The following is a 51,517-nucleotide window of genomic DNA, read 5'->3' as shown; positions in this document are numbered from 1 at the left end:
TCGTTCGGGACGAAGAGGCCGTGGGTTCGAATCCCGCCACCCCGACCCAGGATTACGTTTGCAACCCCAGTCCGACGCACACGGCCTCAGCCCTGATTGCCGTTCGGCGGCAGGTACCAGATCGAGTTCGAGCACTGGATGGGACGGCCGTCCGGCGCCTGAGCCAAATAGCCTTGTGCAGCGTCGCATGACGTGCCAGGTTCTCGAACGCCCACCACCGGGGTAGAGCGCGACCACTCGCCGGTGCTGCCGTCAAAAGACACGCACGCCATGTGCTCGCCGAGTGGACTGAACCCATACGTGAACCGAAGCCAGTTAGAGCAGGGCTGCGTTTCAATGACGCCGTGCGACATCCCTGGAACTGGGTCCGACGGATCGGCGAAACCAGGTGCGGCCGTCGCCAGCGCAAACGCGGCAGCAACGCCGCCGACCACACATGCACGAATCATTTTGATCCCCCCTGCTAGACGCCTTGGTGGTGACCTGTCTACTCGCATTGGGATGTGCGCGAATACGCTTTCTGCAAACCATCCGCGCATTCGGTGACGAGCCGTGCGCCGCCGCCGGCGCCGTCGTGACGGTTCGCCAGCTCAGCCACCCGCCCCAGGCAGGTACAGCTCGAGCAGGCTCGCGGGCAATAAGTTCGCCGTCGTGATTTGTTTGACCACAGCCACACTCGGCCGCGCCGTGCGGACAAGCGTCGCCGGGTCGTATGAGTACAAGCCGAACTTCGGCTCATAACCGCTTGCCCATTCGAGGTTGTCGGTGAGTGTCCAGTACGTGTAGCCGCGGATGTCCGTCCCATGTGCGATCTCGTCCTGCACCACCGCTAGATGCCGCACGATGTAGTCCGCGCGTCGCGAGTCGTCCGCGTCGGCGATCCCGTTCTCGGTGATCCAGACGGGTATGCCGTAGGCCGCTGCCTGGTCAATGACCTGGCGGAAGCCACCGGGATCTACGGGCAGGCCCGTGTCGCTGCAGGTTGCGCAGTTACCGGGCAGATTCGGAATGCCCTGCAGCGGAGGGAATCCCGGCAGCGGCGACACGCCGATGCCGATGATTTGTTCTGGCGCATAGTAATTCACACCATAGAAATCGGCGCTGTTCGCCATCTCGGGATGGATTTCGTCCGGGGTGATGACGCCGTCGAGGTTGGCGTCGACCTCGCCGCGGATGATTGCATTGGGGAACCAGTTGTTCCAGTAATTGTCGAATGCCGCGGCCGCCTGTACATCGAGCGGGCTGAGCGGGTTCGACGGCCGGATACTCATCATGTTGTTCGCCCAGCCGACGAATGCCGCCGGCTGCCCGGGCGACATGACCGGCGTCGCGACCTCGTCGTCCCAGATGTGGATCTCACGCGACGCGGCGACGAACGCGTTCGCCTCGTTGACGAGGAATCGGGACGTCAGGTCCGGCCGCACCACGCCGGGCGGCCAGTACGGGATCGGGCTTCCCGGGATCGGAATACCCAGCAGCCCGGTCAGTGTCGGTGGGATCGGCTCGTTGATCACCACCCAGTTGTCCACCTGGTCGCCGTACTTCCACGCGACATACGCCGCGTACTTCTCGAATTCAACGGGCGTCTGGTCCGACAGCCAACCGGCAGCCGGTGTCGGAAGACCGAGCTGCACCAGCAACCGCGCCGTGGTGGGATCGTGCACCCACGTCGGCAGGGTGAAGTGGTTGATCGTCACCAGCGGCTCGAGGCCCCTGGCGCGAAGCGAATCGAACACCTCGCGGTAGTGGTCCACCTCGTCTTGGTTGGCGAGCGCGTCGAGCGCTTGCAGATCCGCGAGGCTCACTGTGCCGCCCTCGTCCGAAATATCCACCGATGCCGTCGAATTCGGGAAGATCCGACTCCATTCGATGCCGGTCCGGAAGGTGTCCGCGCCCACCTCGTCATGCGCGAGCTGTGCATCGGTGTCGAAGAGGTTGTAGCTGCCCGGGCCGTTCTCAGGTACGCCCTTGGTCAGTCCCAGGAGCTGGTTGATCGGGTCGTGCGTCCACTTGTACCAGTCGGAGTTGACGTCCAGCGGTGTGCCCTTGCCCATTTCACTCTGGAAGCCGGCAGTCGCGACGCCCCAGTGAAAGCCGTCGGGGAATGACACGTCGATACCGTCGACGGGTGCGACCGTCACGGTGACGGTCTGCGCCACCGCGTCTCCGCCACCCGGCGCGATGAAGCTCCCGACGATGGGCACGAACTGCAGCAGTCCCATCGGGCCGTGCAGGTGGAAGCCGGCATCCTGATCGCTGACCACCACGGTGAACTGGTCGGTTCCCCCGACGGCGGCCATGGCTCTGGTGGGGCGATAGGTGAAGTTGCCCTCGTCGTCGATGGCGAGCAGAGTGCCACCCTCGTGCGGGGTGCCGACGACGGTGTAGGTAAGGGGATCATCGTCGGGGTCGGACGCACCGATATTGCCGGTGATCAGTACATCGCCATCCGCGGTGAGAGATTGGGTGTTCTGCGATGGGTTGTAGTGAACAACCGGAGACTCGTTGAGCAGCTCGCGGCGCGCCCATGCCAGCAGCGTCCACGCCGTCGGAGGTTCGGGAGCAGCGGGGATGTGGCCAAGCGCCGCGAAGGGGCTCAGGATTGCGCTGACGAACGTCGACACATACCCCGCCGCGATCCGAAGGACGTCGGGAGCTGTCGGAGTAAGAGCAGGCGCCTGCAACGTCGCCGCGGCGCTCGACGCCTTGACGGTCAATGACTGTTGCACCGACGAAACAAGCGGTGCAACGGATTTGGCACCAGACGGCGCAAGCGCATTACCGCTGACGTTGGCCGCGGCAGTACTACTGACCGCGAGCGTCTTGTCCTTCATCGGCAGCGAACGCGGCGTCAGCGCAGGGGGCGTTGGCCCTGTGAGTGATTTGAATACCGTTGCTGCACTGGGCGGGTGGATACGCGGCGTCTTGGCGGCGCCGCGCGAGGCTGTGTTGCTCGCCGCGCCGGTGGCCGCCGTGACGCCCGACGGCGCCGCTGGCGCGTTCGTGGTGGACGCGCCAGTATCCGTCGGGGAGGATTTGGGAGGTTGACCCTGCGCCGACGGCGGCCCGTCCTCCGCGGGCGACGAGGTCGACGATTCGTTCGAAGCCGACGACCCCTGGGTTTCCGCCCAAGCGGTACCTCCCGTCATCGCCGCGGCCCAAATCCCCAACGCGGCCGCCAACCCCCCGACCCGACCGATATACGCCGCGGCACTCACTGACGCCATTTGTATGCTCCTCGCGTCCGCGCGCGCCTCCACACGCAGCCGTTTTCCGTGTCCTTGTGTCTACTCCCTTTGCGGAGCGAGAAAGGGCGCTTCGGGCAGTCGGGGACGGCAACCTCCACGTCGTCATGGGGTGGGGCTTCCGCGCCACCATTCCGTTGAACTCCATTTCGGAGGCGAAGCCGAACAACGATCGCGTGTACTCACGAGGAGTACACGGGTGGCGCGGCCGCTGGCTGGTCAACGCGTCGTCGAAGGGCATGGTCGAGCTCACCATCGACCCGTCCGCGCGGGCACACGTGATCGGTGTGCCGGTGACGTTGCGCACGCTGTGGGTCAGCGTCACCGACCCCGAGGCGTTGATCGCCGCCGTCGGCCCATCGGTTTGAGCGAATCCGCCCAGCGGGTAGACACGCATATGACCGTCGCATCGACGTCGATAGAGCCTGCGCTGCCCCGTCCGACGGGGCCGCTGTCGGCGGCTGTCATCGACGCGCTGACGGGCGGCCGGCCTGATCTGCACATCGCCGCCGCCGGCTCCGACCCCTGGGGCCTGGATCTGCATCTGGCCCTGTACGTCTGCTACGAGCTGCACTATCGCGGATTCGCCGACGTCGACTCGGCACTCGAATGGGACCCCGACATCTTGAGGCTGCGCGCACGGCTCGAGCAGCACTTCATGGCGGCTGTCCGCGAATCCGTCGGCGAGATCGGGGCCAGGGACACCGCTGCGGCCGAGATGGATGCTCTTTCAATCGAACCCGTGAACGGCGAGGGTCCGTCGTACTACCTGCGCGACCACGGCACATGGCAGCAGATGCGGGAGTACTTCGTGCACCGCTCGCTGTATCACCTGAAGGAAGCAGATCCGCACGCGTGGGCGATCCCCCGGTTGGTGGGCCAGGCCAAGGCGTCGTTCGTCGCGGTCGAGTTCGACGAGTACGGCGGCGGCCGGGGTGAACGAGTCCACCAGCAGATGTTCGCCGACCTGATGGCGGCGGCGGGCCTGGACCACAGCTACCTGGGTTACCTCAACGATGTTCCGGCAGAGACGCTCGCGACGGTAAACCTGATGTCCTACTTCGGACTTCACCGATCGATGCGCGGTGCTGCCGTTGGCCATTTCGCCGCCACTGAAATCACGTCGTCACCAGGGTCACGCCGGATCGCTGAGGCGTTGGAGCGGTTGGGAGCTCCGAGCCCATGCGTCGCGTTCTACCGCGAGCACGTGGTGGCCGACGCCGTGCACGAGCAAGTGGTTCGCACCGACGTCGTCTGCGACCTCCTGGCCCGTGAGCCCCAACTCGAACCGAGCGTGGTGTTCGGTATGCGCGCCCGCGATGTCGTGGAAAACGCGCTCGCCGATCGCATCATGAAAAGCTGGGCGGCGCAACGCAGCTCGTTATTGGTCTGATCCGCCGGCGCGACGGCGCTCGCGATGGCTGGTGTCGCACCAAGGGAACGTCTTGCTGCGCCGGCAGGTGCAGATGGCCACCATGAAGCGGTCAGAGCGAACGGCGCTGCCGTCGGGCAGTTGGATCTCCACCGGGCCCTCGACCATCATCGGGCCGTTGGGCACGACCCGCACAACGCGACGCTGTGGACACGTCATCGCTTGTCCGCGCGGATGACCGCCAGGCGCTCCGTGCGACGCCCCGTGTCCACAAGACCGGTTCTCTCCAGCCACCTCGCGCGCGATGTCAGGACAGGTCCGAAGGGGATCCACTGCCAGAGGACGACTTCGGCATCCAATCCGCCCGAGCGCAGAAGGTCCAGCGACCGCTCGACACCCGCGAACTCCGACTGAACGATCAGAATCCTGCCGCGCTCCGCCAGAAGCTTGGGTGCCGCAGCGCACAGCGGGTCGAGTACCAGACGGCCATCGGCACCTGCGTCCCACGCCAGCGCGGGACCGACAGGCAACGAAAGCGATCCGCTGGCCTCGGTGTTGACCGGGACATACGGAGGGTTCGATACCACGACGTCAAAAGGTCCATCCGCCAATGCATCTGACAACGAGCCCTGCTGCACATCGACCTCCACACCCGCCGCTGACGCGTTATTGCGCGCGCATCGGACCGCGCGGGTGCAGATATCGTATGCGGCCACGCGGACCGCACCCAGTTGGGCAGCCGCGACAGCGAGTACGCCGCTCCCGGTACACAGGTCAAGCACCCGCCGTCCGTGAACGGGCGTTGTCCGCCGCATCGTCTCGATCAGTAGCCACGAGTCTTCCTGCGGTGCATACACCCCCACGTCCGCGACCACGGATTCGCACAGACGCGGCATGGCGACAGTCAACGGACGTCCTCACGCGTCCAGCGGGCAGCACTCATCCTCAGACCTTTCGAAAACTCCGGGGTTTACAGAGATGTTCGCTGGAGGTAATGCCCGCAATGAGCGCGTATCAAACGACTAGATGGCCTCGCGCAGCTTTGCCAACAACGGTTCGGCGGCCTCTGCCAGAAATCGGTCTTGGGATTCGTCGCCGATCTGCACCAGCGCGATGTCGGTGAACCCCGCCTCCACGTACTCCCGGATGCCGTCAACGATCGCGTCGAGATCGGGTCCACATGGGATGCTCTGCGCCACGTCATCAGGGCGGACGAACTGCGTCGCCCCTGCGAATCCGGCAGTCGTCGGCAGGTCCGCGTTCACGTCCCATCCGCCACCGAACCACCGAAACTGGTCGTGCGCCCGCGCCACCGCGGTATCACGGTCGGGATCCCAGCAGATCGGGATCTGACCGATGACGCGATAGTCCTCCGGCAGGCCGGTGGCCTCACGCGCGTCACGCCAGTCGTGGACCAGCTCCTTGTCAGGTTGGACGGCGATCAAGTGATCTGCCAGCGGCGCGAACGTCTTCACTGATTTCTCTCCGGACACGGCAATGCCGATCGGCACCGGGACGTCAGGTAGGTCCCACAGGCGCGCGGAATCGACCTCGAAGTACTCGCCTTTCCAGCTGACAAGCTCGCCGCCGAACAACTCGCGGATGATCTGGACAGCTTCCTTCAGCATCTCGTGTCGGCGAGCGAGTGTGGGCCAACCCCGGCCCACCACATGTTCGTTGAGGTTTTCGCCCGCACCCAAGCCCAGAGTGAACCTGCCGTCGGCCAGGATCTGCAGGGTCGCGGCCTTCTGCGCCACGATCGCAGGGTGGTACCGCATCGTCGGGCACGTCACGTAGGTGAGCAGCTCGACTCGCTGGGTGACCTGGGCAACCGCACCGAGGACTGTCCACGCGTAGGGCGCATGCCCCTGCGAACTCAGCCAGGGAAAGTAGTGGTCACTGGACACCTCGAAGTCAAAGCCTACGTTCTCAGCCGAAACCGCATAGCGCACAAGCTCTTTCGGACCACTCTGCTCGGTCATGAGGGTATAGCCAAACCGCGTCATGGCAGTTGGTTACCCGCGCGCACACGCGAGAAAACGGCTTAGAGCCGGTCCTTGACGGCCTCGGCCAGGCGCGCCCCGTCAGCCTTGCCTTGCGCAATCGCGGTGGCCGCCTTCATCACCTGGCCCATCTGCTTCATTGACGGCCGCTCGCCGATCTCCTCGGCGACCTGCGCGATCGCGGTGTCGGCGACGTCTGCGACCTCCGCCTCGGTGAGCTGGGTGGGCAGATACTCGTCGATCACCCGCGCCTCGGCATGCTCGTTGGCGGCGAGCTCCCCCCGACCATTCTGGGTATAGATCTCAGCCGCTTCGGACCGCTTCCTCGCTTCTTTGGCAAGGATCTTGAGCACCTCGTCGTCGGTCAACTCGCGCGGCTCTTTGCCGGCGATCTCTTCGTTGCGAATCGCGGTGATCAACAGCCGCAATGTCCCCGTCCGCAGCCGGTCCTGTGCCTTCATCGCCGCCGTGAGATCAGCCTGCAGCCGGGATTTCAGTTCCGCCATACGCGCAGACGCTACGCCATCAGGCACGGGGCGTTCGTTGCGTATTGGCAGGGCGGTGGTCAGGATGGTCGGCATGACGTTCGACGACGGGCGCGGCCGTCAGCTGGCCACATGGCCCCCGCCGTCCCCGGCGCCAGCCACGGCCATCAAACCCGGCGTCATTCCCTTGCGGCCGTTGATGCTCACCGACATCTTCAACGCGGCCCTCACGTACGTGCGGGTCAATCCGAAAACGGCTCTGGGGCTCACCGCGATCGTGGTGGTTATCGCACAGATCATCGTTTTGATCATCAACGGGGTGTTCCCGGTCACCGTCCGCCTCGACGACGAATCTGCCGCCACAATTGTCTCGCTCTACGCGAGAGTGCTCGCGCTTCTGGCGATCAACGGGCTAGCCGGCGTCTTGCTCAGCGGCATGCTGACGGTCGTGGTCGGACGGGCGGTGTTCGGGGCGCCCATCACGATGCGTGAAGCCCGGTCGCTGATGGGCAGGCGGTTGTGGGCGCTGCTCGGGTTCACAGTGCTGCAGGGACTGGCCGTCGGCGTTCTGATCGGCGTGCCGTTCGCACTCATCGCCGCCACGAACCAGGCACTGCCCGTTGTCGCGGTCCTGATCGGGTTCCCCCTGTTGCTCTGCGCGATTCTTCTTGTCGTCTATCTCTGGACCATGGTGACGTTCACGCCCGCCATCATCGTGTTGGAGCGCATGCCGGTCCTCGCTGCGATCAAGCGCTCCTTCGCGCTGATCCGCCGATCGTTCTGGCGCGTTTTCGGTATCACCGTCCTCGCCAAGTTGGTTGCACAAGCTCTCGCACTTGCCCTCGCCTGGCCGTTCCGGGTGGGAGGCGAAGTTCTCCAGTTGGTCGTCGACTCACGCCTGGGCAAGCTGGGTGCGGTCGCGCTGTCGACCGTGGGCCTGTCGATCGGAGACGTCATCATCCTGCCGTTCCTCGCCGGTGTCGTCGTGCTGCTCTACACCGACAGGCGAATGCGCGCTGAGGCGTTCGACTTGGTGCTGCAAACGGGCGCGAGCGGCGACGAACCGAGCGGTGAGGCGGATTCCACCGACCGCCTCTGGCAGATTCGCCACCCCTGACCATGCCGACCGTGAGCATCGACCGCGACGCCGCACACGACGCCGCTCAACACGAGTTGTCCAAACCCATCTACCCCAAAGAGGGTCTGACCGAACGCATCAACGACTGGATCAACGACTTCATCTACGACCTCATCAACAAAGGTAGCCAAGTCCCGGGCGGCTGGTTCACGGTGTCGATCCTGCTGACCCTTGTCGCCGTGGCGGTTTTCGTCGCCATCCGTGTCGCTCGCCGCACGATGCGGACCAACCGCAAGGGCGACTTCGAGCTCTTCGACACGGCCGAATTGAGTGCCGCCGAACATCGAGCAACCGCCGAACGCTTTGCAGCCGAGGCCAACTGGGCCGCGGCCATCCGGCATCGGCTTCGGGCGGTTGCCCGACAGCTGGAGGAGAACGGCGTGCTCAACGCTGTCCCCGGTCGCACAGCGAACGAGCTGGCGCGCGACGCCGGCCAGTCATTGCCTGACGTGGCCGACGATTTGACCACTGCCGCAGCGGCTTTCAATGACGTCACCTACGGCGAGCGACCCGGCACGCCGGCCGCCTACCAGGGCATCGCGGCGCTCGACGAGCGAATCCGGTCGGGCCGCGTGTCCATGTCGCCCCAGGCGGCCACGCCAGGCGGTCCTGACTCGTGGGCGCACCTTCAGTGACCGATCTCGCCGACTCGCAGACTGCCGAATCCCCAGCGACGGGACGCTGGCGCACCGTGCGGTGGGTGCTGCTCGGCGTCGTCGTGATCGGTGTCGTCGCCGTGGTGACCACGTACCTCACCGCGCCGCGCCCAGGCGGCCCGATGGATGCTGAGTCGACAAGCTCGAGCGGCGCTCATGCGTTGGTGACGTTGCTGCGCGACCGCGGTGTCGACGTGGTCGTGGCGAACTCCGTCGCCGACGTCGAGAAGGCGGCGCGGCCCGATTCGCTTCTCCTGGTCGCCCAGAGCTACTACCTCGTCGACGACCGTCTGGTGGCGCGTCTGGCAGACGTGCCAGGTGATCGACTACTCGTCCAGCCGGTGTCGATCACGCGCAAAGCCCTTGCCCCGCAGATCAAGACACGTTCGGGCGACGTCTTCGGCGGCGGTGAACCCGACTGCGACCTGCCGGAGGCGACGCGAGCCGGCTCGGTGCAACTGCGGGCCACCGATGCCTATGAGGGGGTCCGTGAACAACCGGTTGTGAGTTGCTACCAGGGCGCCGTCGTGCGTTACCGCGACGGTGACCGGACTGTGACCGTGGTCGGTAGCCCCGACTTCATGATGAACGGGGGTCTACTCAAAGAGGGCAACGCGGCGCTGGCGATGAACCTTGCCGGCGCGCGGTCGCGACTGATCTGGTACGCGCCGCATACCTTCGAAGGTGAAAAGTCAAGCGCCACAAAGATAACCGACCTCATTCCCAAGAACGTGGAGTGGATTTTCTTGCAGCTGTGCATTGTGGTCCTGCTAGCCGCGCTGTGGCGCATCCGACGGCTGGGCCCGCTGGTTGCCGAACGCCTGCCGGTCGTGGTGCGGGCATCGGAGACCGTGGAGGGCCGCGGCCGGCTGTACCGGTCCCGCCGAGCAAGCGATCGCGCCGCCGAGGCGGTGCGTACTGCCGCACTGCAGCGCATGATGCCTCGGCTTGGCCTGGGCGCCGACGCGGCACCGCCCGCAGTTGTGGCGGCCTTGGCCGGGCGCTGCGACAAGAGTCCAGAACAGTTGCAGTACATATTCTTTGGTCCCGCACCAGCGTCGGATGCTGACCTGGTGAACCTCGCCCGCACACTCGACGACATCGAAAGGCAGGTCACGAACTCGTGACGCACCAGGTCCCAGCTTCCGGCCAGATCTCGCAGGACCCGCGCGCCAAGCTGATGGCGTTGCGCGACGAGATCGCCAAGGCCGTCGTCGGGCAGGACTCGGTGGTCAGCGGGCTCGTGATCGCGCTGCTGTGCCGCGGTCACGTGCTTCTCGAAGGGGTGCCAGGGGTGGCGAAGACCCTTCTGGTGCGCGCAATGGCCGCCACGTTGAACCTCGAATTCAAACGCGTGCAGTTCACCCCTGACCTGATGCCGGGTGACGTCACCGGCTCGCTCGTCTACGACGCGCGCACAGCCGTGTTCGAGTTCCGGGCCGGCCCTGTGTTCACGAACCTCCTACTCGCCGACGAGATCAACAGAACCCCACCCAAGACCCAGGCTGCACTGCTGGAGGCGATGGAGGAACGTCAGGTCAGCGTCGAAGGCGAAGCGCGCACGCTGCCCGACCCGTTCATCGTCGCCGCCACCCAGAACCCGATCGAATACGAGGGCACCTACCAGCTGCCCGAGGCTCAGCTCGACCGGTTCCTGCTCAAGCTCATCGTGCCGCTGCCGCCCCGCGACCAGGAGATCCAGATCCTCAACCGCCACGCGCACGGGTTCGATCCGCGCGACCTGTCGGCACTTCAGCCCGTCGCCACCGCCGAGGACCTGAAGGCGGGACAGCGAGAGGTGCAGGAAGTGCGGGTGGCCGACGAGGTGCTGGGCTACGTCGTCGATATCGTGCGCGCCACCCGCCAGTCGCCGTCACTGCAGCTGGGCGTGTCGCCTCGCGGTGCAACAGCGCTTCTCGGATCAGCGAGGGCGTGGGCCTGGCTGTCTGGCCGTACCTACATCACACCCGACGACGTCAAGGCAATGGCCCGCCCCGTCATGCGTCATCGGATCGGTCTGCGCCCCGAGGCCGAGCTCGAGGGAGCGACCCCCGACGGCGTGCTCGACGGCATCTTGTCGTCGGTGCCGGTGCCGCGCTAGTGATCATCACCGGCCGCGCCGGGTTGCTGGCGCTGCTCTGTGTACTCCCCATAGCGTTATCTCCGTGGCCGGAAGCACTTTTCGTGGCATGCCTGATCGCGATTCTGACCCTCATTCTGATCGACTTCGCACTGGCGGCAAGCACGCGTGCGCTGCAGTTCGGTCGCGAGGGCGATGCCGCCGCGCGGCTCGGCCAGGCCGTCGACGCGGTGTTGGTGGTGACCAACGGCGGACGTCGCAGCTTCAAGGGACAGATCCGCGACGCCTGGGCGCCCAGCGCAAGAGGCACACCACGCGCACACACCGTCACGATCACGCCGGGCGAACGCAAGACGCTCGTCACCCAATTGCGGCCGATGCGGCGCGGCGACCAACGCGCGGCGACCGTCACCGCTCGCGCCATCGGCCCACTGAGGATCGCGGGTCGGCAGAGCTCGCGACAGGTACCGTGGCAGGTCCGCATCCTTCCGCCGTTCCTTTCCCGTAAGCACCTGCCGTCGCGGCTGGCGCGGCTGCGCGAAATCGACGGCCTGCTGCCGGTGCTGATCCGCGGGCAAGGCACCGAGTTCGACTCGCTGCGGGAGTACGTGGTCGGTGACGACGTTCGATCCATCGACTGGCGGGCCACCGCCCGTCGGGCCGACGTGGTGGTCCGGACCTGGCGTCCCGAACGCGATCGGCGGGTGGTGCTCGTGCTCGACACCGGACGCACGTCCGCGGGCCGGGTGGGGGTGGACCCGACAGCGAGTGATCCCGGCGGCTGGCCGCGGCTGGACTGGTCGCTGGATGCCGCTCTCCTTTTGGCGGCGTTGGCTTCCCGCGCAGGCGATCACGTCGACTTCCTGGCCCATGACCGGGTGGCTAGGGCCAGTGTCTACAACGCATCCCGGACCGAGGTGCTCTCTGCGTTGGTCGACGCGATGGCCCCGCTGCAACCCGCGCTCGTCGAGTCCGATTCGACGGCGATGGTCGCCGCCATTCAGCGCCGCACCCGCAGGCGGGCGCTGGTCGTCCTGCTCACCGACCTGAACGCGTCAGCGCTCGACGAGGGCCTGATGCCGGTGCTGCCCCGGTTGACGGCCAAGCACCAGGTGATCGTCGCCGCCGTCTCCGACCCGCGCGTCGATGTACTCGCGGCCGGGCGCGCGGATGCCGCGCAGGTGTACGACGCGGCCGCCGCCGAGCGGTCCCGCAACGACCGGCGGGCGATCGCAGCACGGATGCGGGCCAGCGGCGTCGACGTCGTGGACGCCGCTCCCGAGGAATTGGCGCCGGCGCTGGCGGATCGGTATTTGGCGATGAAGGCTGCGGGCCAGCTGTAACGCGGCCGCAAATCGCGCCGAATTCTGCAGCAGGGCCGCGGTTTTCGCGCCATGCACAGCCCTCATGCAGAAGTCGATGCGGTGAGGGACTAACGCACCACGTCGACGTCCGGGGCGTCGCTGAGGTCGCCGGATTCGCCTGCCGAAGCCGCTTTGCGACCGAAATGAATGATGTAGGCCAGGAATGCGGCCTCAGCCAGCACACCGATGCCGATGCGCGCGAACGTCGGCAGCGGCGACGGAGTGACGAGCGCTTCGATCAACCCCGAGACGAGCAGCACCACGAAAAGGCCGACGGTCACGGCGACGACGGCGCGGCCCTGCTCGGCGAGCACCTGCAGACGCGGCCGGTTACCAGGCGAGACAACGGTCCATCCAAGGCGCATCCCGATCGCAGCGGCGAGGAAGACGGCCGTCAACTCCAGCAGCCCGTGCGGGGTGATCAGGCCGAGGAAAATGTCGCCCTTGCCCTTGTCGAACATCACGCCAGCGATCAGGCCGGTGTTGGCGGCGTTCAAGAACAGCACCCGAGGGATCGGGATGCCCAGCACGACGGCAGAGGCGATGCACTGGGCGGCGACCAGTGAATTGTTCACCCAGACCCCGAGCGCGAAAGACCCCGCCGGGTGCTCGCTGTAGTAGTTCGCGAAGTCGTGGTTGACCAACTGCTCGACCTCATCCGGCGTGAACGCCGCGGCTTGCACTTCGGGATTGCTTCCCACCCAGACGGCGATCACCGCGGTGACTGCGAGGAACGCGACGGCCGTCGCCAGCCACCATCGCCAAGCGCGGTACGCCACCACCGGGAACGCCACCGTCCAGAACCGGACGAATTCGCTCCAGAGTGGTGCGTGCGCACTGGTCACGGCAGAACGCGCCCTGGCGATGAGGCTGGACAATCGGCCGACCAGAGTCGAGTCGGACGACGCCGACCGCACCATCGACAGGTGTGTCGACACGCGCTGGTAGAGATCGACCATCTCGTCGATCTCGGGACCCGAGAGCCGACGCCGCCGTTTGACCAGGAATTCCAGTCGATCCCACGTGGGGCGGTGGGCCAGCACGAACGCGTCGACATCCACGCGGCGAGTCTAGAACCCGGCGCCGGTGGCGGTAGCCTTCCGCCATATGGCCGATGTAGTGACCGGCGACGCGGTTGTCGTCGAGGTACAGATTGCGCAGCTCCCGGTGCGGGCCGTCGGCGCGATAATCGACATCACTGTCACGCTCATCGGCTACCTCATCGGCGTGCTCCTCGTCGCAGCAACGGTGACCGAATTCGACGACGCGTTGGTGAGGGCGTTTTTGATCATCTTCACCGTGCTGGCTTTCATCGGCTACCCGGTGGTCCTCGAGATCAGCACTCGCGGGCGATCACTCGGCAAGATGGCGATGGGACTTCGGGTGGTCTCCGATGACGGGGGCCCGGAACGCTTCCGCCAGGCGCTGTTTCGCGCGCTGGCCGGGTTGATCGAGATCTGGGGTCTTCTCGGTGGCCCCGCAGTGATCTGCTCATTGCTGTCGTCGAAGGGCAAGCGCCTTGGCGATGTGTTCGCGGGCACCGTGGTGATCATCGAACGTGGGCCCAAGCTTCAGCCCGCACCCGCGATGCCGCCGTCGTTGGCGTGGTGGGCCTCGTCGCTGCAGCTTTCCGGTCTCCGACCTGAGACCGCCCAGATGGCGCGCCAATTCCTCTCCCGGGCAACGCAACTCGTTCCGCAGGTGCGCGATCAGATGGCACAGCGGATTGCGACCGATATGGCGGCGCAGGTCTCTCCGCCTGCGCCTCCCGGGGTCCCCGCCCCATACATGCTCGCGGCGGTATTGGCTGAGCGGCATCGCAGGGAACTCGTGCGGATGAGACCGGGAGCCGCACTGCGGCCTGCTCCGGCCGCGGCACCGCCGCCCGTTGCCCCTGCAGCACCCTCACCGCCTCCACCGTCGGCGCCGGCACCCGATACTGCGCGGGACGCAGGGGGATTCGCGCCGCCGAACTAGCGCGGCCGCTCAGTCGGAGCAGCGAGCCGGTTCAGTCGGTGATCCAGTTGCCGTGGAAGCCGTGCGGCACCCGATGCGGAAGTTGCACCCGCGCAACGGGTTCACCGGTGAAATCGGACGCATCGATGATGACGAGATCACTGCCGTTGCGCGCTGCGTCGTACACGTAGGTCATGTAATAGCCCGAAAGCTCACCGGGATTTGACGCAGCGAAGACGGCCTCCCCGGGCTCGCCGCGGAAGCGACTCTCCTGGGCAGTTCCCGCCTCGAAGTCGTAGCGCAGCAGGTTGTTATCGCCCACCGCGACCGAGTAGCGCGCCGCGAGGCCGGCCCTTCTGTCGTCGATGCGCGGGAATTCCACGCCGCGATCGTCGAGTTGCTGCTCGTGGACAGTGCCCGTCGCCAGATCGATCGTCCAGCGCCACATCACCCCGTCCTGGTCGAATCCACCATTGTGACGCCACAACTCAGGATACCGAACCGCTTGCAGCACAATCGAGTTGCCCGCGTCATAGGAATTCGCCACATGGAACACGTAGCACGGCTCTATCTCGAACCAGCGGATCTCACCGTGCGGATCGTCGCGGCGCATGACGCCAAAACGCGCGCCGTAGTTGTCATCCCAGCGATAGGGCATGTCACGCTCACCGCTCACGGCGACATCGAGGTTGAACACGATCGGCAGATCCATGAAGATCACATGCTCTGCGGTGAGCGCGAAATCGTGCATCATCGTGTTCGCCTTGACGTCGATCGCACGGTTGATCGTCAGCTCGCCCGACGCGTCGGCCCGATGGTAGGTCACATACGGAGCCGTCAGGCTGCCGTAGCCGAAGAAGTGCAACTCGCCAGTCGTCGGGCAGATCTTCGGGTGCGCGGTCATCGAATCCGCGAGCTTGCCGCCGAAGTCGTAAGCGCCCAGCGTCTCCAGCTCGTTGGTGATCTCGTACGGCAGCGAGGTCTCCACAAGCGCGAGCGTCTTGCCGGCGTGGCGGATGACGTGGGTGTTGGCGACGCTTGCGTGCAGGTTGCGGGTGAGGTCGGGGTTGTACAGCGGGATGGGCGTTTCGAAGCTGTCGGTGCGCACCCAGCGATTGCGGTACCAAGCGGCGCGGCCGTTCTCCAATCGCACGCCGTGGACCATGCCATCACCGGTGAACCAGTGGCCGGTGGCCTCACGCGGGTTAGGGCCGTTGCGCAGATACCAGCCATTGAGCTCCGGCGGGATTGACCCTTCGACCGGCAGATCGAATGCGGTCAGCTCGTCGGCGACTGGCGCGTAGTTGCCCTTCAAGAACGGGATGATGGTGTCGGCCGTTTCGGTCATCGGGCCCTCTTCTCGTTGACATTCCAGTTCTGACATGTCAACTATGACATTCCTATATTGACATGTCAACAGCGGAGGCTAGGATCTCGTCATGAGTTTGCGACACGCGGCGCTTGGCCTGCTCGCACGGGCTCCTGCCAGCGGTTACGACTTGCTCAAGGAGTTCGAGGTCTCCATGGCTAACGTCTGGCCGGCGACCCAGAGCCAGCTCTACGGCGAGTTGAACAAGCTCGCCGACACCGGGCTGATCCAGGTGGCGGATGTCGGTCCGCGCGGACGCAAGGAGTACGCGATCACCGACACGGGACGGGCCGAGCTGCATCGCTGGCTGACATCTCCGCAGGACGATCCCAATTTCCGCAGCGCGCAGCTGTTGAGGGTTTTCCTTCTCGATGAACTCCCCCACGACCAGGCACGCGATTTCGTCCAGTTGTTCCGAACCGAGGCCGACGAGGAACACAAACGCTACGAGGAGATCCGCGACTCCTACGACTGGTCAGAAAGCGATCACGCGTTCTTCCAGCGAGCCGCTCTGGAGAACGGCCTGCGGTTTACGCGTATGCAGTCCGAATGGGCGAACTGGCTGCTCGACGAGCTGGACCGGCGTCCGCGGCAAACCTGAGTCATCCGCCGAGGGCCTCCAGCTGTGCGACGAACGCCTCGATCGCGGCCGCGTCATCGTCGGTCGCCGGCTGACCGGCTTCGACGGACTCGATCAGATCGCTCGATACCCCGACTGCGTTGGCGGTCTCGGCGGCCGACAGCTGGGCCCGTCGGCGCGCCGCGTAGAGACGCTGGCCCAGCGTCGCGTTGGGCGCCGTCGCGGCGGCGAGCATCAGTTCTTCGCGTCTGGTGCGCACTGCGCTCAGAGCCATGACGACGGCGGCCATGCCACGGCTCTGCCGGGCGGCACGCGCGACGACGGCCTCCAGCTGACGCAGGTCCGCCAGAATCACCTCCGCCTGCTGGGCGAACCCTGGGGTCGACGTGTCGGGCAGCGCGGCTATCGCCGATTCGAACGTCTTCATTGCAACGTCGACGGCCCCGACGATCAAAGGCGCCTGATCGGAGCCCGGATCCGGCTCCTGCCGCTCGCCCGGCGCAGCGCCGCCATTGCGGATGTTCGCGATCGCTCCCGGCGGCCACTGAAGCACTTCTTCGAGCTTGGCCCGTGTGCGTTCCCTCGGCCAGCTGCGGCCCTTCTCGAACGCAATCAAGGCTCCGGCGTTCATGATTCGGTATTTCGCGAGGGTCCGCTGGGTGATGTCGAGCTCGCGGCGTCTCGCAGCTACGGCCGCGCCCGCCCTGGCGATGCCGCTGTCGACAGGCGCTTCGTCGCTCGTATCGTCGGAGGCATCGCCGTCCGAGAAGGTGAAGGTGACGGCTGCGCCTTCTGGGCTGCCGACGTGGATCGTCAGCCCGTCTTCGATCCCGACGACGTCGTGGCGCACGTCGCCGACGTACATACCGGTACGGCTTCCGTTGTCGACAGCACGCCAGCGACCCTGCTCGAGTTCGAGGCGGACATGGGCGGGCGACACTCGGGGGTCCGTCACCGCAACGTCGGCATCGAGCCCTCGCCCGATCACCGCGGGAGCACGCTCGGGCGCGAACGTGTACACCGCACCCGCGCAGTGGACGATCAGCGTCGCGGCGGCATCCATCGCCGATCACTGTATCCGTCAACACGGACGTTTCGGAGCGGACAGACCGTATCGTCGCTATGGTTGTTCGGCCCGATTGGCCTCGGAATCCCACAATGCGTCCACATCCAACGGGCTAATCGTTGCGTTGCTACGGATTGGCTGCTACGGTTTTGCCATCTCAATTCGAGGAGTCGCGATGACCGTGCTGATCGAAGAACCACTCGCCACCGACCTCCAAGCCGGCGCCTGCACCCATGACCCCGACCGGTGGATGACCGCAACCGACGCCGCCACCAAGGCGGTATGCCGGGCCTGTCCCCGGCGGTGGTTGTGCGCGAAGGAGGCGTGCGAAATTCCTGCGGCGCAAGGCATGTGGGCGGGCGTTCACATTCCCGAAGCCGGCCGGGGTCGCGCCTTCGCCCTCAAGCAGCTCCGGTCGTTGGCCGAGCACGGCGGATATGCAATACGCGGCTAGCGCGCGGGCACGAGGGGAGCCCGCGCCATGCCGCACTGGCCCAGGAGAAGCTGAGTTCTGGCCCGCTCGAACGGCATTGGCAGTCGGTTGTGCTGCGTCATCGCCTCCTGCACTGCGCCAAGCGCGGGTTTGACCTCCCCCTCGGCGGCCAGCCGCTGCTAAGTTGGGAGATCGTGTCCGGCGCTGATCCAACGTTCGGTCATCGAGCCTGAGTGCCACACCCCGGGACGCCGGCGACCTCGAAGGCGGGTTCTCCGGGAGCTCGTTAGGCCGGACTAAGTTGGCATGTCAGGCGGGGTTTGTCATATCGTTTGTGGACTTGTCGATAACCGGGACAAGTGCAGCGTTCAGCGTGGCACGGCTGCAGCCCCAGCGTCGGGGTTCGGTTGGAGTTTGCGGCCGGGATAAACCGGCGCAAAATTGATGAGGCCAGGGGTGCGACCCGTCGTGTCGGGAGCACACCGTGGTACCGGACCAGGACTTCGCGAAGGGTTTGATGGGAATGGCGCCTTCCAGTGTCGGGCTCTACAACCCCGTATACGAACACGACGCCTGCGGCGTCGCGATGGTCGTCGACATGCACGGTCGGCGCAGCCGCGACATCGTCGACAAGGCGATCACTGCGCTGCTGAACCTGGAACACCGCGGCGCCCAAGGTGCCGAGCCGAATACCGGTGACGGCGCCGGGATCTTGATTCAGACACCCGACGAGTACTTGCGGGCGGTTGTCGACTTTGAGCTCCCCGAGCAGGGTAGCTACGCGACGGGGATCGCGTTTCTGCCGCAATCGTCGAAGGAAGCCGCCGATGCGTGCGCGGCGGTGGAGAAAATCGCCGAATCGGAGGGCCTGACGGTTCTGGGCTGGCGTGACGTACCCACCGATGATTCCTCGCTCGGTGCGTTGGCGCGAGACGCGATGCCGACGTTTCGGCAGGTGTTCCTAGCCGGCGCATCCGGAATGGACTTGGAGCGCCGGGTCTATGTGGTCCGCAAGCGCGCCGAGCACGAGCTGGGCACAAAAGGACCCGGGCAGGACGGGCCCGGCCGTGAAACCGTGTATTTCCCAAGCCTTTCCGGGCAGACATTCGTCTACAAGGGCATGCTGACCACACCGCAGCTCAGAGAGTTCTATCTCGATCTGCAAGACGAGCGACTGGTGAGCGCGCTGGGAATCGTACATTCCCGGTTCTCGACGAACACGTTCCCGTCGTGGCCGCTGGCCCACCCATTCCGCAGGATCGCGCACAACGGCGAGATCAACACCGTCACCGGCAACGAGAACTGGATGCGCGCCCGCGAGGCGTTGATCCGCGGTGACATCTTCGGCGGTCCGAACGAGGTCGAGAAGCTGTTCCCGATCTGCACCCCCGGCGCGTCGGACACCGCACGGTTCGACGAAGTTCTCGAACTGCTGCACCTCGGCGGGCGCAATCTTGCTCACGCCGTGTTGATGATGATCCCCGAAGCGTGGGAGCGGCACGAGTCGATGGACCCGGCGCGGCGGGCCTTCTACGAGTACCACGCCTCACTGATGGAGCCCTGGGACGGCCCGGCATCGATGACGTTCACCGACGGAACGATCGTGGGCGCCGTGCTGGACCGCAACGGTCTTCGGCCGTCGAGGATCTGGGTGACCAGCGACGGACTCGTGGTGATGGCTTCCGAGGCCGGTGTGCTCGATCTGGATCCGTCGACGGTGGTGCGCCGGATGCGTCTGCAGCCCGGCCGCATGTTCCTGGTCGACACCACCCAGGGGCGCATCGTCGCCGACGAGGAGATCAAAGCCGAATTCGCCGCCGAACACCCGTACCAGGAGTGGCTGGACAACGGACTCGTGGCGCTCGAGGAGTTGCCGCAAGGTCCCTACGTGCGCATGCCACACCACCGGATTGTGCTGCGCCAGTTGGTTTTCGGCTACACATACGAGGAACTCAGCCTGCTGGTCGCGCCGATGGCGCGCACGGGAGCCGAGCCGCTCGGGTCGATGGGCACCGACACCCCGGTCGCCGTGCTCTCCCAGCGCGCAAGAATGCTCTACGACTACTTCCAGCAGTTGTTCGCACAGGTGACCAATCCGCCGCTCGACGCGATCCGCGAGGAGGTGGTCACCAGCCTGGAGGGTGTCATCGGCCCGGAGGGTGATCTGTTGTCGCCCGACGAGAACTCGTGTCGTCAGATCGTCTTGCAACAGCCGATATTGCGTAATCACGAGCTGGCCAAGCTGGTCAACATGGACCCCGAGGCCGAGATCAACGGCCGCCGACACGGCATGAGCACCAAGGTGATTCGCTGCCTTTACCCGGTGGCCAAGGGTGGCGACGGGCTCAGGGACGCACTCGACGACGTCCGCGCCCAGGCATCGGCCGCGATTGCCGACGGGGCGCGGATCATCGTGCTGTCCGACCGCGAGTCCGACGAGAAGCTTGCGCCGATCCCGTCGCTGCTTTCCGTGTCCGCCGTGCATCACCACCTGGTCCGCGAGCGGTCACGGACGCTGGTCGGACTCGTGGTCGAGTCGGGTGATGCGCGCGAGGTGCATCACATGGCTGCGCTGATCGGGTTCGGCGCCGGGGCAATCAACCCGTATATGGCCTTCGAGTCGGTCGAGGACATGCTCGACCGCAAGGTGATCGTCGGCCTCGACCGCGAAAAGGCCCTCGGTAATTACGTCAAGGCCGCGGGCAAGGGTGTGCTGAAAGTGATGTCCAAGATGGGCATCTCGACGATCGCGTCCTACACCGGAGCTCAGCTGTTCCAGGCGGTCGGGATCTCGCAGGCGGTGCTCGACGAGTACTTCACCGGCTTGAACTGCGCTACCGGCGGCATCGACCTCGACGACATCGCCGACGACGTCGCGTCCAGGCACTCGTTGGCGTTTCTGGCGCGCCCCGAGGAGCGCGCGCACCGCGAGCTCGAGGTCGGCGGCGAATACCAGTGGCGGCGCGAGGGCGAGTACCACCTGTTCAACCCCGACACCGTGTTCAAGCTGCAGCACGCCACGCGCACCGGGCAGTACGAGATCTTCAAGGAGTACACGAAGCTCGTCGACGACCAGAGCACGCGGATGGCCTCGCTGCGCGGCCTGCTGAAGTTCAAGGACGACGTTCGCCCGCCGGTGCCGATCGAAGAGGTTGAGCCCGCCACCGAGATCGTCAAGCGCTTCTCGACGGGCGCGATGAGCTACGGTTCGATCTCGGCCGAGGCGCATGAGACGCTGGCCATCGCGATGAATCGCCTTGGCGGACGGTCGAACTGCGGGGAGGGCGGCGAAGACGTCAGCCGGTTCGAACGCGACGAGAACGGCGACTGGCGGCGCAGCGCGATCAAGCAGGTCGCCTCTGGCCGGTTCGGCGTCACGTCGCACTACCTGACCAACTGCACCGATCTACAGATCAAGATGGCGCAGGGCGCCAAACCCGGTGAGGGCGGCCAACTCCCGGGCGGAAAGGTGTACCCGTGGATCGCGGACGTGCGGCATTCGACGCCGGGCGTGGGATTGATCTCGCCGCCTCCGCACCACGACATCTACTCGATCGAAGACCTCAAACAGCTTATCCACGACTTGAAGAACTCCAACCCGCAAGCCCGCGTGCATGTGAAGCTAGTTTCCGAGAACGGGGTCGGCACGGTTGCGGCAGGCGTGTCGAAAGCGCATGCCGACGTGGTGCTGATCTCCGGCCACGACGGGGGCACCGGTGCGACGCCGCTCACGTCGATGAAGCATGCCGGCGCGCCGTGGGAGCTCGGGCTGGCCGAGACGCAACAGACGTTGCTGCTCAACGGGTTGCGGGATCGGATCGTGGTGCAGGTCGACGGCCAGATGAAGTCGGGTCGCGACGTGATGATCGCTACCCTGCTCGGTGCCGAGGAATACGGCTTCGCCACCGCGCCGCTGGTGGTATCGGGCTGCATCATGATGCGGGTCTGCCACCTCGACACCTGCCCGGTCGGTGTCGCGACGCAGAACCCCGAGTTGCGCAAGCGCTACAACGGCAAGCCGGAGTTCGTCGAGAACTTCATGTTGTTCATCGCCGAAGAAGTACGCGAATACATGGCGCAGTTGGGGTTCCGCACCATCAACGAGGCCGTCGGCCAAGTCGGCGCACTGGACACGACGGCGGCTTCCGAGCACTGGAAGGCGCGCAAGCTCGATCTCGCGCCGGTTCTGTACGAGCCGGACTCGCCGTTCATGAGCCAGGACCTGTACTGCAGCTCGCGGCAAGATCACGGGCTCGATAAGGCGCTGGACCAGCAGCTGATCGTGATGAGCCGCGAAGCACTCGACCAGCAGAAGCCGGTCAAGTTCTCGACGACGATCTCCAACGTCAACCGCACCGTGGGCACGATGCTGGGTCATGAGCTCACGAAAGCCTATGGTGGCGAAGGACTTCCGGACGACACCATCGATATCACGTTCGACGGTTCGGCCGGCAACAGCTTCGGCGCCTTCCTGCCGAGGGGGATCACGCTGCGGGTGTACGGCGACGCGAACGACTACGTCGGAAAGGGGCTGTCGGGTGGTCGAGTCGTGGTGCGCCCGTCGCGCGAGGCACCGGCGGAGTACGTCGCGGAGGACAACATCATCGGCGGCAACGTGATTCTGTTCGGCGCCACCAGCGGTGAGGCGTTCATCCGCGGCCAGGTCGGCGAGCGCTTCGCGGTCCGCAACTCCGGTGCACTTGCGGTGGTCGAGGGCGTTGGCGACCACGGCTGCGAGTACATGACGGGTGGCAAGGTCGTCATCCTCGGGCCCACAGGCCGCAACTTCGCGGCGGGCATGTCCGGCGGGGTCTCCTATGTGTACGACCCCAGATACGTGCTGCCCGACCACCTCAACCCGGAGATGGTCGAACTCGAGGAGTGCGACGACGACGATTTCGACTGGCTGTATCACATGCTGACCAAGCACGTCGATGCCACCGAGTCCACCGTCGGCAGGCGCATTCTGTCGCATTGGGGAAGCGAGCGTCAGCGATTCGTGAAGGTGATGCCGCGGGATTACAAGCGGGTACTCGAAGCGATCGCGGAGGCCGAGCAGAAGGGCACCGACGTCGACGAGGCGATCATGGCGGCGGCGCGTGGCTGATCCCGCCGGCTTTCTCAAGCATCGAAAGCGAGAACTGCCCACCCGTCGGCCGGTTCCGCTGCGCCTTCTCGACTGGCAGGAGGTCTACGAGGACTTCGACCACTCCGCGCTTCGGGTCCAGGCATCCCGATGTATGGACTGCGGAATTCCGTTCTGCCACAACGGCTGTCCGCTGGGGAATCTGATTCCCGAATGGAACGACCTGGTGCGCACCGACCGGTGGCGCGACGCGATCGACCGGTTGCATGCGACCAACAACTTCCCGGAGTTCACCGGACGGCTCTGCCCGGCACCGTGCGAGGCGTCGTGCGTGCTGGGCATCAATCAGGACCCGGTGACGATCAAGCAGGTCGAGGTCGAGATCATCGACAACGCGTTCGACGAGGGCTGGGTCGTCCCGGTGCCCCCACAGGTGCTGACCGGCCAGACCGTCGCCGTAGTCGGGTCGGGCCCTGCCGGCCTCGCGGCGGCCCAACAGCTCACCCGGGCAGGACATTCCGTGACGGTGTTCGAGCGCGACGACCGCATCGGCGGTCTGCTGCGGTACGGCATTCCGGAATTCAAGATGGAGAAACGCCACATTGACCGGCGGCTGGCACAGATGGAGGCCGAAGGCACGGTGTTCAAGGGCGGCGTCAATGTGGGCGTCGACATCACCCCAGAACAGCTGATCGCCGACTTCGACGCCGTGGTGCTCGCCGGCGGTGCCACCGCGTGGCGTGACCTGCCGATCCCGGGCCGCGAGCTCGACGGCATCCACCAGGCGATGGAGTTCTTGCCGTGGGCCAACCGCGTGCAGCAGGGCGATGACGTCCTGGACGCGGACGGACAGCCGCCGATCACCGCCAAGGGCAAGAAGGTGATCATCATCGGCGGCGGCGACACCGGCGCCGACTGCCTGGGCACCGTGCACAGACAGGGTGCCTCCGAGGTGCACCAGTTCGAGATCATGCCGCGGCCACCTGAGGCGCGCGCCGAGTCGACGCCGTGGCCCACCTATCCGCTGATGTTCCGCGTCTCGTCGGCGCACGAGGAGGGCGGCGAGCGCGTCTTCTCCGTCAACACCGAACAGTTCGTCGGATCCGACGGCCAGGTGACGGGCCTACGCGCGCACGAGGTTCGCATGGAGAACGGCAAGTTCGTCAAGGTCGACGGCACCGACTTCGAGCTGGCCGCCGATCTCGTCCTGCTCGCGATGGGTTTCGTCGGACCCGAGCGTGAGGGTCTGCTGGCCGGGCTTGGCGTCGAGTTCACCGACCGGGGGAACGTGGCACGCGACGACGCCTATGCGACGACGGTGCCGGGCGTGTACGTCGCCGGCGACATGGGCCGCGGCCAATCACTGATCGTGTGGGCGATCGCCGAGGGGCGCGCGGCAGCCGCGGCGGTGGACAAGTACCTGATGGGTGTGACGGCGCTGCCCTCCCCGATCAAGTCCACAGCGGCCCCTCAGCGGTAGCCGGCTCCCGCGGGCGACCACAAGTCTCGACATGTAGTTGAGACTTTTTGGGCGTGCCTCCCAAAGTTTGCCGTGGTTGCGGTGTTCAATATCTACTCAGCGGTAGGCGGTGTATCGTCGTCATCTGCGTCAATTGGTCGGAGCTTCACCCCACAGGAGTGGTCATGGTGCACCGTAATCCGGTACCGCGGACCCGGGTAGGTCGAATTGCCTGGTCCTGGTTTCGGCATCCCGTCAAGAGCCGCGAGTTTCCGGCCAGACTTGAACGTCTGGTGACCGCCGACGAACTGTTGCGCTACGGCGTCTGACACGTCTGCGCTCGCAACTGCGGCAGCCTGCCCGCTGAACGCCTATATTTGCTGACCGTTACCAATCTGTGATCAAGAAGCCATGCTGGAGCTCGGCCCCGAGTCCGGCGGCCGAGGGATCGGCGGCCTGCACTGCCGCGATCTGCAACCGGCGGACCTTACGTCTGCCGATAGCCCGGCCGAGCGACAACGCGGGGCTCTTGCGATGCACCTCGCCATATTGCAGCACCAGCGTCGATCGCAGCATGTTCGCCGCGCACGGCAGATTCCCGTGCAGGGTTCTATACCCCCAGAACACATACGCGTTGCCCGGCTTCATGTTGACGATGTGCCGCTCGGGATCGCGGAAAATCCTCTTCGCAAAACGCCTGCGGTAGAACGAGTTATGGGTGGCGAGCTTGTCGATCACGTGCATGATCAGAAAACGGCGGAAGGGTCGCTTGTTGGGAAGAGTGACAAGTTCCGCCGAGTCGCCGACCTGCCCGTCGGGGATGTAGATCGGCACCACCATCGTCACCACGCTCGCGTCGTAGTGGAAGAGCATTGCCGGCCCCTGGGTGTCCGCCGGACCGGTGCGCACCGTCAGACCGCTGCGGATCTTGCCGGACTGCGACACGCGCGGCCAGCCGGCCTCAGCCGCACTGGCGAACAGTGCTCGCAGTTCAGGGGTGGCGACGAGCTCGTGGGCCGGCGTGTTGGTTTCGTCGGCGGCGTCAGGAACCAGGAAGTCACGGTCGCCGTGGGCTGCGATGTACTCGGGCACCGATGCACGCGCCGCGTCGAGCCACTCGGGCGGCACGACGTTTCGAGGCAGACAACGCCGTCGATGTCGAGTTTCGTCACGAGATCGTCGGCCGAGACTTCCCGAAGGTTGATCGCCGTCGTCACGCTGACCCTTCCATGAAGCCAATCAGCTGATCCGCACCATGTTTGCGGCCGGCTTTGAGTATTTACCGACGGGTCAGTGACGTGCAAGTGATACCGCCGTTAATCCAGGCGGTCGCTAAACCTACAGATCGGATGTTTTGATCGCGTCGGCAAGAGGTTGGAGCACCGCGGGGTCATACGGCGGGGGCAGATACACGATGGCGAGGTCGAGCCCCTCCTCGCCCAGCGCGCCCGCCTCGGCGACTACCTTCGCGTAATCGCGGTCGTCGCCGAGCCGCACGTGCGCCGACAGCGCGATCTCTTTCGGGTCGCGGCCGATCTCGGCGCAGTGAGACGCCAGAACGTCACGCTTCCTTGCGAATTCGGCCGGCGTGCCGCCTACGAAGTTCCAATGCTGCGCATACCGGGCGGTGATCCGCAACGTGCGCTTCTCGCCGCTGCCGCCAATGCAGATCGGGGGATGCGGGCGCTGCGGGCCCTTGGGCTCGTTGCGTGCGGCCTTGAGTTGGTAATACGTGCCGTCGAAGTCCGTCGTCTCCTCCGACAAGAGGCCGACCAGCACCTGGCACGCCTCCTCGAAGCGGTCGAAGCGCTCCTTGATGGTGCCCAGCTCAATGCCGTAGGCGCCGGATTCCTCTTCGTTCCAGCCTGCGCCGATCCCGAGTTCGAGGCGGCCGCCCGAGACGATGTCCAACGCCGAGGCCATGTTGGCCAGCACCGCGGGATGCCGGTAGTGAATGCCCGTGACGAGGACGCCGACCCGCAACCGCTGCGTGGCCTGGGCCAGCGCGGTCAGCGTGATCCAGCCTTCCAGGCACGGGCCCGCGGAGGCGGAAAAGATTGGGTAGAAGTGGTCGAACGTCCAGCCGGACTCGAAGACATCGATGTCGTCGGCTTCCCGCCAGATGGCGAGCATGTCGGACCAGGTGGTGTTTTGGGGGGAGGTCTTGAAGGCAAATCGCACTCGTTCGAGCCTAGTCCTGTTCGCGCGTCGGCGGCTCGTCGCGCTGGCGACCTCTGGCTAGCACACTGGAGGCCATGGACCCCGTCGCCGCACTGCGGGAAATCGCGTACTACAAGGACCGTGCCCGCGAGGAGTCGCGCCGCGTCATGGCCTACCGCCGCGCCGCCGACGTAGTCGAGGCACTCGACGACGCAGAGCGCGACCGTCTCGGTCAGACCAACGGCTGGCAACGCCTGTCTGGTATCGGCCCGAAGACCGCGCTGGTGATCGCGCAAGCATGGTCAGGACAGGTTCCAGACCTTCTCGTCGAGTTGCGGTCCAGTGCAAGCGATTTGGGCGGCGGTGAGATTCGGGCTGCGCTGCGTGGCGATCTGCACCTTCATTCCAATTGGTCAGACGGCTCCGCGCCCATCGAAGAGATGATGCAGACCGCCCGCGCGCTGGGCCACGACTACTGTGCGCTGACCGACCACTCGCCACGACTGAAGATCGCCAACGGGCTGTCCGCTGAACGCCTGCGCGCGCAGCTTGACGTCATCGACGAGCTACGGGAGACGGTTGCCCCGATGCGGATACTGACCGGGATAGAGGTTGACATCCTCGAGGACGGCGCGCTCGACCAGGAGCCGGAGCTGCTCGAGCGGCTCGACGTCGTTGTGGCCAGCGTGCATTCCAAGCTGTCGATGGAGGCAGCGTCCATGACCCGGCGGATGGTGGCCGCGGTGACCAACCCGCACACCGACGTCCTCGGGCACTGCACCGGCCGCCTGGTCGAGGGCAACCGCGGCGTGCGTCCCGAGTCGAAGTTCGATGCCGAGCAGGTCTTCACAGCTTGTCTCGAGAACGGCACCGCCGTGGAGATCAACTCGCGCCCCGAGCGTCGCGATCCGCCGCGCCGGTTGCTGGATCTGGCGCTGGAGATCGGGTGCATGTTCTCCATCGACACCGACGCTCATGCGCCCGGCCAGCTCGAATTCCTGGCCTACGGGGCCCAGCGCGCTCTGGATGCGGGCGTGCCGACCGAGCGGATCATCAATACCTGGCCCGTGGATCAGCTAGTGCAATGGACCCGCAGTTGATCCGAGTCCACCCCGACCGCGGCGACGAATTCTTCGCTGAGTTCGGGATCCGCGCGGTCCACCGCACGTGAGATCACCCGGGCGCCGACGAAGCACGCGAGGACCCCGACCGCGCGGTCGCGGTCGCCGTACTGCTCGCTCAGCACGTCGAGAAGTTCGCTGACACCTTTGGCGTATAGCGAGGTGAGGTGCGTGTCGCCCTTCGACGACTCACACAGCATCGCCGCCGACAAGCACCCGCCAATGCCGCTGTCGTGCGTGCGCTCGAGCCGCTCCCCGCCGCGCAGCAAAGCCAGTGAGCGCGCGAACGAGGTGGTGCACGCGGTCACGACTAGGTCATCCTTTGACGTGAAATGGTTGTAGAAACCGCCATGGGTGAAGCCCGCGTCCCCCATCACCTCAGCAACCCCAACGCCGTCCACTCCGCGCTCGGCAAACAGCCTGATCGCGCTGTCGATGATCCGCTGTCGGTTGATCTCTGCCTGCTTGCGCGTTACCCGCATCTATCCGTCCTCCCGGTTTGCTGTAATGCGGTTACCCAGCATCCGACGGAGTCATGCTCGACATTTGATTCAATCGGGTAAATGAGGCATTTCGAGCCCGCGATCGCGGTGCAACAGCACCGCCCGAGTGAGAGCCGAGTTGCCAAAGCGACTCCGTACGCCGTCGACAGCGCTATCGAGGGCCAGAGAATGACCGGCGGCAGACCCGTCGAATGGCAGCTCAAGTTGTTGGGCGCCGGACCGGTCGATGTTCGCGACGCTGAAGCCGATCAGCGTCAGGCCGCGTTCGGAAATGAGCGTGTCGGCCGCGTCGACCAGCCTGCGGGCGGCCACCAGCAGCGGCTCGGTGGACGACGTCGCCTCCGGCAGGGTGTGCGAGCGCGTCGCCCGTGCGAAGTCGTCGAAACGTAACCTCATCATCACGGTGCGTCCCGTTCGCCCCGCTGCTCGCATCCGCCGCGTAATGCGGTCGACGAGCGTGACGACCGTGGCGTCGACTTCGGCGGGAGTGTGCCGGCCGCGGCCGAGCGCCCGTTGGGCACCGATGGACCGGCGCCGCACGCCCGTCTGCACCCGCCGGGCATCAACGTTGCGGGAAAGTGCGTAGAGCTGACGGCCCATTGCTTGGCCGACCAACGACGCCAGCATCGTTTCGCCGAGCTCGGCGACGTCGGCCACTGTCTCAATTCCATGCGAATGAAGTTTGTCGGCCGTCACCGCGCCGACTCCCCATAGCCGACGCACCGGCAGCGGCTGCAGGAACTCCAGCTCCGCATCGGGCGGGACGAGCAGCAGTCCGTCCGGCTTGGCGACCTGGCTGGCCACCTTCGCGAGGAACTTCGTCCGGGCAATCCCGACCGTGATCGGCAGCCCGACCCGCTCGCGCACCTCGACGCGCAGCTTCGCCGCGATGCTCACCGGCGTGCCCGCGATCCTGCGCAGGCCGCTGACGTCGAGGAACGCTTCGTCGACCGACAGTGGCTCAACGGCGGGCGTGGTGTCGCGGAACACGTCGAACACCGCGTCGCTGGCCGCACTGTATGCCGACATGCGGGGCGGCACGACCAGCGCGTGCGGGCACAACCGACGGGCTTGCCCGCCTCCCATCGCGGTTCGCACCCCGTAGGCCTTGGCTTCATAGCTTGCCGCCAGCACCACACCGCCACCGACGATGACCGGGCGGCCGCGCAGCGCAGGATCGTCACGTTGCTCGACGGACGCATAGAACGAATCGAGGTCCGCATGCAAGACGGTGGCATCACGGCCGGACACGAACACATGTTCGCATCGGCTACCGACAATTACCGCGGTGGGGTGCCGTAGATGCTGGTGAGCCAGATGTGCGTCAGGGTGTCGACGACGTGGTCGTATTCGACAAAGGGCTGCTCGCTAGCGAAGGTGGCCGACATCGCGCGCTCGTTCATCAGGTTCAGCGACGTCGCGAGGTCCCTGGCCAGGATCGTGTCAGGAGCGGCTCCGCGCTGACGCTCGGCCTCGATCAGTGCCGCGGTCTGATTGATCCACTTCTGCATCAGGGTCAGCCATACCTGGCGGAAGTCCGCGTGCGACGCCAGCAGCAGGAATCCCGAACGCGCGACCCAGCGATGCGATCCGAACGCGTCGAAAAAGGCGCTGATGCCGATCCGCCATCCCCGCGCGGGATCAGCGGGCAGCTTCTCGGCCAGCCCGTCCAGCGTGTCGTTCGCCTGCTTGATCACCCGATCCAGCAGCGTCAGCACCACGGCATCCCTGGACGGGAAGTAGAAGTAGAACGTGGGCCGCGAGATACCGGCACCCTTAGCCAGATCGTCGACCGATATCTCGGTCAGCGGCCGTTCTCCCAGCAGCCGCTCGGCGGTCGTCAGGATCGCGGCCTCACGATCGTCGCCCGAAGGTCGCGACGAGCGCCGGCCCCGGGAAACAGCACGGGGTAGAGGCGTCGCGGGCGGGATCATGGCGAGCACTTTACGCCATGTCGAGATAATCAACACACTGTTGACTAACTCAACACACCGTTGATAGCGTCTTCGCCATGACCGAACATCTCGACGTGGTGATCGTCGGCGCCGGAATCTCCGGCATCAGCGCGGCCTGGCACCTGCAGGACAGGTGCCCGAACAAGAGCTACGCGATCCTCGAAGCGCGCGACAACCTCGGCGGCACGTGGGACCTCTTCAAGTACCCCGGCATCCGATCGGACTCCGACATGTTCACTCTCGGCTTCCGGTTCAAGCCGTGGACATCGGAGAAGGCGATCGCGGACGGGCCGTCGATCATGTCGTATCTGAAGGAGGCCACCTCCGAGTTCGGCATCGACGAGCACATCCGCTTTCGCCACAAGGTGCTCGGTGCCGACTGGTCCGACTCGGCGAATCGATGGACATTGCGGGTACAGCGCGGCGCAGACGAGGTGGAGATCACCTGCTCGTTTCTGTTCGCGACAACTGGCTACTACAACTACGACGAGGGCTACACTCCCGAGTTCCCCGGCGCAGCGGACTTCGGCGGAACGATCGTCCATCCGCAGCACTGGCCAGAAGACCTTGACTACCAGGGCAAGCGCATCGTCGTTATCGGCAGTGGCGCGACCGCAGTGACATTGATTCCCGCCCTTGCGAATTCGGGTGCGGGCCACGTGACCATGCTGCAGCGCTCGCCGACCTACATCGGGTCGCTCCCCGACATCGATCCCTTCGCGGTGCGGACGATGAAGATCCTGCCGCCGAAGCTCGCCTATGTGGTGAATCGGTGGAAGAGCATCGGGTACCAGAGTTTCACCTACCGGCTCAGCCGCCGCTTTCCCAACTTCATGCGCAAGCAGCTGATGACCATGGCCAAGCGTCGCCTCCCCGAAGATTATGACGTTGCAAAGCATTTCGGCCCCAAGTACAACCCGTGGGACGAGCGCCTGTGCCTTGCACCCAACGGCGATCTGTTCAAGACGATCCGCAAGGGCCAGGCCGACGTCGTGACCGACACCATCGATCGATTCACGACCACGGGCATCAAGCTTGGTTCGGGCGACGAAATCGAAGCCGACATCATCGTTACCGCAACGGGTTTGAACCTCCGGCTGTTCGGCGGTGCGGCGATCCTGCGCAACGGCGTACCGGTGGACCTCACCGGGCTGATGACCTACAAGGGCATGATGCTCTCGGGCATGCCCAACATGGCATTCACGATCGGGTACACCAACGCGTCATGGACGCTCAAGGCCGACCTGGTATCCGAATTCGTCTGCCGCGTACTGAATTACATGGACGCCGAGAATTACGACACCGTGGTGCCGGAACATCCGGGTGATTCGGTCGACGAGCGCCCGCTGATGGACTTCACCCCGGGGTATGTGCTGAGGGCGCTGGACAGTCTGCCCAAGGCCGGATCGCGCGCTCCGTGGCGGCTGAAACAGAATTACCTGCTCGACCTGCGGCTGATCAGGCACGGCAAGGTCAACGACGAGGCATTGCACTTCTCCCGGCAGACCGCACGTGTCGAGGCGGTTTTGGCCTGACTCACGAAAGTCGTCGGTTACCCGCCGACGACGACGATGCCGTCGTCATCGCTGTAGACGACTTCGCCTGGCACGAACGCGATTCCGCCGAAATCGACTTCGACGTCGCGTTCCCCCGCGCCCGTCTTGGCGCTCTTGCGCGGGTTGGTGCCGAGCGCCTTGATGCCGATGTCGATGTTGCGCAGGGCCGCCGTATCACGCACCACGCCGTTGACGATGATCCCGGCCCACCCGTTCGATTGGCCCAGTCCCGCGATCACGTCGCCAACGAGCGCACTGTGCAGGGAGGCCCCGCCATCGATGACCAGCACCCCGCCGTGACCGGGTTCGGACAGCACCGACTTGAGCAGCGCGTTGTCTTCGAAGCACCGCACGGTGTGAATCGGCCCCGCGAACATCACCTGGCCGCCGAACTGTCGAAATTGGGTGTCACAACTTCGAACGTCGACGCCGATCTCGTCGACGAGGTCCGCGGTGGCTTTCGGTTCTACCGGGTTGGTCACGGCGTCGAATCTAGCGGGCCGCCCCAGCGCTCCCGGGCTTCGGCCGCGTATTCCTCGAAAATAGCTATGATTCCCAAGATTCCGACGTCAAGCAGGTTGGCGTGACATTAGTCTTCCGGTCGCCGCAACCGGCGGATGACCAGAATCGCCAACAGGGTCGCCGCCAAGACGACCGTGGCCCGCACTCGCGAATAGGCGGCGATCGCGCTGCCGAGTGTGTCGCCGGCCGTGTCGACTGCTTGTTTGGCTTGTGCGGCAATCTGGTTGACCGCAGCGGACGGCTGCTGGCCGTCGTTGCCGGCCCGCGGCGGTGACGTTTCGGCGATCTTCTGTGGCGGCGGCGCTGGCACAGAAGGCTTGACCGCTGTTGGTGGCGGCGGCGCCTTTTTCGGGGGTGGCGGCGGAGGCGCCTTCTTCGCCGGTGCCGGCGGAGGCGATTTCTTCGCGGTGGCCTTCTCCGGCGTTGCCTTTGCAGCCTTGCTGGCCTTGGGAGGTGTCTTCTTCGGCGGCGAGGCCTTCTTCGCCGCCTTCGCGTGGGCCTTCTTGGCGGCCTTAGCCGGACTGCGTTTGACGGGAGGCTTCGGTTCCGAGGGTGGCGGGTCGACGCCCGGCGGAGTGTCCTCGCGCGGCTCGTCTGGTCGATCCTGCTCGTCTGCCATACGGGGCTCCTTCGCAGTGTCTCGCAGGGTACCCATCATGCCAGCGGCTATCGCGCTCCCTCATCCGGTCACCGCGAGCACGGCCGCAAGAGTCAGCGCCAGCGCCATCAGCGTGAGTTCTGCGACCGATTTCCGCTGCGACATCCCGGCGCTGACTCTGTGGGACCGCGCGGCCGGAACCCATACGGTGCGGTTACGCCACCCGAGCACGACGAGGGCGAGCAGCGTCACAACCTTGGCCAGCAACAAGCGCCCGTAGGTGGTTTCGTACCACACCGTCGGCGGACCGGCGGCCAGCAGCGCACCGACGATCCCGGTGGCGAGCACCACCGCGACACATACCAGCGATATCGCAGAGAACCTCGGAAGCACACGTGCCCACTGGCCCCGATGACGGATCGTCACCGCGAGCGCAACCAACCCTCCGCACCAAATGGCTGCGGCGATCGCATGCACCGCGATCGCCAAGGCGCCCCACGTGTTTTCGGATAGGTGGCCGGCCATCGCGCGGGCCGCGAAGCCAACGCCTGCCGCCCCCGCCGTCGCCAGCCGGGCCGACGGCGACCGACCGACCGCGAGCGCCGCGAGACCGCAGACTGTCGCCGCGGCTGCCGCGCTGAGAAGCCCCGCGCGTCCGGCGCCGGTGTGCAACGCGAACTCCGCGGCCGTCCACGCGGACAGCCGCGGCAGTGGCACCGCGGCCGCTTCGGCGGCGGACGTCGCCAGGCGAAGAGCCTCCGCAACCAGCCATACCGCGCTGGTCACGATCAGCGGACCCGCCGAAGCCAAGGCCAGCTCATCCCGTCGGCGACCGGTGTCAAGCGCAGGGACGATCGCAAAGCCGATCGTGGCGACCGCCGCGGTGTCCGCCACGATGCGCACGACGGCGCCCATCTCAGCGCCGCATTGCGCGGCGGGCCGCCCAGGCGGCGACGATCACGATGCTCAGGGCACCGACCACCAGGAACGGCCAGATGGGGATGCCCGCGGCTTTCGTGGACTCGGCCGTAACCGGCGGCCCCGGCGTACCGGTGCCCGGGGTGGTCAGTTCGAACCACCACGACCCGGTCACCACGTGTCCGTCGGCGGAGGTCACCCGGTAGTTGATTGTGTAGCGGCCCACCGGGCCGAGAGGGCGTAGGGCCACACTGACCACGGCACCCTGAACCCGCGCGTCGCCGGTGGACCACAGATTGTTGTCCGGGCCGACGAGCGTCATCGTGTCGAACCCCGGCTGAATCGGCTCATTGAAGGTCGCACTGACCTGCGCTGGGCCACTGGTCAGCCGGGATCCTTCGGCGGGATCAGACGCAATGCGGGCGGCGTGCGCGGCTGCTGTCGGCGCGAGAGCAATCGCGACCGACAGCAGCCCCGCCACCAGGGCGACGAGCCTCACGTGCCCCGCCGGAACCGGAGCACTGCGAGTACGACACCTACAGAACCGACGACCAAACCCGCGATCGCCAGCCACAGCGCCGTCGAGTCACGCTCTGGCTGCTGAGTCTGCGCGGAGAGCTCCAACGTCGGCACCGGGTGTTCCGGCTCGCCCCCGTTCGGTGTGTCGGGCTGATCCCACTTGACCACAGTGCCATCCGAATACGTCTGCGCTGCAGGAAAAGTCGCCTTGTCAGTGTTCGGCAATTTCACCGACAACCGGAACAGCGCGAACTGCTCCACTGGGATCCCCGTCCCGGGAGCCGCCGTCCAGGTGACGGAGCGGACGGTGCCGGCAGCGACGTCGCCGTCGAGCTTTGCCGTCCAGCCCGGCATGGTTTCCACCGACGCTGGCGTGCCCTGCGGCAGCGCCACATTCAATTGTGTTGTGAGCGAGCCGTTTTCCGACTCATTCGGTACCTCGAAGGTGATCACCGCCCATTTGCCCGGAGCGGGGTGTTCTGCCTCGACCACAACATGCGCCGACGCGAGGCCAGTGCCCGTGATCATGCCGACCGTGATGACGGCAGGCAGGGCAACGGCCGAAATGAGGGCGCGCGGAAGCGCCCTGGAAATGCGTGTCATTCGATTGTCTCTTTCGTATCGTCGTGGCGATTGGTCAGCGGGCAAGGCTGACCGGCGGCCCGCGATACGACAACGACGAGCCCACCAAGACGAGCGACAACAACGGCTGGTCGGACGTGGTGACGAGCCCGCGAAGCAATCGCACCGGCCGCAACGACGGAGCCGCGAGCGCCCGCACTGCCGTCGAGACCAGCTGGCAGAACCGGCCCCCGGCGGTGATCAGGAAGGCCCCGAGAACGACCGCAGCGCCGTGGGCAACAATCATTGCCGGCGTCAGCGTGCTGTGGTCGGTGTGCGCGTGCGCGCCGCAGGCGAGCACAAGATGGCCGAGGATCTGGCCGGTGGTGAGCATCAGGACTAACGCCGTGGCCCCGCCTGCGGAGTCCTTGATCGCAGCCATCGCACCGATGGTGCCCGCCAGCAGGATCAACAGCGCGATGCCGCCCCCCGATGGCACGCCGCCGGCGAAGGCGTGCGCTGCCACTGCGAGCGACACGGTCAGAAGTGCGATCGACGAGCCGCGCAGAATCGCTGCGGGCCCCCCTCGACGCGGTTGATTCAATGCAGCCCCAGGCGGGCCAACAAATCGGCGTCGATGCCGTCCAGCTCCGACGAAATCGCCGCGTGGGCGGCCCGGCGCCGCGTCTGCGGCATACTCTCGGCCGCGGCGACGGCTGCGGCAAGGTCAGCGAGGCGCTCCCTCATGGCGGCGACGAACTGCTTCGTCTCCGCGTCCTTGGGATTCTTCTCGGCGACGAGGCGCATCGACTGCTCAGCGCCGGAGATGCGGGCCGAGAACCGCGCGCCGTGACCGGAGAACTGGCCGAGCTCGCCCACGGGCACCCCGAGCCGCTCGGCCCGCCGCTCGTCAAGCCAGCCCCGCGCGGCGATCGCAACGCGGTACGTGATGGGCACCAACACCGGCGCCAACAGCCGCGTGACTGTGAGCGTGCGCCGGATCCGCGTCGGCGACAGCAGCTTGCCCTCCTGCGCCGCCTTGAGATTCGTAACGGCGACCTTCACCGCGGCTTTGTCACTGTCGCGCTGCGCCTTCAACTGGGCTCGCAGCGCCTTGCCTGCCGAGCGTTCGGTCGACTTAATGCGCCGTCTTTCGTTGCGGGCGGCGTATTTTGCGTCCCACTTCGCTCGCCGCTTCAACGCCCGGGCCTCGGCGCGTCGGGTCGCCCGGCTCTTGCGCTTGGTGAACAGGCCCATCCCCGGTCGCCTCCCGGTCTCTCGGCTAGACATCGCGATTCGTCGCGCCCCACCCTATCGCCCGCGCCCAGCGGGGCCTTTGCCAACGTCAGAGCTACAACCAGATTGCTCGCGAATTAAATCTGATCGCCCGGATGTGCAACAATGGCACCACGCTGAGCATCCTGCAGCACTGGAAACACGGGTGTAGTGAGGGGCATGGTGGATCGTTCGTCGATGCGCTACGCAGCAGTTGCCTGTGTCGTCGCGGGCGGCCTCACGATGGGCGGAACCGGCGGCGTTGCGTTCGCCAAACCCGACCGCCCGAGCAACGACGGGTCGGGGGCGCCTTCCAAGCCGGGGAAGCCTTCCGAGCCGGGGAAGCCTTCGGAGCCGGGGACGCCTTCCGAGCCGGACTCGCCTGCGCCAGGGCACGGCGGAAACCACCCGCCGATGTACACGACCCACATTGCGGGACCGATCTCCGTGCCGAAGATCAACCTCCCGTCGCGACTGGGCCCGCTGAACCTGCCCGACCTCAACAATCTGTCTCAGTGGCGCCCGATCACGCCGCCGAACCTGGAGTTCCCTCAGTGGCGGCCGATCAACCTGCCGGGCGTCAACCCGGCGCCACAGCTGCCCACCCCGACGCTCCCCTCCGAGCAGCCTGGGCTGCAGGACGTGGGATCGGCCCAACAGATCGTCGCTCCCCCTGCACCGCGATCGATCACGCTCCCGCCGCTGATACCCGGCGTGCAGACGGGACCACCGCTCGTCATCAAGAACCCGTTGCCCGATACGTTGCCCATCGACCTTGATCAGCCGCTGGTACCCCAACTACTGCCGCCGGCGATCGTGCCGATCCTCGATTCGGTGACGCAGCAAATTCCGCTCACCCAACTCGTGATCACACCGCTACTCGACGACGTCAGGCTGCCCCCTTTGCTGTCCGACGTCATCGTCCCGGCGTTGCTTTCCGATGTGGTGGTGCCGACGATCCCGTTGGGCGGTCTCTTCCCCGGCGCGCCTGTGCCGGGCGTGCCGAAACTAAGCGATCAGGTTGCGGTGTCACTGACGCCCGGCAACCTTCCGGCAGACCTCGCCCCGGCCGGCATGGATCTACCTCAGGCGCCGCTGGGCTTTCCGGCACCGGTGCCGTCTGCGCCGGGGGGCGATCCCCCACGGGAGCCGTCGCAGCCCGCCCCTGCACCGAAGAGTGAGGTTGCCCAACTCAGCGAACCGGTGGCCTTCCGGGCGGGTTACAGCGAGTACCTGCGCAACGCCGGGATCGCTCAGATCACGTCGATCGCCCTGCCGGGTGTCATCGGAATTCTGCTCGTCACGATTGGCGGAGGCTTTATCGGGTATCGGCAGGCCAGAGCCGGGCACATCATCAGGGCGCAAGGAATAGCCCGCTTCCTGCGCTAGCCGGCCCCGGCAGGACACCGACGATCTGAAAGGGGGCGCGATGCCTGCAAGCCGACGGGTTGCAGGCGCGGTGTCGTCCGTGCTGCATTTGTCGCCCCGTCGTGGCGAGGTGTCGATCGTGCGACTCGTGCAGGCTGTCGCCGAGAACCGCGAGCGGCCGATCGAGATTCAGATGGAAGAACTCCCGCCGGGCGTGTGCGGCCAATGGCGGCAGTACTCCGACCACGATGTCTTCATGATTCAGCAGGGGCTGCCTGCTTGGGATCGCACTCTGGCCCACGAACTCGGCCATCTGGTCCTCGGACATGAGGGGATTTCGGTGGAGGAGGCCGCCCGCGACAGCACTGTGTTTGTGAGCGACGAGCTTATCCGCTACATGCTCCACCAACGCACCGGGTGTATGGGCCCCTCCGGCGAGGACCTCGAACAAGAGGCTGAGGATTTCGCGGCGTTGCTCGCCTATCGGTTGGGACGGCTTCGCTCTGACCGGTCGTCGATTGTCCAGGTGCGCCTCGGGGAGGCCTTCGGGTGATCATCTGGGTCATCGCCGGACTGCTCGGGGTGGCCACTGGACTCCGGGTGGGCTGGGCGGTAGTCAACAAACAATCGGTGGTGAGCGCGGCGATGATGCTCGCACTCGGCAGCCTCGCCTTCGTCGCGGCCCTGAACTGGGAACCGGTCACCCTGCTTGTCGACACACTGATGCGCTGGCCAAACATCTCGATCGCGCTGTCGCAGATCGCGCTGACCCTGTGCGCCGCTGCCAGTTGCGTGATGATCACGACCGTGGGGTCGGGCAAGCGACCCGTCGTGATGCGGCGCCTGGCCTGGCTGAACTACGGGATCGCGGCGGTGATCGCGACGATCAGCGTGGTGCTGTTCTTTGTGGACGGGCCTCAACCGGAGATGGCGCCACGGGAGTTTCTGCGGCGCAACCTCAACGAGCACACGTCGCTGCCGTGGCTGCTCCCGCTGCTGTACATGCTGGTGGCCCTGACGATCGTGGTGTGGGCCGGGATGCGCTACTCCAACATCAGCCGCCGCGGCCGAGCCCTCTTCGTGTTCAGCGTCGGCATCGGCCTCTTGGTGTTGGCGAGCGGCTTCTTCTTCTTGCGGGCGGTGGGTTCGACCCCGATCATCGGGGTCGGTTCGGCCATCACATTGTTGGCGACCGCGATGCTGATTGTCGCCACTGGCTCTCTGCTGCCCAGTGTCGAGGACTGGATCGGCGCCCGGCGAGAGATGCGAACGATCGAGCCGCTGTTGATGGAGCTTAATGCCCGTCAGCCCGACGCGGGTGTCGGGGTCCGGCCGCACGGTCCGTTGACTTTTCAACTCGCCGAACAGATGTCGTTGATCTCCGATGGGCTGTTCCTGGAGGCGACGGCCGCCCATGCACAGGCGCGCGCCGGCCGCCTGTCCTCGTCAGACAGGGACAAGCCACAAGTCAGCCCGACCGAACAGGCACTGGCGATCGCGCGATGGATTGACGACAGCGGGGGCGAGGGAACCAAATCGGCGAGCTTCCCGGGGCTAGCCTGGCTGCGCCAGCCCGAAGGCTATTCGGACCGAGAATGGATTCTGGAGATCGCGCGGCACTACCGCAGCCTCAACGGCAACGGTGACCGATCGCGTCAAGCGATTGGGGCGCGCAGCGCCAAGCGTTCGAGCGAAGACGCAGAACTTCGCAGGGTCTCGGACTGACGCCGGCCTGGCTAACGGTCGAGGTGTTCCTGGCGGCGCAGTTCTTCTGCCCTGGCCACAAGGTCGTCCTGGGCCTCGCTGGACAGTCCTACGGTGCGTGCGGCAATTCGTCGGACACCCTCGTCACGCATGTCCGCGAGCCACGCCAGTTCGCTGTCGATCTTGTCGTAGTACTCGTCGTCAGTGAAGTAAGCGGGCTTGATCCGGAAGAAGTTGGCAAGGGCCGCCATGGTCGCCGAGGAGGGGTTCGTGCGGTTGCCGGAGCGCAGCTGTGACAGGTAAGGGGCGGACATCGTGATGCCCTCAGCCTTAAGCGCGGCGATGACCTCCGCAGACGTATGCGGGCCTCGACCGGGCGGATATACCGTGTCGAACAACCGATTCAGTCGGGCTGCGAACGTCGTGCTCATCAAATGACCTCCAAAAACTGCACCAGTTAAGTACCCGCAATAGATTTGCTGACTATGGTAGCGAGTGTTTTGCCCGGAACCAAGAGAATCCAGCCGGGAATATTGTCGCAGGTGTAGAAATTCCGCGCTGGCGTGGGCGTTTCGGCCGCTGCTCCGCGTTGCCGGGCGGGCTGGTGTCTGGCTGTCAGGGGCAAATTTTCGGTCTCGACAGCACAGCGCGTCTCAACCGCTCGATGTCCTCTCGCACGCAACGAAAACCGCATTCTCGGCGGCTATTGCCGGTGTCGGCGGTGTCCCCGCCTCACGGTTTGCTGTCGACAGCTGAGGACACGGCGCGTTCAGGCTGCGCATACGGGACCGGACGCGCAGGGGGCCTGCGCAGCAAACTCGCGGGTGAGGGCGACGCCGTCAACCCGTCACTTCGGATGCGGCTCGCCTGTGCCGAACGGCCACCACGGCCGCGACACCGAGGGTCAGCGCTGCCGTCGTCGAGGTCACAACGACGGCGGCCGTCGTCCAGCCGAGTGCCGCGTCGAACAACAACCACAGGCCGAACAGCAGAAACAGCACACTGGCCACGCTGTGCAGAAGTCGCTCGGGCAGCCGACGGTGCAGCAGAGCCCCGATCGCGATCGCCAATCCGTCGGCCAGCACCATCGCGATCGTCGCGCCCAGCCACACGCCGGCCCAGTTGTTCTTGCTTGCCAATGCGACGGTCGCGAGCATCGTCTTGTCTCCGAGCTCTGCGAGCACATAGGACGAGATCACGGCAGGCAAGACAAACCGGCGTTCCGGGGCATCCGGAGCCGGGCCGCCGTCGGGGCGCTCCCGCCACGTCCAGATCGCGAACCCGAAGAAGGCGATCGCAGCTACGAACGCGATCGGTCGCTCCGGCAGGGTCAGGCCGAGGAAATGGCCGATCAGCACCGACAAGCCGTGCACCAGCAGGGCCGCGATAGCGACCCCGGACAGCACCACCCACCAGCGGTGCCGCAGGGCGTAGGTCATGGAGATCAGCTGTGACTTGTCGCCGAGCTCGGCGACAAAGACGACGCCGAGGCTGATAAGTAGTCCGGTGAGCATGGCGACCTTTCGACGCGTCGCCCGCCACCGCGTTTGGCGATGCCGGGCATCGGGTCGAAGGTCTCGCCCACCGCAGACGTGAGGAGCAAAGCTCCCGCAGGTGCGGTTCGCCGGCCGGGCTTGCGCCAGTGTGTCGACACGGCGATTGGGGGCTACTCCCCTTCGCTTACGCAGTCGACGTTAGCGGCTGACGAAGCCGTACGCCAGCCAGGAGGAGATTTCGGGTGCCCGTATCGTGCGCTTCGAATGTCCTTATGCCGCAAGCAGCATCGCCAGAATGGCCGTGTCGGGGTGACTGATTGGATCGACGCCCACGCGACTGACCATCGACGTGACCGTCCCGTCGGCCTCGGCTTCCACCCACGCGGCACGATGGTCGAGCCCGAGGTGGGGCAGGCCGGGCAGCAGCACGCAGCCCGATGCTGCGCCGGTGCATTCCGGCAACGACGGCACAGTTTCTGACGGCGGGTGCAGCATCATCAATGCTGGCGGCGTGTACTCAGCGAAATGGCCTGGCGGAAGGGCGGATTCACCGACAACCGGGCCCTCTGCGAGGACCAGGCCGACGGTGCCGGGTTCAGGTTCTTCGGGCAATTCCTCGCGGACACCGAAAATCGTTGTCGTGGAAAGCAATCCCGGTAGTGACGCGACCCGGACCGCCACGATGAGAAGTTGCGCCCACTCCTTCGTGGAATCAGGCCAGCGGCCGGACACGACGAAGCCCTTCAGAGCGCCGTGCGAATGGAACGGGGCCACCTCGATGGCCCGGCCGGATCCCGTACTCACATCCGCCTCCGCCCTCTCGATCCAGGGTGCGTAGTGACACACCGCTGGGTCGGTGCGGTCAGAATGACGTGCTGGCAGCCGGCGCGCAAGCCGACACGAGCGTTAACGGCTGATGAACCGAGACATGGCGGGTCAGCTTTCGCGTCGATGCACTGTCCACAACACGCGATAGGAGCCGACCGCCCGCACCCACCCGAACTGCCGCGAGTCGACGACACCGGGTGCATTGGGATTGTCAGAGTGGGCCTCGAATATGGCGCGGCGACCGCCGCCACGCACTCCGCCGACGCGCTTGACGAGCCACTGCGACGGCAGCATCGGATCACGAAACACACGCAATTGACCGCGCCGAACAGCGCCACCGCGGAGGGCGAGTAGTCCGTCACCAGGACTGAGGGCGGGGCGCATGGAGTCCTCGACGACCGCGAACCGGCGCAGCGGCCAGGCTCGATACGTATGGTTTCGCCGCATCCCTAGAGGGTAGGTTCAAAACCATGCTGCATCGACTCTTCTCCAATGCCACTCCTGCCCATGCCCACTGCGATCTGTACTGCGGCGTCTACGACCCGGCGCAGGCCAAGATCGAGGCGCTCTCGTGCCTGAAAACGCTTCAGAAATACCACGACTCCGACGACGATCACTTCAAGGCCCGCGCGATCATCATCAAGGAGCAGCGCGCCGAGGAGGTCAAGCATCACCTGATGGTGTTGTGGGCGGACTTTTTCGCCAAGGACCACTTCGAGCAATTCCCCAACCTGCATCAGCTGTTCTGGGACGGTGTCCACGGTGCGGGTGACGTGAAGAAGTCGCTCGACGTCGCCGCCGCGGAGAAGCTGCTGAAGACAATCGATGAAATCGCCGACATCTTCTGGCAGACAGACAAGGGCAAGCAGATGGGCGTCTATCCGCCCGCGTGACGCCGACTGGCGTCACCGGCCAGTCGGGCCGGATCAGAGCAAGACGATGACGGCGAGAATCGCCATCAGAACCAACGCGATCAGCGCCGCACGCAACGCGGACGTCATCTGCGATCGCGTATAGACGTGCGCCGACGGGTTCCACTCAGAGGGATTCGATCCGATCGGATGAGCCGCCATCAGCGGCCCCCTGTCTGCACGTTCAAGTTCGCCCCCAGTGAGATGTGTCACACCACCTTGTGACGCGATCATAACCGCTCAGTCACGCCAGCGAAAATCGTGCCAGCCGTGCGACTCACGTCGTCAAGTACCTAGCTAGTCAACGCATTTCGCTGGCGCTAATCCCTCGGCTGTTGATTGGACCTGGCCGCAGCGGCCCCGTTATCCACAGGCCGCCAGCGGCTACCCTATGTAGCCTGCTCAGGTCACTAGCCGCGACCGTCCCCCTGTGGACGATTTGACTGGAGTTGTGGATAAGCAGATCTCGCCTGAGATAGCTGTGGCCGCCCGATCCCTCGGGGGGTGATCATCGCCCGCCGCGGCGCAGGCACCGCCTGAACGTCCGCGGAAAACTGGCTTACCCTGGTCGGGTGATCCAGGTGTGCTCGCGTTGTGCGACGCGGTGGAACGTGCGTGACCGCCAGCGGCAGTGGTGTCCCCGGTGCCATGGCGCGCTGTTAGCGCCGTACGTTTCGGCGCCGCCCCCGACGCCGCCGCCCACGTGGACACCCACCGCACGCAAGCCGTTGCCGCCGCCGACACGCGCGCGCACCGGGTCGCGGCCGCCGACCGGGTATCGATGGATTGCCGTACGACCTGGATTCGGGCCGTCGCCACGCCGTCGCCACCGCGCTCTGGGGCCCACTCCCCGTTATCCGTTCATTCCCAGGTGGGGTCTCGTCGACCCCGCCACCCAGTTCGCACCGCCCCAGGCCGAAGCACCGCGGTGGGCCCCGTCATCGCGGGCCGTTCGCGCGATGTTGCTGACCACCGTCGCGATTCTGGGCGTCGCGGCACTGCTGTACGTCGGGCGCTACGTGCTGCTGATGATCAACAGGGACGTGCTTTTGGACTCGGTCGTCGCCTGGTTGGGAACCTGGGTGCCCATCGGCGTCAGCATTGCAGCGATAGTCGCGGTGGTGGGTTGCGCGGTCCTGTTGACCGAGTGGCTGATCGCCCGGCGCGCCACGGCATTCCGACGTTTCGAGGATGGCGATCCGCGCCGGGTGTGGGCGATGCGCGCCGGCTGCCTCATTCCGATCGTCAACTTGGTGTGGCCGCTCACCTACATCGTCGAACTGGCCAAGGTCGAGGGAACCTACGACCGATTGCGCCGGCTGATCTGGACGTGGGAGACCGTGTTCGTGGTCAGCACTGTCGTGTCGGTGTACGCGTTCGTGATGAGGTTCTTCGCGCGCGACACGCAGGCTGTCGCCGACAACACCATCGGCTTCGTCGTCGCCAACGTGCTCGCGATGGCGGCCGTGGTGATCACGATGCGGTTGGTCAACGCAATCGACGCCGTGCCGGTGGCGCGCGCCACGCGCCGCTGGTTGGTGGTCGCCGACGACAAAGAATCGCGCCGCGAATCCCGTGCCGCAGTTGAGCCTGAAGGGCAGGAACCGGCAGCATAGCCGTATGACGTCTGGCGACGCCGCGCATCCTTTCGTCGTCGCGCACCGGGGCGCGTCGGCAGACCGTCCCGAACATACGGTCGCCGCTTACGAACTCGCGCTGCAGCAAGGCGCCGAAGGCGTGGAATGCGACGTCCGGCTGACCCGCGACGGTCACCTGGTGTGCGTCCACGACCGCAGGGTGGACCGGACGTCCAACGGTTCTGGGGCGGTCAGCGAGATGTCGCTGGCAGAACTGCGCGCCCTCGATTACGGCGCCTGGCACGCGAGCAGGCAAGCGGACACCGCGCAGGGCGACACCGGGCTGCTCACGCTGGACGGGCTGGTCAAACTCGTCCTCGACTGGCGCCGTCCAGTGAAGATCTTCATCGAGACAAAGCACCCGGTCCGGTTCGGATCGCTGGTCGAGAACAAGGTGCTGGCGCTGCTGCACCGCTACGGGATCGCCTCGCCGGCGTCAGCGGACCGGTCCCGCGCCGTCGTGATGTCGTTCTCGGCAGCTGCGGTCTGGCGGATCCGGCGGGCGGCGCCGATGCTGCCAACGGTTCTGCTCGGCGAGACCTCCCGCTACCTCGGCGGCAGCGCGGCGACCACCGTCGGCGCCACCGCCGTCGGGCCGTCGATTCAAACCCTGCGCGAGCACCCCGAACTCGTCGATCGAGCCGCCGCACAGGGCCGAGCCACCTACTGCTGGACTGTTGACGAGCTCGCGGACGTCGAATTCTGCCGTGATCTAGGCGTCGGCTGGATAGCGACCAACCACCCCGGCCGGACCAAGGAATGGCTGCAGCGCGGCCTGTCGGAGCTGCCGGGCGGCTAGGGCTGCTCGAGGAGCTCCGGCGGAATCGGGTCGTCGTTCTTGATCGCGGTGAAGAGCTTCGCAGCGTCCTCGTCGTTCCACGCGAGATAGTCACCGGACGACGCCGCCGGCACGGTCAGCATCACCGGCGACCCGCGCAGCGCCCAGGCGAGTCGGGTGAGGTCCCACACATGAGCGTCCTCATCGACGGTCAGCGAATCGGTGACGGCGCTCGACACCGAAAACCATCGGAACGGGTTCAGCCAGATCGCCGGGCTGGCCGCCCGGTGCAGCAATGCCGAGAGGAATTCGCGCTGGTTCTTGACCCGCTGCAGGTCGGCATTGGCGAACGCGTACCGCGTGCGGACGTATGCCAACGCGGTGCGTCCGTCGAGCGTCTGGCATCCCGCTTTGAGATGGATCGGAACGTAGTCGTCCTCGTCGACATCCTGGGCCAGGCAGATGGGGACACCGCCGACAGCTTCGACCACATCGGCGACGCCGACGAAGCCGATCTCGACGTAGTGGTCGATGCGAATGCCGGTCTTGCCCTCGACCGTCTTCACGAGCAGTTCCCCACCGCCGAGCGAGAACGCCGAGTTGATCTTGTTCGTGTCGTATCCGGGAATGTCGGCAGCCGAGTCGCGCGGAATCGAGACCACGGTCGGTGGCGTGTCGGAAAAGAGCGCAGGCACGTGGATGATCATGATCGTGTCAGTCAGCCCGTTGCGGGCTTCGTCTCCGGTGGTGTACTCGCTGCGCTGTTCCGGTGTCAGGTCCTTGCGGCTGTCCGAACCGACGAACAGCCAGGTTGTACCGTCACCGGGTCCGGGCCGGCCCTCGTAGTCGGCGAGCACGGGAACCCTGCGCAGGGAGCTGTCCACCCAGAGCCCGAACCCGATGGGAAAGCCGATCAATATCAGCAGCGCGAGAACCACTGCCAGCGCGATCCAGCGACCCCGGCGGCGCCGCCTGCGCGGCGGCTTGGGCGGCGCGGGTCGTGGGGGTGGCTGTTGCCACGAAGGCTGCCGGAAAACCGGCGGCGGTGGGGGCGGCGGCGAGTACGCGGGCGGTGGCGGCCGGTAGTCGGGTGGCAGTACGGGCATCGGCTTGGTCGGCGGAGGCCTCGGGGCCGCCGATGATGGCGGGCGGTACCCCGGTGGTCGGCGGATGACTTGTGACGGCTCAGCGCCACCGTCAGGAGGCGACGGAAGCCTACGGGTCGGCGGATTGCCGCCGGCTGGCCAGTCGTCGCTCACCTGAACAATCTACGGGGGGACCGCGGACGCGAGGAGCAGAACAACGTCGCGCACGACATCACGGCAACCAGCCGAGATGACCCGCCGCCAGCGCGTATCCCACGAACGCGACGGTGTCGATGATCCCGTGCGCGACGATCAGGGGCCAGAGCCGGCCTGTGCGTCGCCACACGACGCCAAAGACGACACCCATCACGAAGTTGCCCAGCCCCGCACCGAAACCCTGGTAGAGGTGGTAGGCCCCGCGCAACAGACTCGAGAGCACCACCGCTTGGGTATCGCTGCGGCCGAGTTGACGCAGTCGCGTCATCAGGTACCCGACGACGATGACTTCCTCGGCCCACCCGTTGGCGAAGGCGGCAAGGACCAAGACGGGGATCCGCCACCAGGTGTCGGTCAGCGTGGTCGGCACCACGGTCGCGCTGAGGCCAAGCAACCTCGCGACCACGTACAGACCGAGCCCCGGAATGCCGATCAATGCGGCCAAACCGACGCCCCCAAGCCCGTCGGACCGCGGGCGGAATCGCTTCAGCCCTATGCGACTTGGTCCAATGTCGCTGCGCCACAACAGGTACAGCGCCAGCAGGCCCCAAGCCACCAATTGCGCAACGTAGGTGAGATTCAATCCCAGGTCGACCAGGTCGAAGTACGACCGTCGCTCGATCAAAGGGATCTTCTGCTTGCTCAACGTCCGCAAGACAGAGTCGACGAGCTGCAGTGCAGAGCTGATCGCCGACATTCCGAATGTCACCGCGAGGACGAGGAAAACCTCGACCGTCAACGCGCGCCGATCCAGCTGCTGGTCCGCGGTGCTGGGATCGACGGGGGGCTCGGTCACCGGAGCTACCGTAGCCGTCCGCGGACCGGAGCTGCCCGCAAGGAGTTGCTTCGGTGGTTACATCCTGCGCGCTCGCAGCCCGTTGAGGAACGGGCAGCCCATCAGCACGCGGATCGCACGCCCGAGCGCCGTCACATCGTCCACCGGAGCGGCAAAGGGCAACCGCACGTCGTGGTCGCCGTCCGTCTTCTCGACGCGCAGGCGCACCCCGTAGCGGTCCAGACCCAACGGACGGACCTGGCCGGACCGCAGCGGAGCCGGCAACCGCGATGCGAGCAGGTCGACCACCTCGCGATGCTCAGCGTCGATGTGTTGAAGCCAGCATGATTCCATCGCGCAGAACGGATCGGGCCGCGCCGACAGCAGATCGGCGAGCGCCACAGACTCCGCGCCGGTGGCGTCGGCAATCACCACGGACTCCGTCTTCAACCACATCAAGACGTCGTCGCTGTCGCAGCCAGGTGATGAATTGACTTGCAGCAGTGCCGGATTGGGATCCTCTTCGGCGATCACGTCGAGCAGCGCCGCAGCCAGCGGAGAGGGCACCCGGCGCAGCCGGCCACGAATCCACACCAGCGAGCGCACCGGGCTGCGCAGCGGCAGAGGAGCGTGGTCGGTCAACTCGAGCATTGCCTCGACACCGTCGACGTCCGCGACAGCGTTGGCCGTGGGGCTGTCGGCGCGCACGGTGACGGCGAACGTCCCGTCGTCGAGCAGGTGGTGCACGGGGGTCGTCGCGGGTGGGACGCCGTCGACCGCCAGCATCGCGCCGCTCGCCCGCACGCAGACGCTGCGAATCCGTTCGGCGGTTGAGGGGGTCGGCGGGGACGCGACGGGCATGGCGAGCCTTCCTTCACGAGTGAGGTAAGCCTTACTTAATAACAGTGGCCAAGAACGCGCAAGCCCTACCTTCCGCTTGCCCTTTTGCTCTTCGCGCAAGCGGCTCATCGGTCTTTTGCTCTTCGCGCAAGCGGCTCATCGGTCTTTTGCTCTTCGCGCAAGCGGCTCATCGGTGCGGATAGGGTTTAACGGTGACCCGCATCGCCTATCTGGGCCCCGAGGGGACCTTCACCGAAGCGGCGTTACAGCACATGGCGAGCCAGAACATGATCCCCGGAACGGGCGCCGTCGAGTCCGTCGCGGCCTATGGTGCGGCCGCCGCTCTGGACATGGTGCGAAACGGCTCCGCCGACTACGCATGCGTGCCGATCGAAAACTCCATCGACGGCTCGGTGACACCCACGCTGGACAGCCTGGCTTCCGGAGCGCCGCTGCGGCTGTTCGCGGAGATCACCTTGGACGTCGCATTCAGCATCGTGATCCGCGACGGCCTGCAGGCCGCCGATGTGGCGACCGTCGCCGCGTTCCCAGTCGCCGCGGCGCAGGTACGGCAGTGGCTGTCGGAGCACCTGGCTGGTGCGGAACTGGTGCCTGCGAACTCAAATGCCGCAGCAGCCGTCGACGTCAGCGCGGGCAAGGCCGACGCAGGGGTGACCACCGCGTTGGCGGCGCGACACCACGGCCTCACCGAGCTGGCATCCGGCGTCGTCGATGAGCCGAATGCGCGCACACGCTTCGTACTCGCCGGCCTGCCGGCGCGCCCACCTGCTCGCACTGGCGCCGACCGCACGTCGGTGGTGCTGCGCATCGACAACTCACCGGGTGCGCTCGTCGCCGCGCTGACGGAGTTCGGGATTCGTGACATCGACCTCACGAGGATCGAATCCCGGCCCACCCGAACGGAACTCGGAACGTACCTGTTCTTCCTCGACTGCGTCGGCCACGTCGACGACGGAGCGGTCGCTGAGGCACTCAAAGCGCTGCATCGTCGTTGTGCAGATGTGCGATTCCTCGGTTCGTGGCCCACCGGTTCCGTCGCAGGCGCCAGGCCACCGCAGATGGACGATGCCGATCATTGGCTCGAGAACCTGCGCAACGCCAGCCCCACGAGCTCCAGGCGGGCGTCGTCATGAGCGGGCGCCTGGTGCTCTTGCGGCACGGCCAGTCCCACAGCAATGTCGAGCGCCGTTTGGACACCCGGCCACCCGGCGCGTCCTTGACCCCCGACGGCGTCACGCAGGCGCGCAGCTTCGCCCGCGAGTTCGACAGGAACCCCGGCATGCTTGTGCACTCGGTGGCCACGCGAGCCACCCAGACCGCAGAGGTGATCGGCGAGGTGTGGGGGATCGCGCCACGAACGGTCGAGGGCATCCATGAGGTCCAGGTCGGCGATCTGGAGATGCGCAATGACGACGAGGCCGTCACTGCCTTCAACAGCGTGTACGAACGTTGGCACCTCGGCGAACTCGAGGCCGCGATGCCTGGCGGCGAGACGGGCACGCAGGTGCTCGACCGGTACCTGCCGGTGCTCGCCGACCTGAGGATGCGATACCTCGATGACGACAACTGGACGGGCGACATCGTCGTGGTGAGCCACGGTGCCGCGATCCGGTTGGCGGCCGCAACACTGGCAGGGGTGGACGGGTCGTTCGTGGTGGAGCACCACATCGCCAACGCCGAGTCGGTAGTCCTGGCATCGATCACCGATGGGCGCTGGAGTTGCGTGCAATGGGGTCAGCACAGCCCGCCGTTCATGCCGAATCCGCGGGGTATGCCCCGACCGGAGGAACTGGAGTCAGCCGACCCGATGGGGTGAGGCCTTAGACGGCCACCGCGGTCGCCTGACCGCATCGGCAACCGGCCGCGTCGCAGTCGATGCGCAGCTCGTGGGCGATCAGATCCGGGCCGTCGCAATCGGGTTCGGTGCATTCCGCGCGGCTCAGCGCGTGGATGATGACCGTGCCATGGCAGTGCGCCCAGCCGTCACGGCATCGGCGGCAGCCGAGATCCATGAGCTGTTCATAGCACTACGGCACGACAACTTGTGGCTGCCGCGCCAACTAGGCCCAGCCCAGTTCGTGAAGCCGGTCGTCGTCGATCCCGAAATGGTGCGCGATTTCGTGGACCACGGTGACCGCGACCTCCTCGACAACGTCGGACTCAGTGTCGCAAACGTCCAGCAGCGCTTCGCGATAGATCGTGATCATGTCGGGAAGCGCACCCGCGTACGACGAATCGCGCTCGGTAAGCGCGATGCCCTCATACAGGCCGAGGAGGTGCGGGTCGTCATCGTGGCGATCCTCGACCTGGACGACGACGTTGTCGATCGCGGCAGTGAGTTCCGGCGGAATGAGGTCGAGCGCGTCGGAAACCAGCTCATCGAACCGTTGCGGACTCATCCGCACGGCCATGCCGCTAGGCCGCCGGCGGTGGCGCCGGAACCGGGGGTTCGGCCGGAGGAGGTGGTGGCGGAGCACCGAAGGGCGGCGGCGCTCCCTCCGGCTCTTCTTGTGGCGCGGGTGGCGGTTGCGCTGGACCAGGAGCCTGACCCGGCGCACCCGGCGCGGGGGCCTGCACGGTCTGCGGCCCCGGCGCATTCGGCAGATGCTGGTTGCTTTGTGCCGGTGCGCCGTTGGTCGGCGACAACGTCTGCTGCGGCCGCTGCCCCTGCTGAGACTGGCCCGGCTGCGAGGCGTCGATCGCGGTCGGCAGCGGCAACGGAACGGGCGGCATGTTGAGTCGCTCGGCTGGGATATCCGGCGGCGGCACGGGCGGCTGCCCGTTGATGAGCAACGGCCCCTTCGCGCTGCCGACCAGCGTGGACCACCCACCGTTGCCGAGAGTTGCGCCGATGCTGCAGCTCACCTGGCGGCTGCCAGCCGTCCAGCTCGGCAACGAAATCGTGTTGTAGATCAGCGTCAGCGTGGTGCCACGCAGCTCGACTGGGGCCAGGTATGCATCGGTCATCCGGGTGCATTGATCCTTGATGTACGCATCCTGATCGTTTTCCGATGGGACCCCACCGGGGAACTTCTCGCCGAGGTTGACGGCGCCGGTGACCTCTGTCGCATGCGGACCCGGGCAATCGGTGGGAATGTCCGTGGGCTGGTTCGTGCTCGTCTCGATCCCCAGACACGTGCCCGCCTGCCAGACCTTCGACTGGTCGAGATCGGCGACGTGGCCCTTGAATGCCTGTTGATCGTTCTTGGCACCCGGTAGCTGCAGTCCGCAGAGCATCTGCCGCCCGCCGGGCTCGGCCCAGTCCTTCTGGCCCAACCACAGCAAGCCGATCGTGAACTTGCTGTTCGGGTCGAACTTGGTGCCCAGATACCGTTTCGCCGAAGCCTGGCACTGCTCCTGGCTGATCTGCTGAATCCGTGCGGGCGACGGCGCCGCTGCGTTCGGCCCGTACTCGCTGCCCGGGAAGCTGCGCATGTCTACTGTGCCGGCCACCTCAAAGCGATGGTCGTCCTTGCAGTTGACGATCGACGGCTGGTCGGCAGCCTTGTTGGGCCAGTTCAGGCAGTCACCGACGGCGGTCTTGTCGAATACCTGGATGGCACGGGTGGTGCCGGCGGTGCCCGTCTTCGAGAGCCCGACGAGGCGGCCGGGATCGTCCGCGGCGGCAGGCAGCGCGGTGCTGATACCGGCGATGAGCAAGCCGCCGAGCGCCGTCAGCAACAGGGATCGCCGAGTCGCTGTGGCCTGCACGCCACGCCACCACAACTTCGATGAGCGATCCGGTGCTGGCGCCGGCGGGGCCGACTGCGCGTCTGCTTGCTCCTGCTCAAATGGCTCGGACATTGCACCTATTGTGACAGGCGCGTCGAGTGCCGTGACAAGTGATGCAGTTGTAATGTTATGTGGTTGTGCTCCGC

General features: G+C 66.0%; 53 protein-coding genes. 22 read left to right on the top strand and 31 right to left on the bottom strand.

All coding sequences use genetic code 11. The features are described from left to right. Window positions 1-590: 590 nt before the first annotated feature. On the bottom strand, window positions 591-3,227 hold the full coding sequence (locus QOH60_RS23990) for a family 1 glycosylhydrolase (protein WP_526424379.1): 2,637 nt from the start codon (window positions 3,225-3,227) through the stop codon (window positions 591-593). Between the two features lie 56 nt (window positions 3,228-3,283). Here QOH60_RS23990 and QOH60_RS23985 point away from each other — a divergent pair, with 56 nt between their 5' ends. Then, the gene (locus tag QOH60_RS23985; protein WP_526424378.1) at window positions 3,284-3,613 is read left to right on the top strand and encodes a hypothetical protein; all 330 of its coding nucleotides are present in this window, start codon (window positions 3,284-3,286) and stop codon (window positions 3,611-3,613) included. A 29-nt stretch (window positions 3,614-3,642) separates the two neighbouring features. Then, window positions 3,643-4,638 (top strand): iron-containing redox enzyme family protein, encoded by a 996-nt coding sequence (locus QOH60_RS23980; RefSeq protein WP_526424377.1) that lies wholly within the window; start codon window positions 3,643-3,645, stop codon window positions 4,636-4,638. Here the strand turns inward: QOH60_RS23980 and QOH60_RS23975 are convergent. From QOH60_RS23975 to QOH60_RS23960, 4 genes are all read right to left on the bottom strand, one after another. Continuing rightward, entirely contained in the window at window positions 4,627-4,836 is a 210-nt protein-coding gene (locus tag QOH60_RS23975) for a CDGSH iron-sulfur domain-containing protein (RefSeq protein ID WP_526424376.1), read from the bottom strand. The genes QOH60_RS23980 and QOH60_RS23975 overlap by 12 nt on opposite strands. Beyond that, window positions 4,833-5,513, bottom strand: coding sequence for a HemK2/MTQ2 family protein methyltransferase (locus QOH60_RS23970; RefSeq protein ID WP_526424375.1), 681 nt, complete (start codon window positions 5,511-5,513; stop codon window positions 4,833-4,835). Before QOH60_RS23970 ends, QOH60_RS23975 begins: the two co-directional genes overlap by 4 nt. A 126-nt stretch (window positions 5,514-5,639) precedes the next feature. After that, entirely contained in the window at window positions 5,640-6,623 is a 984-nt protein-coding gene (locus QOH60_RS23965) for an LLM class F420-dependent oxidoreductase (protein WP_526424374.1), read from the bottom strand. A 38-nt stretch (window positions 6,624-6,661) separates the two neighbouring features. Then, window positions 6,662-7,126: a GatB/YqeY domain-containing protein gene (locus QOH60_RS23960; protein WP_526424373.1), complete on the bottom strand. Its 465-nt coding sequence runs from the start codon at window positions 7,124-7,126 to the stop codon at window positions 6,662-6,664. 73 nt (window positions 7,127-7,199) lie between these two features. Here QOH60_RS23960 and QOH60_RS23955 point away from each other — a divergent pair, with 73 nt between their 5' ends. Genes QOH60_RS23955 through QOH60_RS23935 form a run of 5 tightly spaced genes read left to right on the top strand, consistent with a single transcriptional unit; the run spans window position 7,200 to window position 12,322 of the window. Then, on the top strand, window positions 7,200-8,222 hold the full coding sequence (locus QOH60_RS23955) for a hypothetical protein (RefSeq protein ID WP_526424372.1): 1,023 nt from the start codon (window positions 7,200-7,202) through the stop codon (window positions 8,220-8,222). A gap of 2 nt (window positions 8,223-8,224) precedes the next feature. Next, window positions 8,225-8,878 carry a DUF4129 domain-containing protein gene (locus tag QOH60_RS23950; RefSeq protein WP_526424371.1) on the top strand — a complete coding sequence of 218 codons (654 nt, stop codon included), beginning with the start codon at window positions 8,225-8,227 and terminating at the stop codon, window positions 8,876-8,878. Further along, complete coding sequence (locus tag QOH60_RS23945) at window positions 8,875-10,026, top strand: DUF4350 domain-containing protein (RefSeq protein WP_526424370.1); 1,152 nt, start codon at window positions 8,875-8,877, stop codon at window positions 10,024-10,026. Before QOH60_RS23950 ends, QOH60_RS23945 begins: the two co-directional genes overlap by 4 nt. 53 nt (window positions 10,027-10,079) lie before the next feature. Then, window positions 10,080-11,000: an AAA family ATPase gene (locus QOH60_RS23940; RefSeq protein WP_526424382.1), complete on the top strand. Its 921-nt coding sequence runs from the start codon at window positions 10,080-10,082 to the stop codon at window positions 10,998-11,000. Next, a complete protein-coding gene (locus QOH60_RS23935; RefSeq protein ID WP_526424369.1) occupies window positions 11,000-12,322 on the top strand; it encodes a DUF58 domain-containing protein in 1,323 nt (440 codons plus the stop codon). The genes QOH60_RS23940 and QOH60_RS23935 overlap by 1 nt, the downstream gene beginning before the upstream one ends. Window positions 12,323-12,411: 89 nt before the next feature. Here the strand turns inward: QOH60_RS23935 and QOH60_RS23930 are convergent, their stop codons facing one another. Further along, on the bottom strand, window positions 12,412-13,404 hold the full coding sequence (locus QOH60_RS23930; protein WP_526424368.1) for a stage II sporulation protein M: 993 nt from the start codon (window positions 13,402-13,404) through the stop codon (window positions 12,412-12,414). A 46-nt stretch (window positions 13,405-13,450) separates the two neighbouring features. On the opposite strand from QOH60_RS23930, the gene QOH60_RS23925 reads away from it, so the two are divergent. Next, the gene (locus tag QOH60_RS23925; RefSeq protein ID WP_526424367.1) at window positions 13,451-14,320 is read left to right on the top strand and encodes an RDD family protein; all 870 of its coding nucleotides are present in this window, start codon (window positions 13,451-13,453) and stop codon (window positions 14,318-14,320) included. A 31-nt stretch (window positions 14,321-14,351) separates the two neighbouring features. On the opposite strand, the gene QOH60_RS23920 is transcribed toward QOH60_RS23925, so the two are convergent. Further along, the gene (locus tag QOH60_RS23920; protein ID WP_526424366.1) at window positions 14,352-15,647 is read right to left on the bottom strand and encodes a carotenoid oxygenase family protein; all 1,296 of its coding nucleotides are present in this window, start codon (window positions 15,645-15,647) and stop codon (window positions 14,352-14,354) included. A 91-nt stretch (window positions 15,648-15,738) separates the two neighbouring features. Between QOH60_RS23920 and QOH60_RS23915 the strand changes: the two genes are divergently transcribed. Beyond that, complete coding sequence (locus tag QOH60_RS23915) at window positions 15,739-16,269, top strand: PadR family transcriptional regulator (RefSeq protein ID WP_526424365.1); 531 nt, start codon at window positions 15,739-15,741, stop codon at window positions 16,267-16,269. 1 nt (window position 16,270) lies between these two features. Here the strand turns inward: QOH60_RS23915 and QOH60_RS23910 are convergent, their stop codons facing one another. Further along, window positions 16,271-17,311, bottom strand: coding sequence for an FHA domain-containing protein (locus QOH60_RS23910; protein ID WP_526424364.1), 1,041 nt, complete (start codon window positions 17,309-17,311; stop codon window positions 16,271-16,273). Window positions 17,312-17,489: 178 nt separating this feature from the next. Between QOH60_RS23910 and QOH60_RS23905 the strand changes: the two genes are divergently transcribed. From QOH60_RS23905 to gltD, 3 genes are all read left to right on the top strand, one after another. After that, window positions 17,490-17,768 carry a WhiB family transcriptional regulator gene (locus tag QOH60_RS23905; RefSeq protein WP_526424363.1) on the top strand — a complete coding sequence of 93 codons (279 nt, stop codon included), beginning with the start codon at window positions 17,490-17,492 and terminating at the stop codon, window positions 17,766-17,768. A gap of 502 nt (window positions 17,769-18,270) precedes the next feature. Continuing rightward, entirely contained in the window at window positions 18,271-22,854 is a 4,584-nt protein-coding gene (gltB, locus tag QOH60_RS23900; RefSeq protein WP_526424381.1) for a glutamate synthase large subunit, read from the top strand. Continuing rightward, window positions 22,847-24,313 (top strand): glutamate synthase small subunit, encoded by a 1,467-nt coding sequence (gene gltD / locus QOH60_RS23895; protein ID WP_526424362.1) that lies wholly within the window; start codon window positions 22,847-22,849, stop codon window positions 24,311-24,313. Before gltB ends, gltD begins: the two co-directional genes overlap by 8 nt. Before the next feature lie 366 nt (window positions 24,314-24,679). On the opposite strand, the gene QOH60_RS23890 is transcribed toward gltD, so the two are convergent. Beyond that, the gene (locus QOH60_RS23890; protein WP_526424361.1) at window positions 24,680-25,420 is read right to left on the bottom strand and encodes a hypothetical protein; all 741 of its coding nucleotides are present in this window, start codon (window positions 25,418-25,420) and stop codon (window positions 24,680-24,682) included. A gap of 210 nt (window positions 25,421-25,630) precedes the next feature. Further along, window positions 25,631-26,473 carry an LLM class F420-dependent oxidoreductase gene (locus QOH60_RS23885; protein ID WP_526424360.1) on the bottom strand — a complete coding sequence of 281 codons (843 nt, stop codon included), beginning with the start codon at window positions 26,471-26,473 and terminating at the stop codon, window positions 25,631-25,633. Window positions 26,474-26,547: 74 nt separating this feature from the next. Between QOH60_RS23885 and QOH60_RS23880 the strand changes: the two genes are divergently transcribed. Continuing rightward, complete coding sequence (locus QOH60_RS23880) at window positions 26,548-27,552, top strand: PHP domain-containing protein (protein ID WP_526424359.1); 1,005 nt, start codon at window positions 26,548-26,550, stop codon at window positions 27,550-27,552. Here QOH60_RS23880 and QOH60_RS23875 read toward each other — a convergent pair. The 3 genes from QOH60_RS23875 to QOH60_RS23865 form a co-directional block, all read right to left on the bottom strand. Beyond that, the gene (locus QOH60_RS23875) at window positions 27,525-28,055 is read right to left on the bottom strand and encodes a TetR/AcrR family transcriptional regulator (RefSeq protein ID WP_526424358.1); all 531 of its coding nucleotides are present in this window, start codon (window positions 28,053-28,055) and stop codon (window positions 27,525-27,527) included. The two genes, QOH60_RS23880 and QOH60_RS23875, sit on opposite strands and share 28 nt — an antisense overlap. A 69-nt stretch (window positions 28,056-28,124) precedes the next feature. After that, the gene (gene dinB, locus QOH60_RS23870; RefSeq protein WP_526424357.1) at window positions 28,125-29,333 is read right to left on the bottom strand and encodes a DNA polymerase IV; all 1,209 of its coding nucleotides are present in this window, start codon (window positions 29,331-29,333) and stop codon (window positions 28,125-28,127) included. Between the two features lie 23 nt (window positions 29,334-29,356). After that, window positions 29,357-30,010 carry a TetR/AcrR family transcriptional regulator gene (locus QOH60_RS23865; RefSeq protein ID WP_526424356.1) on the bottom strand — a complete coding sequence of 218 codons (654 nt, stop codon included), beginning with the start codon at window positions 30,008-30,010 and terminating at the stop codon, window positions 29,357-29,359. Between the two features lie 77 nt (window positions 30,011-30,087). On the opposite strand from QOH60_RS23865, the gene QOH60_RS23860 reads away from it, so the two are divergent. Next, window positions 30,088-31,566, top strand: coding sequence for a flavin-containing monooxygenase (locus tag QOH60_RS23860; protein ID WP_526424355.1), 1,479 nt, complete (start codon window positions 30,088-30,090; stop codon window positions 31,564-31,566). 17 nt (window positions 31,567-31,583) lie between these two features. On the opposite strand, the gene rraA is transcribed toward QOH60_RS23860, so the two are convergent. The 7 genes from rraA to QOH60_RS23825 all read right to left on the bottom strand — a co-directional run bounded on the left by rraA (window position 31,584) and on the right by QOH60_RS23825 (window position 35,962). Further along, on the bottom strand, window positions 31,584-32,069 hold the full coding sequence (gene rraA / locus QOH60_RS23855; protein WP_526424354.1) for a ribonuclease E activity regulator RraA: 486 nt from the start codon (window positions 32,067-32,069) through the stop codon (window positions 31,584-31,586). Between the two features lie 107 nt (window positions 32,070-32,176). After that, window positions 32,177-32,728: a hypothetical protein gene (locus tag QOH60_RS23850; protein WP_526424353.1), complete on the bottom strand. Its 552-nt coding sequence runs from the start codon at window positions 32,726-32,728 to the stop codon at window positions 32,177-32,179. A gap of 60 nt (window positions 32,729-32,788) precedes the next feature. After that, entirely contained in the window at window positions 32,789-33,622 is an 834-nt protein-coding gene (locus QOH60_RS23845) for a CopD family protein (protein WP_526424352.1), read from the bottom strand. A 1-nt stretch (window position 33,623) separates the two neighbouring features. Further along, window positions 33,624-34,124 carry a copper resistance CopC family protein gene (locus QOH60_RS23840; protein ID WP_526424351.1) on the bottom strand — a complete coding sequence of 167 codons (501 nt, stop codon included), beginning with the start codon at window positions 34,122-34,124 and terminating at the stop codon, window positions 33,624-33,626. After that, entirely contained in the window at window positions 34,121-34,747 is a 627-nt protein-coding gene (locus QOH60_RS23835; protein ID WP_526424350.1) for a YcnI family protein, read from the bottom strand. Before QOH60_RS23835 ends, QOH60_RS23840 begins: the two co-directional genes overlap by 4 nt. Before the next feature lie 34 nt (window positions 34,748-34,781). Further along, window positions 34,782-35,231 carry a hypothetical protein gene (locus tag QOH60_RS23830; RefSeq protein ID WP_526424349.1) on the bottom strand — a complete coding sequence of 150 codons (450 nt, stop codon included), beginning with the start codon at window positions 35,229-35,231 and terminating at the stop codon, window positions 34,782-34,784. A gap of 74 nt (window positions 35,232-35,305) precedes the next feature. After that, entirely contained in the window at window positions 35,306-35,962 is a 657-nt protein-coding gene (locus QOH60_RS23825; RefSeq protein WP_526424380.1) for a DUF6474 family protein, read from the bottom strand. A 216-nt stretch (window positions 35,963-36,178) separates the two neighbouring features. Between QOH60_RS23825 and QOH60_RS23820 the strand changes: the two genes are divergently transcribed. The 3 genes from QOH60_RS23820 to QOH60_RS23810 are packed head-to-tail and all read left to right on the top strand — an operon-like array spanning window position 36,179 to window position 39,073. Continuing rightward, complete coding sequence (locus tag QOH60_RS23820; RefSeq protein ID WP_526424348.1) at window positions 36,179-37,369, top strand: hypothetical protein; 1,191 nt, start codon at window positions 36,179-36,181, stop codon at window positions 37,367-37,369. Between the two features lie 40 nt (window positions 37,370-37,409). Next, entirely contained in the window at window positions 37,410-37,901 is a 492-nt protein-coding gene (locus QOH60_RS23815) for an ImmA/IrrE family metallo-endopeptidase (RefSeq protein ID WP_526424347.1), read from the top strand. Beyond that, a complete protein-coding gene (locus tag QOH60_RS23810; RefSeq protein ID WP_526424346.1) occupies window positions 37,898-39,073 on the top strand; it encodes a hypothetical protein in 1,176 nt (391 codons plus the stop codon). Before QOH60_RS23815 ends, QOH60_RS23810 begins: the two co-directional genes overlap by 4 nt. Window positions 39,074-39,084: 11 nt before the next feature. Here QOH60_RS23810 and QOH60_RS23805 read toward each other — a convergent pair whose 3' ends face one another. The 4 genes from QOH60_RS23805 to QOH60_RS23790 form a co-directional block, all read right to left on the bottom strand. Next, window positions 39,085-39,483 carry a transcriptional regulator gene (locus tag QOH60_RS23805; RefSeq protein WP_526424345.1) on the bottom strand — a complete coding sequence of 133 codons (399 nt, stop codon included), beginning with the start codon at window positions 39,481-39,483 and terminating at the stop codon, window positions 39,085-39,087. A gap of 408 nt (window positions 39,484-39,891) precedes the next feature. Next, window positions 39,892-40,566 (bottom strand): TMEM165/GDT1 family protein, encoded by a 675-nt coding sequence (locus QOH60_RS23800; protein ID WP_526424344.1) that lies wholly within the window; start codon window positions 40,564-40,566, stop codon window positions 39,892-39,894. A gap of 252 nt (window positions 40,567-40,818) precedes the next feature. Then, window positions 40,819-41,352, bottom strand: a complete 534-nt coding sequence (locus QOH60_RS23795) for a peptidase (protein ID WP_526424343.1) — start codon at window positions 41,350-41,352, stop codon at window positions 40,819-40,821. Between the two features lie 132 nt (window positions 41,353-41,484). Continuing rightward, complete coding sequence (locus tag QOH60_RS23790) at window positions 41,485-41,823, bottom strand: S26 family signal peptidase (protein WP_526424342.1); 339 nt, start codon at window positions 41,821-41,823, stop codon at window positions 41,485-41,487. Window positions 41,824-41,846: 23 nt separating this feature from the next. On the opposite strand from QOH60_RS23790, the gene sodN reads away from it, so the two are divergent. After that, entirely contained in the window at window positions 41,847-42,269 is a 423-nt protein-coding gene (gene sodN / locus QOH60_RS23785) for a superoxide dismutase, Ni (RefSeq protein WP_526424341.1), read from the top strand. 33 nt (window positions 42,270-42,302) lie between these two features. Here the strand turns inward: sodN and QOH60_RS23780 are convergent, their stop codons facing one another. After that, window positions 42,303-42,449, bottom strand: coding sequence for a hypothetical protein (locus QOH60_RS23780; RefSeq protein ID WP_526424340.1), 147 nt, complete (start codon window positions 42,447-42,449; stop codon window positions 42,303-42,305). Between the two features lie 410 nt (window positions 42,450-42,859). Between QOH60_RS23780 and QOH60_RS23775 the strand changes: the two genes are divergently transcribed. Both QOH60_RS23775 and QOH60_RS23770 read left to right on the top strand, forming a co-directional pair. After that, window positions 42,860-43,903 (top strand): DUF4328 domain-containing protein, encoded by a 1,044-nt coding sequence (locus QOH60_RS23775; protein WP_526424339.1) that lies wholly within the window; start codon window positions 42,860-42,862, stop codon window positions 43,901-43,903. Between the two features lie 4 nt (window positions 43,904-43,907). Beyond that, on the top strand, window positions 43,908-44,723 hold the full coding sequence (locus tag QOH60_RS23770; RefSeq protein WP_526424338.1) for a glycerophosphodiester phosphodiesterase: 816 nt from the start codon (window positions 43,908-43,910) through the stop codon (window positions 44,721-44,723). Here the strand turns inward: QOH60_RS23770 and QOH60_RS23765 are convergent. Genes QOH60_RS23765 through QOH60_RS23755 form a run of 3 tightly spaced genes read right to left on the bottom strand, consistent with a single transcriptional unit; the run spans window position 44,720 to window position 47,639 of the window. Further along, a complete protein-coding gene (locus QOH60_RS23765) occupies window positions 44,720-45,961 on the bottom strand; it encodes an LCP family protein (RefSeq protein WP_526424337.1) in 1,242 nt (413 codons plus the stop codon). The genes QOH60_RS23770 and QOH60_RS23765 overlap by 4 nt on opposite strands. 58 nt (window positions 45,962-46,019) lie before the next feature. After that, entirely contained in the window at window positions 46,020-46,799 is a 780-nt protein-coding gene (locus QOH60_RS23760; RefSeq protein WP_526424336.1) for a CPBP family intramembrane glutamic endopeptidase, read from the bottom strand. Between the two features lie 57 nt (window positions 46,800-46,856). Continuing rightward, the gene (locus QOH60_RS23755) at window positions 46,857-47,639 is read right to left on the bottom strand and encodes a DUF2470 domain-containing protein (RefSeq protein ID WP_526424335.1); all 783 of its coding nucleotides are present in this window, start codon (window positions 47,637-47,639) and stop codon (window positions 46,857-46,859) included. A 191-nt stretch (window positions 47,640-47,830) separates the two neighbouring features. Here QOH60_RS23755 and pheA point away from each other — a divergent pair, with 191 nt between their 5' ends. Both pheA and QOH60_RS23745 read left to right on the top strand, forming a co-directional pair. Beyond that, window positions 47,831-48,772: a prephenate dehydratase gene (gene pheA, locus QOH60_RS23750; protein ID WP_526424334.1), complete on the top strand. Its 942-nt coding sequence runs from the start codon at window positions 47,831-47,833 to the stop codon at window positions 48,770-48,772. Continuing rightward, window positions 48,769-49,455, top strand: coding sequence for a histidine phosphatase family protein (locus QOH60_RS23745; protein ID WP_526424333.1), 687 nt, complete (start codon window positions 48,769-48,771; stop codon window positions 49,453-49,455). The genes pheA and QOH60_RS23745 overlap by 4 nt, the downstream gene beginning before the upstream one ends. 4 nt (window positions 49,456-49,459) lie before the next feature. Here QOH60_RS23745 and QOH60_RS23740 read toward each other — a convergent pair whose 3' ends face one another. The 3 genes from QOH60_RS23740 to QOH60_RS23730 are packed head-to-tail and all read right to left on the bottom strand — an operon-like array spanning window position 49,460 to window position 51,443. Then, entirely contained in the window at window positions 49,460-49,651 is a 192-nt protein-coding gene (locus QOH60_RS23740) for a hypothetical protein (RefSeq protein ID WP_526424332.1), read from the bottom strand. A gap of 48 nt (window positions 49,652-49,699) precedes the next feature. Continuing rightward, the gene (locus QOH60_RS23735) at window positions 49,700-50,050 is read right to left on the bottom strand and encodes a metallopeptidase family protein (RefSeq protein WP_526424331.1); all 351 of its coding nucleotides are present in this window, start codon (window positions 50,048-50,050) and stop codon (window positions 49,700-49,702) included. Window positions 50,051-50,054: 4 nt separating this feature from the next. Continuing rightward, window positions 50,055-51,443: a septum formation family protein gene (locus QOH60_RS23730; RefSeq protein ID WP_526424330.1), complete on the bottom strand. Its 1,389-nt coding sequence runs from the start codon at window positions 51,441-51,443 to the stop codon at window positions 50,055-50,057. Window positions 51,444-51,517: the final 74 nt, after the last annotated feature.

It is taken from the genome of Mycobacterium sp. (assembly GCF_032159765.1).
Classification (GTDB): Bacteria; Actinomycetota; Actinomycetes; order Mycobacteriales; family Mycobacteriaceae; genus Mycobacterium.
Note: the sequence above shows the minus strand (reverse complement) of the source record. Positions and strands in the feature narration are given on the sequence as shown.

Bases quoted from the DNA above. Each gene is read 5' to 3' on its own strand.
- QOH60_RS23990 (WP_526424379.1), bottom strand. From the start codon at position 3,227: ATGGCGTCAGTGAGTGCCGCGGCGTATATCGGTCGGGTCGGGGGGTTG.
- QOH60_RS23980 (WP_526424377.1), top strand. From the start codon at position 3,643: ATGACCGTCGCATCGACGTCGATAGAGCCTGCGCTGCCCCGTCCGACG.
- QOH60_RS23975 (WP_526424376.1), bottom strand. From the start codon at position 4,836: ATGACGTGTCCACAGCGTCGCGTTGTGCGGGTCGTGCCCAACGGCCCG.
- QOH60_RS23970 (WP_526424375.1), bottom strand. From the start codon at position 5,513: ATGCCGCGTCTGTGCGAATCCGTGGTCGCGGACGTGGGGGTGTATGCA.
- QOH60_RS23965 (WP_526424374.1), bottom strand. From the start codon at position 6,623: ATGACGCGGTTTGGCTATACCCTCATGACCGAGCAGAGTGGTCCGAAA.
- QOH60_RS23960 (WP_526424373.1), bottom strand. From the start codon at position 7,126: ATGGCGGAACTGAAATCCCGGCTGCAGGCTGATCTCACGGCGGCGATG.
- QOH60_RS23955 (WP_526424372.1), top strand. From the start codon at position 7,200: ATGACGTTCGACGACGGGCGCGGCCGTCAGCTGGCCACATGGCCCCCG.
- QOH60_RS23950 (WP_526424371.1), top strand. From the start codon at position 8,225: ATGCCGACCGTGAGCATCGACCGCGACGCCGCACACGACGCCGCTCAA.
- QOH60_RS23940 (WP_526424382.1), top strand. From the start codon at position 10,080: ATGGCGTTGCGCGACGAGATCGCCAAGGCCGTCGTCGGGCAGGACTCG.
- QOH60_RS23925 (WP_526424367.1), top strand. From the start codon at position 13,451: ATGGCCGATGTAGTGACCGGCGACGCGGTTGTCGTCGAGGTACAGATT.
- QOH60_RS23920 (WP_526424366.1), bottom strand. From the start codon at position 15,647: ATGACCGAAACGGCCGACACCATCATCCCGTTCTTGAAGGGCAACTAC.
- QOH60_RS23915 (WP_526424365.1), top strand. From the start codon at position 15,739: ATGAGTTTGCGACACGCGGCGCTTGGCCTGCTCGCACGGGCTCCTGCC.
- QOH60_RS23910 (WP_526424364.1), bottom strand. From the start codon at position 17,311: ATGGATGCCGCCGCGACGCTGATCGTCCACTGCGCGGGTGCGGTGTAC.
- QOH60_RS23905 (WP_526424363.1), top strand. From the start codon at position 17,490: ATGACCGTGCTGATCGAAGAACCACTCGCCACCGACCTCCAAGCCGGC.
- gltB (WP_526424381.1), top strand. From the start codon at position 18,271: ATGGCGCCTTCCAGTGTCGGGCTCTACAACCCCGTATACGAACACGAC.
- QOH60_RS23880 (WP_526424359.1), top strand. From the start codon at position 26,548: ATGGACCCCGTCGCCGCACTGCGGGAAATCGCGTACTACAAGGACCGT.
- QOH60_RS23875 (WP_526424358.1), bottom strand. From the start codon at position 28,055: ATGCGGGTAACGCGCAAGCAGGCAGAGATCAACCGACAGCGGATCATC.
- QOH60_RS23865 (WP_526424356.1), bottom strand. From the start codon at position 30,010: ATGATCCCGCCCGCGACGCCTCTACCCCGTGCTGTTTCCCGGGGCCGG.
- QOH60_RS23860 (WP_526424355.1), top strand. From the start codon at position 30,088: ATGACCGAACATCTCGACGTGGTGATCGTCGGCGCCGGAATCTCCGGC.
- QOH60_RS23850 (WP_526424353.1), bottom strand. From the start codon at position 32,728: ATGGCAGACGAGCAGGATCGACCAGACGAGCCGCGCGAGGACACTCCG.
- QOH60_RS23845 (WP_526424352.1), bottom strand. From the start codon at position 33,622: ATGGGCGCCGTCGTGCGCATCGTGGCGGACACCGCGGCGGTCGCCACG.
- QOH60_RS23835 (WP_526424350.1), bottom strand. From the start codon at position 34,747: ATGACACGCATTTCCAGGGCGCTTCCGCGCGCCCTCATTTCGGCCGTT.
- QOH60_RS23825 (WP_526424380.1), bottom strand. From the start codon at position 35,962: ATGGGCCTGTTCACCAAGCGCAAGAGCCGGGCGACCCGACGCGCCGAG.
- QOH60_RS23820 (WP_526424348.1), top strand. From the start codon at position 36,179: ATGCGCTACGCAGCAGTTGCCTGTGTCGTCGCGGGCGGCCTCACGATG.
- QOH60_RS23815 (WP_526424347.1), top strand. From the start codon at position 37,410: ATGCCTGCAAGCCGACGGGTTGCAGGCGCGGTGTCGTCCGTGCTGCAT.
- QOH60_RS23805 (WP_526424345.1), bottom strand. From the start codon at position 39,483: ATGAGCACGACGTTCGCAGCCCGACTGAATCGGTTGTTCGACACGGTA.
- QOH60_RS23800 (WP_526424344.1), bottom strand. From the start codon at position 40,566: ATGCTCACCGGACTACTTATCAGCCTCGGCGTCGTCTTTGTCGCCGAG.
- QOH60_RS23790 (WP_526424342.1), bottom strand. From the start codon at position 41,823: ATGCGGCGAAACCATACGTATCGAGCCTGGCCGCTGCGCCGGTTCGCG.
- sodN (WP_526424341.1), top strand. From the start codon at position 41,847: ATGCTGCATCGACTCTTCTCCAATGCCACTCCTGCCCATGCCCACTGC.
- QOH60_RS23780 (WP_526424340.1), bottom strand. From the start codon at position 42,449: ATGGCGGCTCATCCGATCGGATCGAATCCCTCTGAGTGGAACCCGTCG.
- QOH60_RS23770 (WP_526424338.1), top strand. From the start codon at position 43,908: ATGACGTCTGGCGACGCCGCGCATCCTTTCGTCGTCGCGCACCGGGGC.
- QOH60_RS23755 (WP_526424335.1), bottom strand. From the start codon at position 47,639: ATGCCCGTCGCGTCCCCGCCGACCCCCTCAACCGCCGAACGGATTCGC.
- QOH60_RS23745 (WP_526424333.1), top strand. From the start codon at position 48,769: ATGAGCGGGCGCCTGGTGCTCTTGCGGCACGGCCAGTCCCACAGCAAT.
- QOH60_RS23740 (WP_526424332.1), bottom strand. From the start codon at position 49,651: ATGGATCTCGGCTGCCGCCGATGCCGTGACGGCTGGGCGCACTGCCAT.
- QOH60_RS23735 (WP_526424331.1), bottom strand. From the start codon at position 50,050: ATGGCCGTGCGGATGAGTCCGCAACGGTTCGATGAGCTGGTTTCCGAC.
- QOH60_RS23730 (WP_526424330.1), bottom strand. From the start codon at position 51,443: ATGTCCGAGCCATTTGAGCAGGAGCAAGCAGACGCGCAGTCGGCCCCG.